Here is a 55260-nt window from a genome sequence, read left to right on the forward strand (position 1 = left end):
CTGACCACACTCTCGATGCTCAACAAAGGCTACAAGACGCGCTACCTGAACGAGCGGCTGTCGATGGGGCTCGCTGCGGAAAATCTGACCGGCTATTTCGTTCAGCGCGAACGCTGGTGCCAGGGCGGCATTCAGACGCTTTATTTGCATAATGGCCCGTTGCGCGGTCCGGGCTTGACCCTCTTCCAGCGGATCATGTTTCTGCCCGCTTCATGGATAGTCCAGTATCTGGTGCGGCTGATGATCTTGATCATCCCGATCGTCTATCTCTGGTTCGGGCTCCTGCCACTTTATTTCACCGATATCGCCGACTACGTCTCCTATCAGGTCCCGCTGCTTGCATCCTATTTCCTTCTGATGCTCTGGATAACGCCGACGCGCTACTTGCCCGTCATCTCAAGTGCTGTTGGGACATTCGCGACCTTTCGAATGCTACCAACCGTCGTGTCGAGCCTGATAAGGCCGTTCGGCAAACCGTTCAGGGTGACACCAAAAGGCAGCGGCAACCAGGCAAATCAATTCGACAAATATACCTTTGCCTGGATCGCGGCTTTGATAACGATCACAGGCCTTGGACTGCTCATCGATATTGTTCCCGAGACTACACAGATCGAGGCGCAGTTTTCGCCGGTCGCCGCTTTCTGGGCAGGCATCAATATTGTCGTTTTAGTCATCGCATCCCTCATTTGCTTTGAGAAGCCACAGCGATTGTTTCATGCGTTCAAATTGGATGAGCCGGCATCAGTGGATCATATCCCCGGCCGACTGGTCAGTTTGGCGCTTGATAAGGCCGTTGTCGCCGTGCCGGTCGATTCGCGCTTCGGATCAAAACTTGTATCGCTGCACCTGCAGGGTTTTGCACCCTTCGAAGCCGAACTGAAGCAGGTAACCCAACGGGGCAGAAGCGTAAGCCGGGGTGGCGATCGGCAGGCCTATTATCTCCACCTCCATTTCGACCTCGAAGGTCCCATCCGAGACCAGATGATCGTGAAGCTCTATACGGGAGACTATTCGCAGGATATTCGCGACATCGACAAGATCGCGGTATCAGTCAATCTCCTTCTGCGCTCCTTCGGCCGGACGCGCACATACTAGGGAGCTCCTGCGTGGGTTGCCGTCACGGAAGCACCTGCTTGTTCTCAGCGATTTGCAATTTGGTGAGGATAATCTCGCACTCGACATTCTCGACAGTGATGATCTTCGGGACGCGCGTGACGGCCGCTTCGAGAATTGAGACCCTGCCGTCTGCAAAATGGTGCATCAGCTTGCGAGGGGTAAGTTTCCCACATGCTATCAGCTCTCGAGAGGAGTCGAACCATCGATCCATTCCGTCTGTTCGCTAAGGCGGGCGCTCGCCTTGCGCAGCATCCCTTCGTCTCCTGGTGACCGTTTTAATCGAAAGGACTGTCGAGATATACCCGATCCACGAGCTTCAGGCTGCGATCAGGCTGCAAGATGTAGGTCTCGCGTACCCGTTCGCCCCACTGATCCGTGAATATGTGGGGGACGATGCTGCCGACCGGTGACTTTTGTAACCGTTGGCTCGGCTGCCCGCGATAGGTGATACTTCCGGGAATAGGCTTCAGTCCCTCCTGGCTGGTTTGACAGGCCGCAAGTATGCCCGCCAAAAACCCAACGACAACCATTCTTTTCATCGCATCCTCCAATTTTGTTTGGGCACACCAAACCACATGGTCGGCAAAGAGGTTCCATCACGCGGAACCTTGCGTCAGCCTACGAATTTAAGCCTGAACGCTTTGCCTGTGTGTGCCGCTTGCCTGATGGGTTTACGGGCTCCTTCGTTGTCCAGTGCAGATCGACTGTTTTCGCATCTACTGAAAATTCCGGCTCTTCACCTTCAGTGTATCAATATGCAAATCAGGCACATAGATCTCCCGTGCCTTCATTATCGCCCGCTCTCGCGAATCCGGGCTGCCAGGCGTCCCATGCGCGAACCCGTCGCCGCGACCAGTCGGCAGCCTGAAGGCCTCATCGCGATCGGCAAGGCCCGAGAGATCGGATGTCAGATCGAACAGCTGCTGGGCGACGAGATGCACCACCTCCCCTTCCCGTTGGATGCGTCCGTTGATCGTCATCATCGAGGATCCAAGCACGATACGCCGGCGTCGCTCGAAGAGCGTCGGCCAGACGACGACATTGGCGGGTCCGTCCTATCGCCAATGTTCAACGTCGTTGCGCCCCTCCGTCATCAGCGCAGCGGCCGTGAACATGCACAGACGTTGAAAATCCGCACCGCAGCCCGCAGCCCAAGCGGCCCAGTACTTCCGCGTCAAGAAGGTAGCTGAGACCATAGTGGCAATTCCAGCAGGCCGCCCAACGGACGACCTCGCCCTCAAAATGACGCCACTTGAAATCGCTCATCAAAAGTCCCGCTGAAAATTCTCAGCGCTCTTTCGGGCACAATCGAAGCTTTTGCAGCAGAGCCCTATTTAGTCCAAGCAAAGCGGTCAGCACGGAGGCGTACATCAGGACGCCAATCGTGATCTGAAAGAAAATCACAATCCGCCAAGGAAAATCTTCGGAGAAGTTCAGACGGATCAGCAGCACCGTTTCGACCATCATCAGGCTCGACGGCAAGATCAGCATGATGAAAGCTTTCGAAATCGTTAGCCAATTCACCGTTGCGAACTTCGTCTGCAAAACAATGCAAGTCGCCAGCGCGAATGCCGCCGTGAAGCATTGGGCGATCGCCAGCTCTCTAAGCCCGAACCGCGCAACCAAAACGATGACCGCGAGCGAGACGGAAACGTTCAACAGAGTGACGGGCAGCCGGTATCGGATCGCTCCAACCACGGACAACGAGGCCTCATTGATGTATCCAGGCGAAAGCAACAGTTGGCGCAGACAAAGGAAGGGAACTATCGACGCCGCCGGCAGCCAGACTTCGCCAAGTACCAGATGAACGGCCGGCTCCGCCAGCTGCGCCAGTCCCAGATAAGGCGTCCCTGTGATAAGTCTGCATTGAAGCCACCGCCGCATTTGGAAGTTGATTCGGACCTTTTTTGACCGATCTGGCCATGCACAATGCGGCGCAGCTTCCCCCACTGACTCGTCGCCACGACCATTCGGCAGCCTGAAGGTCTCGTCACGATCAGTAAGGCCGTACAGATCGCCTGTCAGCTCGAGGAGCTGCTGGGCGACGAGATGCACGACTTCCCCTTCCCGCTGAATACGGCCGTTGATCTCCCTTATCGAAGACCCCAGCACGACACGCCGGCTCTTCTCAAACAGAGTCAGCCATACCACGACATTGGTCGAGCCTATCTCGTACTCGATGGTAATGGGCAAGACGCCCTTGGCCGACCCTGCCTTTGCCGCACAAGCACCAGGCCCGCCGTTTGAACCCAACGGTCGTCCCGTGCAGTCATCGCGTCGGCACAGGGATGATGTTGAGCTCCGAGAGGTCCTTGCGAAGGAAGGCGACCGGATGCTGCCGCAGCGTCGGCGCGGCATGACTGTACGCGCCGAACCCACTCCTAGTCGTTCAAAAGAAAGCTTGACAATAGGAGTATATGCTCTTATTTCGTTCTGCATCGAGAGCATATGCTCTTATTATTTGGAGAGATGATGATGAGCGAAGCAGCAAACACTCTAGTCAGTGGCGCAACCGGACGCACAGGCGGCGCGGCGGTCGACGAGTTACTGAAGATGGGGAGAAAGGTTCGCGCCTACGTCCGCTCGGATGACGAACGCGCGGAAGCTCTGCGCGGCCGAGGCGTCGAAATCGCCGTTGGCGACTTCACGGACATCGACCACATTCGTTCGGCGATGGAAGGCGTAAATTCGGCCTACTTCCTGCATCCCATCGCACCGGGAATCCTGAGCGCCGCCGCATACTTCGCGCAGGCGGCCAAGGAAGCGGGCGTCACCGCGATCGTCAATATGTCGCAGATTTCGGCCCGCCGAGAGTCGACTAGCCATGCCGCGCAGGATCACTGGGTCTCGGAGCGCGTATTCGACTGGTCGGGGGTAGCGACGACCCATCTGAGGCCGACGTTCTTCGCCGACTGGCTCGTCTATCCGCACTTCGCCAAGGAGATCTGGGCCTCGAAGAAGATCGAGTTCCCGTTCGAGAACGGCCGCCACGCGCCGATCAGCTCCGACGACCAGGGCCGCGTGATCGCTCATCTTCTGGCAAACCCCGAAGGTCACGACGGCAAGACCTACACGCTTCACGGACCGGTGGAGATGAACCACGCCGAGATCGCCGCCGCGATGAGCGATGTCCTCGGCACGAAGATTGAATACGCGCCGACCTCGATCGAGGCTTTCAAAGATAAGATGCAGAACCTGTACAAGTTTCCGCCCTTCCTGATCCAGCACCTCGTCGAAGTCGCGCAAAACTACCGCGAAGGCATATTCGCCGGCACCAACGACGTCGTCGAGCGCGTAACCGGAACACCTGCGCTATCGGTTCCGGAATTCATCGCCAAATATCGCGGCGCCTTCCATTGAGGTGAACGAGGGAGAACGACAATGTCGAATACACATGAAGTACGACATCCTTTCCTTGACGACCTGACCGAGGACGCGGAGCTGATCAGCTCCGTCCTGCGCGGTCCGGTGGTGGGCCGTGAAAGGATCCGCGAGGTCGTGGACGCCGTGGGCAAGTTCTATGTCGAGCAGAAGCCGACCTTTCTCGGCGCCGTCGGCTCGCGGACGCTTCTCGAATACGAAGCGAAGTTGGCGAGCGGTGAAGGTCTCAATGCGGTCGCCGTCGTCGATCGCAATCCTGACGGGACCGTCTCGCGCGTCAGCGTCCGAATGGGTCCCGTCGATGCCGTCGTGGCGCTCGCCAACCACCTTCGTACGGCGCTGTCCGGGCAGTTGCCGGATGAACTTTTTCTTTAAACCGTAACCCTCGATCTACGTGCCGGAGGCGAGCCTTAGATCTGCAAATCAAGGAGAAGTGTCATGGAAATCAGAAACTCAACGATCTTCATCACTGGTGCCAATCGTGGCCTGGGCCTCGCCTTCGCCCGCGAGGCGGTCCGCCGCGGAGCGAAGAAGGTATACGCCGGCATGCGCAATACCGGCGGCTTCGACGAACCAGGCGTTGAACCAATCCGCATCGACGTCACCGATCCCGTGACGATCGCCGCCGCGGCCGAAACGGCCGCGGACACGACGATACTGATCAACAACGCGGGTATTGCGGCCCTGATCGATAATCCCCTCGCTATGGACTTCGAGACGCAGTCGAAGTCCCTATTCGACACCAACTACTACGGTCTGGCGCGGGTCACGCAGGCGTTCGAACCCGTTCTGTCAAAGCAGCCAAAAGCGGCGATCATCAACGTCCTTTCGGACATCGTCTGGCTGCCGCGACCCTACCTGACGCCGTATGCCGCGTCCAAGGCGGCGGCCTGGAGCTATACCAACCAGGTGCGGTTCCACCTCGCTGATCGCGGCATCCAGGTACTTGGACTCCATGTCGGTTTCCTCGATACCGATCTGACGAACGGCATCGACGTGCCGAAGACCAGTCCCGCCGATGTCGCGATCCAGACCTACGACGCGCTTGCTAAAGGCAAAAGCGAGATCATGGCGGACGAGGGCACGATTCTGCTAAAGAGCACGCTTGCAGACGATGTGCCCGGCTACATCACGCCCCCGGCCGGATTATTCTAAGCCACCAAGCTTGGCGAATGCTTGGCGTCTTCGGCAACTTGCTGAAGACGCCGCTCTAGTGGAGTTGAAAGGAAAGACAATGTTGTCGACAAACCAACCTTTGGGAATAGACCAGTGCAACTGCAATGCCATGCGGAGAGCGAGCCGACAGATCACACGACTGTACGACGCTCACCTGGAGCCGGCCGGCCTGCGTATTACGCAGTTTCTCATCCTCGCCGCGCTCGCAGAGGCAGAGAGCGCGACGGTCAACATGCTGGCCGAGCGGCTCGACGTCGAACGCACGGCGATGGGCAAGATGGTCGGAACGCTGGAGAGGGACGGCTTCGTGACAATGAATCCATCGCCCACCGACGGCCGCTATCGGGTTATTGAGTTAACGCGTGAAGGTCATGCTTTGCACCACAAGGCATCGCCTCTTTGGAAGGCAGCACAGCAAGAGTTCGCGAAGCTCAACGGCACGACCCGCGTCGCCACACTCAGGAAGGAACTCGATGCCCTCGCCGTGGAAGACGGATTAGAGCATCCGGATCTTTGATGACTCAGGCTGCGCGGTGCTATTGTAGCCGCGCCTACCATGCCCAGCGGGATGAATTTCGTTTGCTCTTGATGAGAATCGCACCCGTCGAAACGTTGATTATTTGTTTCTAAGAGACCTGTGCATGGGTATTTGTAGACGTCTGTGATTGCTGATGATTCAATGCCTCTGTCGAGAGATAGAGATTTGGTAATGAGTCGTCGCCGAATAGGACAGGAAGCATTCGGATTTGCCGTTGATCGATGTGCAATATCTTCCCTCCACGATCTCGTCCGGCTGATCGATTGGGACCCGGTCGATGAAGCGCTCAGCGTTGTCTCGTGCGCCGGCAAGGGAGAGCCCGCCTGCTAGCCATCGGCTCTGTTCAAGGCGATGCTTTTGTCGATCTGGTATGATCGTTCGGACGTGAAGCTTGCCGAGGCACTGGATGATCGAGCCTCTTTCCGACGGTTCTGCGGTTTTTCCCGATCCGAGCCGACGCCGGAGCGGACAGCGTTCGTCCGGTTTCGAAAGGCCCTTATCGCCTATGCCTGGACAAGACCTTGTTCGATGAGGTCACGCGCCAGCTCAAGGCCAAGGCGATCGAGGTGAAAACCGGTACACTTGTCGATGCGACGATCATCGCGTCTATCAGCGAGGCCGCGACAAATGCCCTACATTTGCGCTTTGATGACGAGGGCCACTGGGTCAAGCATAAGGGTCGCCGAGCAGTTCATGGCTTCTAGGCCCTCGTCGGTGCCGACGCCGATATGGCTCTTGTCGAGGAGATCGCCGTCACGCCAGCCACACGACAATTGCCTTGCATTTGCGCTGACATCAACGACGGTAAGGCTGGTCCTGATGCGCTGCCGGAGAACCCCGGCGACGTTTATGCCGATAGCGCATCGCGGTAACCATTTCGGCAAAGCGGTCATCGCCAAAGGCAGTATCCCGCGCGTTGTCGCCACCGGTATATGGGGGCGCGACGAAGCCGAAATACGGTCACGCCTTGAGGCCTGGAACCAACCGATCCACCGCATTCGTGGCCGCATAGAGAAGATCTTCGGCACCTGGAAGCGAAGCTATGGTCTGCGCCGAATGCGCTAGCGAGGCCTGGCGAAGGCAGGTGTTCAAATCCGCCTGACCGCCATCGCCTACATATGAAACGCAGTTTGAAGATCGTTGCAGCAGTTGGGTAGGTGACAAACGTCACGCCCTGCCAACGGTCGCCGGTCCAAGTCGGGCGTGCCGATGCGCCTGGCAGGCTTTCTATTCCAAGACAATGCAGCAAATTCAACTGGAAAGCATACCCGCGCACAGGTCTCTCAAGCAAATTTCTCGGAGCTATCGGTTCGGGCCGATTTCATAATCAGAGCCAGTTGTCGAAAGAATCCAGCCTGACTACCGGTCAAGGACGGGCAGCCGAACCGTTTGCGGACTCTCTACCGCCATTTGAGAATCCAGGACTTAAATTCACTGCACACTCTTGCTGGGATTGGTCTGGAGAGTGTCTTGAGCAAGCACAAGGCTTGCTGGCGGCGATCTGTCCTCATCACCAGTAATGACGGCGGACAGATATTCGAGAGCGTTCGAAATTCCGTTCATCGTGTAAGGCTTCTCGATAGCGCCAATCGCGCCCGCGAAGTCCGGCGGCAGCTTCTTGATATTGCCGCTGACGAAGACGTACGGGATACTCCTTTCAGCCAGCGCTCGCCCAAAATCGATTCCCCTCGGACCGTCCTGCAACTGGATGTCCACAAATGCAAATTCCGGTGGAGACGTTTCCAAAAGTTCCAGTGCTTGAGCGCCACTTGCCGCCTGTCCGACAACCGTATGACCGGCAGCCTCGATCTCCCATTGGAGCTCCATCGCAAGCAACATTTCGTCTTCAACGATCATGACTTTCAAAGCAGTATTTCCTTCTAGCTTTCAACCCGTAAAGTGAGGTCCACGGTTGTGTGCCGCCCCTCGCGCTTTCGATCTATCATGGCACCAACTTGCAGCGCCGATCTGTCAAGAATCAGCCGGCCCAATTCTGAGCTCACCTCATCGGGAGACACGGGTTCTGATATGTCCTCCACCCTGATAAGAAGGCGGTCGTTGAAGCGCTTGACGACAACATGAATGTCGCCTCCGCTGTCCCTGATCCCACGGCGGAGGGCGTCGCCGACCAGCTCGTTCACGATAAGTGCAAGCGGCGACGCCTTTGCCGCCGGAACATAAGCCGTCGAAATATCGAGTGTCAGTCGTATATCATCACGCTTGATAGCTCCGAGCAGGTCCAAAACGAGCTCATACACGAAATCACCCAAATCAAAGCGAGTGACGTCGTTGGTTGTAAAAAGCTTACGCTGGACAATGCTTATTGCTTCGATTCGGTTGAGCACGGACATCAGGGCATTTTGCTGGCCATGGTCCCCCGTCAACCTCAATTGCATCTTGACGATCGAAGCCATGGTCAGAAGATTGTTTCTGACACGGTGATCGACTTCGTGAATCAACACGGTCTTTGCCGCAAGTGCGGCGCGCAAATCGTTGGTGCGATCTCTGACCTCTTCTTCGGCTTGATGACGGGCTGATGCCAGATCCGCTTCCCTGCTTTTGATGTTCGTGAAGTCGAGTTGCGAAGCGAAGAAATAAATAATCCGACCTTGGCGGTCCCAAACGGGGCTGATGAACAATGCATTCCAGAACGCGCTGCCATCCTTCTTATAGTTCAAAATGTCGACGGAGACACCGCGCCCGCCGGCAAGTGCATCGCGGACGGCAGCGACAGTCTCCCGACTCGTCCCTGGACCTTGCAAAATTCGACAATTGCGCCCGATCAACTCGTCGTTCGAATATCCCGTTAACCGTTCGAAGGCTCCGTTGCAAAAGATGATCGGATTGTCAGGTTGATTGGGGTCAGTAATAATCATCGGCATACGCGTTGCCTTGAATGCCGCGGCGAAAGGGTCTTCGCTCGAATGAGCCGCTACAAGCCGTTCACCAGCTTGCCTTGCCTCTTGCTGATCCTGATCTCGGTCCATAATACTCGATCCCTTGTCTAGAGGAGCGAAATTGGGGATAGCCGATTAATTTTAACAGTATTGCCCTTCCGATTGCGCGAACAAATCCTCTGATACGTCACCCCGATATGTGACTAACGCTAAGATTAATCCTTAGCTTCTCTCTCAATCAAGTGTACATCCAGGATTTGCCTTTTTTTTGAGGCGCCCCGATATTGACGTTTCAATCAGAATTATTCCGTCTCCACCCGAACACTACCGGGTCTACTCTCCGTTGAACTCCACAACCGAAATGACTAGAACGAATTATTGTTCCGAACAAACGATTTGAGGCCTCTCCCCTTAGCAGTCGGTCAAACGCAATCAGATGCCGGCAAAAGGCGCGAGCAATCTGCCGAAAAATCCCTTAAAGCGGACATGTCCTTCGATAGCTGCCAGGGATATGCACTCGCCGTCGCTGCCGATCACCGGGCTATGATCCGTCTCATCATCACCCTCGACGAAGTCACCCGGCTCGTAACGATTATTGCCATCCGAAAACGATCCTTTCAAAACCTGCGTCACCTCGAGATCCGTATGCCCGTGCGCCGGCATGTGCTTATTCGCTTTTACCTTCAGCAGGATCACGTTTGCTTCTGGTGCGTGAGGCACGCGAATACGGCTAAGCCTGACTCCCGGCCCTACGGGGCGCCAGGGACCAACTTCGCAACCAGCCAATGGGCTCGGAAGAATGATGCCATCGACGGAAGCCCGTGATCGACGCGGCGCGATATGGCTGGGATTCCCGTCTTGATCCAAACGCGCAAGCGTTTGTTCGAGAGCTCCAGGAGAAAGCGCCTGTGGTTCCGTCCGGATCAGCATCTCCCCGCCAACGGCCTCGAACGTAACTACACGCCTCTGACAGAAGGGGCAGCCACTCAAATGAGCGGCAACGACGAGTGAAGGACCGGCCGGCAACGTGCCTGCAGCAAAACGCAGGAGAGTCTGATCGCTGGGATGATGCTTATTCGTCATAATGTTTCTTCCAGCATGTCCCTAAGTTTTCCAAGTGCACGCCTGATACGAGACTTCACAGTGCCAAGCGGCAAATCCAATTCCCTTGCAATTTCAGAGTGAGGACGATCACGGAAAAAGGACAATCTGATGATCTCTTCCTGTTCGGAACTCAGCGCTTGAAGCGCGGCGCGAACCTTTTCCTCGTCCGCCCTGATAAACAAAATCTCCTCAGGCGTGGGTTCAGCGGCCTGCATGACCTCAGTTTCGTCACCATACGACTGATTTGACGATTTTGATTTCCGCTGAAAATCAATCCGCAAGTTGCGGGCGATCGTGAAAATCCATGTCATCGCATTGGCACGCGCCGGATCGAAATAAGTCGCCTTGCGCCAGACCACAAGCATCGCCTCCTGGGCGATTTCTTCGGCAGTTTCAGCCGTCGAGCCCGAGCGCATCATGAACGCCTTGATCTTGGGCGCCGCGAAATTGAAGAGCTCGGCAAAGGCCTGACGATCCTGACGGATTGCTATCGCCAGAACAAGTTGATTGACCGCTTCTCGCGACAATGGATCGTGCTCGTGCAAAGTCGTCACCGCTCGTCTCCTTTCGAAGGAGATGATGCTGTTCTGTTTGCCACGGCTATCGATAGGCGGTGCTGAAACATACATGCGCTTTCTACGATGGGCAATGCCGCATGGATCCCATGATCCGATCCAGAAAAATCCACGTATCAGATTTGAAGAGCAGGAACAAAGGCTTCGGTTTGGGAAACGCCGTGCAGGAAGCGGGCGAGAAGAGAGATCATGATGCCGCGAAAAACAGTGAACCAACAAAAGCCTTTGCTGAAGGCCGGCCTCGCGGTGACCCCGGTCATCTTAACCCTTGTTCTCGGACAGTGGGCGACCTTGCCGAACATTGAGGGTTGGTATGCCGGCCTTGCCAAGGCCGCATTCAATCCACCGAATTGGATCTTTGGGCCGGTCTGGGCAAGCCTCTATGCACTTATGTCCTTTGCGGTCTGGCGCATATGGATACTTCCAGGTGATCAACCGCAAAAGTCGGCGGCGCTCATTTGCTTTTATCTGCAACTGGCGCTCAATGCCGCATGGTCATGGGCGTTCTTTGCGCTTCATAGCCCGCTACTTGGGCTTATCAACATCGTTCCGCAATGGATTTTAATCCTCCTCACAATCCTCAAGTTTCGCCTCCTCGACCGGATCGCTGCTTACAGCCTTGCGCCTCTCGCTGTTTGGGTTGCCTTCGCGATAGCGCTCAATTTCGAAATTTGGCAGCTAAATCGCTGAATGTGCAAGCTGTCGCCAACAACAACGCATACCTGATCCTCAGCCATGTGTAAGAGATCCGAGGAGGCGCGCCGTTACCGCTTGCCCACAACCGGCGGCAATGCCTGAGACGATCGTACCCCAACATAGATCGGCCAAGGTCAGAACAGTCGACCAGTTCCTGAGTGTCGCCTGATTGGTCAAATCATAGGTAGCATAAGCCGTAAGGCCGAACATCGCCCCGCACACTATAGCAGTCTGGATCGACTCCCCGATCAGCCCCGGGCGAACAGCGAGAACCGTAAGTCCAAACGCATAAATCAGATAGAAGGCGATGGCAGGCGCGAGCCGGAAGTCAGCTGCAAGCATGTCTGCCATTACAGGCCGGTAAAGACGATCTGTCATGCTGTTCAACCAGATAAAATCGATAGCGACGAACACGACCAATGTGACAACATAGGCGACGACATAAGTTTTCACCACATTCTCCATAGCGGCCTTCCTTCGGTCGATCAGCGGATGCGTGTCCAATCGACGCCCCGGCAAATCAGGCCGGCAATAACACAACCCCTCGTGGACATGCGATCGCCATCCACTTTCACTGTAATCCGGTAGCTCAAATCACGTTGGGGATCGAAAGCCTCGCCGGAATAGAAGCCATCTTCATCGGGCTTGATCGTCATCACCAGCTTGTCACCAGCCCTTTCACTTGGCGTTCCCGGCTTGATCCAGGTATTTGTTGCACAGATGTCCGATCCGCAGGGGGCAACTCTCACTTTGGCGTTGCCATCTGCCCGAGCCCATAGGCCCTCGATTCCGGCCGCTTGCGCATTAGTTGCGGACGCTGCGGCCAGGTAAACAATCGCTCCAATCATCGCTCTCATGCCTGGATCTCCTTTTAACCGCCGACCTTCATGCGTGCTCAAGTGTATAAAGTCCGACGTCGATGCTCCCCTCCTCAAAGCCGGCTTCGCAATAACAAAGGTAGTAGTGCCAAAGGCGCCGGAATCGCTCGTCAAAGCCTAGGGCCGCAATGGCAGGCCAGCGCGCATGAAAACGGGTGCGCCACTCAAGAAGCGTCCGTGCGTAGGATTGGCCAAAATGCTCTCTTGCCGCGAGTCTGAAGCCCGCCTTTGCAACAGCTTCCTCCAATGCGGGATCGGAGGGCAGAAAGCCACCGGGAAAAACATACTTCTGGATGAAATCCGAGCCGCGCCGATAGGCATCAAAACGCTTTTCATCAATTGAGATCACCTGCAGCACAGCCTTGCCACCTGGTCTCAAACAACGTTTCAACGTTGCGAAGTATTCCAGCCAATAGGCTTCGCCGACTGCCTCGAACATTTCGATCGAAGCGATCCGATCGAACTGACCTTTAAGATCACGGTAATCTTCCAGACGCAGGTCCACCAGCTCTGTCACGCCGGCATTCGCGGCCGCCTGCCTCGCCCAGGTAAGCTGTGAGGGTGACAAAGTGATACCGGTCACCTTGGCGTTGGCACGGGCCGCCATGAATACGGAAAGAGCACCCCAGCCGCAGCCGATTTCCAACACACTCTGGCTAGGATCGAGCGCAAGATTTTTGAGAACTTGCTCAAGTTTTTTTTGCTGGGCGGCTTCGAGAGTGAATGTTGAATCGTCAAAAATTCCCGAGGAATACAGCATCGTGGGGTCGAGCCATTGGCTGTAGAAATCGTTGCCGAGGTCGTAATGTGCCTCGATATTGCGACGGCTGCCATGCTTCGTATTGGCATTGAGAAGATGTTTTGCCCTATTGAAGAACCGCATTGTGGTGCTGCCTTCGATAGCCGGCGCTAATGCTTCGATGTTTTTGGCCGCGAAGCGGATGACTGCGGTCAAATCGGGAGTCGTCCAGTCCTCATTGATGTAGCTCTCCGCAAAGCCGATATCTCCCGCAAGCATCAGGCGAGGCAACAGGCGCCAACGCCGCATGTTGATGATAGCCTCCGGCCCTGGTTCAGCGCCGTACTTTTCAACGATCTGCCCTGATGGCAACGAAATCCTCACGTGGCCGTAGCGAACGTCGCGCAACAAGCTCATAAGAAGGCGGCCGACAAGACCAAACCTCTCAGTCCTATGGGACGCACGCATCGAAGCGCCGGAGAATTCGTCAAAATGGCTCATGAACTTCAACCTTGGAATTGCGTGTTTTCCCGTCAGCGGGAGATGGACTAAAAAACGAAACGGGACTTTCGGGAGGAAGGGGGCGTATGCGCAAACCGATACCTTTCAGCCAGATCTTGAGCGCTTCCCAATGAATGCCTCCGACAACACGAAGTGTGAGAAAAGGGATGGCAAAAAATGCCTTTAGCAATGCGCCGTCCGTAAGCTCGCTGCGACGGGCGATATGCCTGGCTGTGAGTACCGGCCCATCGCGATCGAAAGTCTCGATTCGGATGGAAAGAACGTTGGTTGGGGGCGACACGCGGAACTCATACCGCAAATCCATGTCCATAAAGGGCGAGACGTAGAAGGCCTTGTCGCATCGCTGAATAATTTGCGATCCGTCGTTCGCCTCCACCGGGATCATATACCCATGGCGCTCACCGAACGTATTGTCCACTTCCCAGAGGATGGCTTTGAGCGACGCATCCTTCGAGTAACAGAAGAACACACTGAGCGGATTGAAAGCCCAACCGAACAGTCGCGGCATCGTCAGCAACCGCACCGGACCGCCATCCGGCTCAACCCCAGCGCGACGCATACTCCTCTCGACCTGCTTCTTAAGATCGTCCCCTGATCGATCGCCCCTATCCTTGCTATAGAAAGAAAAAATGTTGAAGCGATCTATGGAAAGAAGGCGGAGCCGCCGATCGATCTGGTCAAGCTCATCAAGATCGAGCAGCAGAGAATAGATCCTGTAGATCAGCTTGTGCTGCTTCGGCCTTACACGAGCATGCGTGACCAGGCCGGAAAAGAGTGCAGATTGAAGGTCCGCGCTCATGCGGTAACCTCCACGTCCAACGACAGCTCGGCGAAGCGATCAATCGGCTTGCGCACGATCCGGGAACTTTCCTGCGGCACCTGCCAGGGTCGCCGCAAGCCGCCAAGATCCTCGGCAACCGCAAGGCCCGCCTGAATGCCGTCCTCGTGAAAACCCGCGCCGAAATGCGCGCCGCAGAACCAGGTATTGCGGACACCTTGAAGCGACCAGATTTCCTTCTGTGCGCGATCGGTCAGGAGATCGAAAACGGGATGTTGATATGTCTCACGGCAGATGACCGTTTCCTCCTTCGGCGCCCGTCGCGGATTAAGCGTGACGAAGGTCGGCGGTGCCGCATCCAACGGCTGCAGCCTGTTCATCCAATAGGTGATGCAAGGCTGAATTGGCCCATCCCGCGTATCGGCCACGTAGTTCCAACTGGACCAGGCAGCGCGCCGTTTCGGCATGAGCGAGACATCGCTGTGCAGGACCGCTTCGTTCCGCGAATAGCGGAAGGCACCCAAAATACGTCTTTCCTCGGTGCTTGCGTCCACAAGCATTCGAAGCGCCTGGTCAGCATGGGTGGCTATCACCACATCGTCGAAGAGTTGATGGCCGCCGGTGCCGTCCTCAAGCTCTACGCGCTGTGATCCGCGCTTTATCGACTTTACTGGCGTCGACAACCGGATGCGGTCGAAAAAGCTGTTAGTCATGCGGGCAACATATTCGCGGCTGCCACCCCTTACAGTGCGCCATACAGGGCGGCCCCATAGATTGAGCAAGCCATGATTGTTACAGAAGCGGACAAAACTTGCCGCTGGATAAGCGCCGATCTCCATAGCCGGGGTCGACCAGGTCGCAGCCGCCATCGGGTAGAGATGGTCGTCGCGGAAGGCGCAGCCGTAGCCGTTGCGGCAGAGATACTCATCAAGCGAAATGCCGTCCATGTCGGGCAAGTCCCGCGGAGCATTACGGTAGAAGCGCAACAGATCGCGCATCATCGACCAGAAACGCGGGCTGACGATATTCGATTTCTGCGCGAAGAGACCAAGCCCGGTGCCGCCGGAATATTCATAGGCACCGTCGTCGATCGAAACGGCAAAGGACATGTTGGAGGCAGCCGTCGGCACGCTGAGCGCGCGGAACAAAGCCGTCAGATTGGGATATGTAACCTCGTTGTAGACGATGAAGCCGGTATCAACAGAGACGGGCCCTGAGGCGCTTTGGAAGTTAACCGTGTTACTGTGGCCACCGACGCGATCGCTGGCCTCGAAGACGGTCACATCGTGCCGCTTCGAGAGGAGCCAAGCAGCCGAAAGTCCCGAAATACCGCTGCCTATGACCGCAATGCTCAGGCGGCGGCCGCCTTTTCGATCGTAGTGACCCATAAAACCCTCGTCTCCCGCAATAAGCTCTTGGCTTTCAAGGCAGATACGGAGGGCGGCGGCTGCTGGTTTCGCACAAAGAGAGATTTTTTCGAGTAGCACGAAACCGGTTCAACCGACCGTCCGTAAATAATGCATAGAGACACAAGAGCGCATCAATGCGAGCGAACGGATGGATTGGTTTCTTTTAGCTCTCGTGGTTGTCGGCATATCGCTGGCGATGGCCGGCGCCTGGATCGTGCAGCGGACAACCGGCATGAGTGGGTGGATCGACACCATTTGGTCTGCGGCTGTGGGCTTGGACGGCATCTTCACTGCTTGCTGCGCAGACGGTCCGTTCTCGCGCCGGATGATGGTGATACTCATCGTGGCAGCCTGGGCGCTGCGGCTCACCTGGCATATTGGAGTTCGCACCAAAGGCGGCGGAGACGATCCGCGCTATGCCAAACTGATGAAGGACTGGGGCGCCAGTGCCGGCTCACGGCTCTTTATCTTTCTGCAGGTTCAGGCGCTTGCGGCTTTCGTCCTCGTATTCGCAATCTATCTCGCGGCGATGAATGACAAGGCCTATCCGGCAGTAACGGATTGGCTTGCCGTGTTACTTGCCACCACGGCTCTCGCCGGCGAGACAATTTCGGACGCACAGCTCGCCCGATTTCGTCGAAGGCCGGAAGCCAGGAGTGAGGTGTGCGAGACGGGGTTGTGGCGTTATTCCCGCCATCCCAACTATTTTTTCGAGTGGCTGTTCTGGTGTTGCCTTCCACTATTCGCCGTCACAAGCTCGCCTACGAGTTTTCTATCGCTGCTCGCACCGGCGTTGATGTATTGGCTGTTGGTGCATGTATCCGGAATTCCCCCGTTGGAAGAGCATATGCTGCGCTCGCGCGGCGATAAATTTCGCGCTCTACGGCAGCGCGTGAACGCCTTCTTTCCGGGCCCCCGCAAAACCGAATTCGTTTCCCAAGGAGAATAGTCTATGAATATGCTGGCATTTGCGATCAACGCCGCAGAGCGCACACCGCTTACGGACAGCATGACGCTGGCTGGAATAGATTTTCTCTGTGCACGCACGAAACACCGCCTATCGACGACTTCGCAAGATGCTGAAAATATGTTTGTCGAGGCAATGGGCAATTTTCCGATAGCGACGCATACCGATGAAGCCAATCGCCAGCATTATGAAGTCCCGGCGGAATTCTTCAGCCTGACCCTCGGGCCTCAACGAAAATACTCCTGCTGCCTTTATCCGAACCCCCATACAACGCTGGCGGAAGCCGAGACCTATGCACTTGCCGAAACTGTAGAGCATGCCGAAATCAAAGATGGAAACAGTATCCTGGAACTGGGTTGCGGCTGGGGTTCACTGTCGCTCTATCTTGCACAGCAATTTCCCAATTCGCGAATTACATCGGTTTCAAACTCCGCCTCACAACGCGAATACATTCTCGCCATGGCGCACAAGCACGGTCTTGGCAATCTTACCGTCATCACGGCAGATATGAACGGCTTTACGACCGAGGGACGCTTTGATCGTGTGATCTCGGTCGAGATGTTCGAGCATATGTCCAACTGGCGCACCTTGCTGGAGCGTGTCCGCGCATGGCTCAATCCGCAGGGCAAGCTTTTCCTCCATGTCTTCACCCACAAGGACCGCTCCTATCGCTTCAACCATCAGGATCCGGCCGACTGGATTGCCCGTCATTTCTTTACCGGCGGTATTATGCCGGCACATGATCTGCCGCATCGCTTTGCCGACCTGTTTTCAGTCGAACTGGAATGGCGCTGGTCCGGGACGCATTACCGCCGGACGGCGCTCGACTGGCTCGCCAACTTCTACCGCGAGATCGATCGTATCCAGCCGATCTTCGCTAAAGTCTATGGCAGGGACAGCGCGCTCTGGCAGCGCCGCTGGCGGCTCTTTTTCCTGGCCACCGCAGGCCTGTTCGGCCATGATAAGGGTCATGTCTGGGGGGTAGGCCACTATCTTCTGAGGCCGGCGGAATGAGGCAGCCGGCGCTGGATCCAAGGACTGGGGCAACGGTTACCATTGCCTGGATTATCATAGCCAATAAACCCTTCTATCCATTTTATGTCTGGTGGCTGGTTGGCGATGGCGTAGCGACGTCAGCTATAACGCTCGCCGCGATTCCCTTATTTTTGGCGATCCCATTGGTGGCCAGAAAATCGCCGTTCAGTGCTCGGTTGGCGCTGCCGCTGATCGGCACGGTCGATACAGTATGCGAATCCGTCCTTTTCGGAAGAGCGTCTGCTACGCTCCTATTTCTTGCACCCTGCATGGTGCTGACACTGGTTTCGTTCCAACCCGATGAGAAATGGTGGCAGCGGGGTGTCGCCTGCTTCATCTTCATCTGTTTCGCGATATGCTGGTGGAGGCTTGACGAGCCCGTCTTTCCGTGGACTAGCAATCAAATCGCTACCCTGTTGAGTATCAATGTTTTCGCAGTCGCCAGTCTGATGACGTTTATCGGCATACGTTATGCCGGGACATCGCCCGAAAGCACGTCTTTCTAAACGAGCTGGGCTTAGGCGTAGCGATATAGAATTCTTCAACAATCGCAATATTCGAAGCTCTTGAAGGAATGCGAACTTCAGTGCAACAGAAAAAGCGAGTTCGACGCGCGTTTGAAACTATGAACCTTTGACGGGATTGGGTTTGCAAACAGCGTCATGACCAGATGGGCGGCGATCCGATAAAGGCCTTGAGCCTGTCCGTGAACACTCGAACCTTCGCCGATGGCTCATGGAGCGCGCGCAGGAGGTGGATGCCCGGAAGCTTGCCGTTCCATGCCTTGTCGTCCAGCGGAATGCGGATCAGTTCGCCTGCCTTGATTGACGGTCCTGACACCCAGGCCGGAAGCAGGGCGATCCCCATTCCAGCGATCGCCGCACTGTTCAATGCCTCGAAGTCGTCCGAGCGGAAGGTGACGCGGTCGCACACCTTATCGCTGGCCGGGCTGCCCAGGAGATCCGACCAGCCCAGCAGATCATTGCCGTGAAGCTTGTCGAGCAGTCTGTGCCTTTTCAGGTCGTCTGATGACTGTGGCGTCCCCAAGCGCTCGAGGTAGACCGGGCTTGCGGCCAAGACCCGCGTCAGAGGCGCGATCTTTGTGGCGATTAGCGAGCTGTCCTGAAGCTCCCCCATGCGGATGACCAGATCGAGTCTTTCGGCCACGGGATCCGCGAGGCGCTCCGTCAGATCGAGTTCCACCCTGAGAGCTGGATATTCGGACATCAACGGACCCAGGATCGGAATGACGTATCGTTTGCCGAACGTCGGGAAACAGGCAATCCGCAGGGTGCCACCGACAGAACCGTCGAACGCGGCAACTTCGGCATGGGTGTCGGCCAGGTCATCGAGCAGACGCTGGGCACGGTCATAGAGATGCCGGCCCGCATCGATCATGGAAAGGGCCCGGGTGGAACGAACCAGCAGTCGAACGCCAAGATCCTGCTCGAGCGCATCGATCTGGCGAACGATCGCCGAAGGGGTTACCGCACGCCGACGGGACGCAGCTGAAAAGCTCCCGGAGCGGACAACCTCGACGTAGACGGCCAGATGTTCGGCAAAACGTGGATCTCTCATCTTTGCCTACAGCGCAAAACGGTTTCGAGCATTGAGATCGTTATCATCAAAGAACATCCGGAGCACATTCCTTCTCGTCAACAGGGCGCTTGTCTAGCCCGTCACTCAACAGAAGGAAGTACAACGTGGTCAAGGTTCTCGAAACAATTCTCTCGCGGTCGGCATATTCGGCCGACATCGATGTCCCCTTCGAAAAGGTCGACATCGCAGATTGGCTCTTCACGCTGCCGGAAGCCGAATATCTGCGCTGCTGCGCGCCGGATCATATCGCAGCCGGTATCACGTGGACGGATGATGGGCGTCGCATGTCGATCAACGTCGAACAGATCGGCTCCGGACTGGTCGTCCAGCACTATGTCGCCGAGGCTGCCGAGGCTGCCTATTGCCGCATGAACTCCATCTCGGATGTGTTCACGGCGAACGGCCGCACGCAGGTCAACGTGGTCTGGGAACTGATCGCCGAGAAGATCGACAAAAACCGGACGCGCTACACCAATCGTGTGACGGCGCATCCGACGGATGCTTTCATGACCTTTTTGGAAGAGCACGGCGTCACTTACGAGGACGCAGCCGCCGCCCGGCAGGCGGCCGGTGGCGATCACAATCGACGCGAGACGCCGCTCTTTGCCGCAAGCATCGCACGGCGTGCTCTCGCCAGGTAAGGATGGACCAATGAAAGTGATCATCTTCGACGACTTTGGTGGGCCGGATGTGCTCCGGCTCGCAGAGGTTCCTTATCCTGAGCTCCGGCCGAGCGACATCCTCGTGAAGGTCATGGCGTCTGGCGTCAATCGGGCTGACCTCCTTCAGCGCGAAGGTCATTATGGCTCGCGCGCCTTTGGAGACAGTCCTATCCTCGGCCTCGAGGTCGCCGGGGAGGTCATCGCTGTCGGCGAGGCCGTCTCGGAGTTTTCCGTCGGCGACCGTGTCATGTCGATCGTCGGCGGCGGAGCCTATGCGGAAGTCGCCAGAGCAAACAATGGCCTGTCTGTCCACATACCAGCCGGTATGTCCTATGTAGAAGCGGCGGCGGTCATGGAAAGCTTCGTTACCGCCTACGAAGCCCTGTGCCATCTCGGCCAGATACGGCCAGAAGAGAGCGTGCTGGTCCATGCCGCCGCCGGTGGGATGGATCCGCTGTGGTCCAGCTTGCGGTGGCGATGGGAGCCAGAGTGTTCGCAACTGCCTCCGACAGCAATATCGCCAAGATTCGTTCCCTTGGCGCCGAGGCTGTGTGGGATTACCGCCGGCAGGATTTCGAGGCGGAGATCATCGATGCGACTGGATCCTGCGGCGCCGATCTAATCATCGACTTCGTTGGCGGAAGCTATTTGGCACGCAATATCCGCAGCCTTGCTGAAGGCGGGCGTTTGGTGCAGGTCGGGCTGCTGGGACGGGACGACAACGCGATCATTCCGCTCGATATGGTGCTCTACAAGCACCTGAAGGTGATCGGGACTGTTATGAAGTCCCGCGCCATCGAGGAAAAGCGCGCCATGGTTCGGCATTTTGCGGACAACGCGCTTCCGATGTTCGGTGATGGACGGCTTCGGCCACTCGTCGGCGAAGTCTTTCCACTTGATAGAGCCGCAGATGCCCATCGCCGCATGGAGGCGGGTGGTGGGTTTGGGAAGATGGTTCTTGAGGCAGGATGAACAAGGAAAGGGGTGAGCTCTTGATGGGAGTCGAACACACGACCCTTCCAACCTAGATCACCAGCCGCTGAAATCCACGAGATTGTCTCGCGCGGTTATGACTGCTTGCGGCCCAACGAAACTCCAATTGAGAGCGCATCGCCGATGGGTTATTGCGGTCGCGACACGACGGCAAAGAGACCTAACCCGTCAGTCCCGTCATCCTATTCGTGGAGCGCCGACTGGAGCCCCGCCAGCGCCTGATCGACCGCGGCCATCACATCTGCTGGCAGCGGTCCCTTGGCCAGGGCTCCGGCGTTTTCCTCGACTTGAGCAACCGTGCGGAAGCCGGGAATTGGCAGCGTGCGCGGCGAACGCGCCCACAACCAGGCAAGCGCACCCTGTGTGAGCGTTCGACCGCCCTCGGTCAGCAGATTGCGGACCGCTTCCAGGCGCGCGGCGAATTCGGGAGCAATCCTGCCGTCCTTGAAGTAGACCATCCAGTCGAGGCTCGCACCACGCACATCTTTTTCTCCGACTCCCTTGTCAGGCGTGAACTTACCGCTGAGCAGCCCCATGGCGAGCGGACCGCGATTGATGGAAATCAGACCATTACGCTCGATGACATCGATCATCGCCGGGACCGGCTCGAAGACGTTCATCGTATGCTGAACCGAAACGAACCCTGAGCGATGCACGTGACGTGCGGCGCGGTCCGGATGATCCGTACTCCAGCCGAAAGCATCGATCTTGCCTTCGGCCTTGAGCGCTTCAAGTGTCTCAAATACCTCGTCAGAAGCTTCGAGCGGAAAATCGTTAAGATGGAACTGCAGCAGATCCAGACGATCACGGCGCAGGCGACGCAATGACGTCTCAGCGGACTGCCGGATAAAGGCAGGATCGGAAAAGGCGCCCGTGGCTTGCTTGGTCTTCTCGTCCGTCGCGAAGCCGAATTTGGTGGCGATGGTGATATCGTCCCGATTGCCGATCGCCCTGCCGACCACCTCTTCGGAATGACCAGCCCCGTAATTCGAGGCGGTGTCGAAGAAGCGAATGCCGAGATCCACCGCCCGGTCGATGGCACGGACCGATTCATCATCATCGACGTCACCCCAGCCGAGCGGCACATCGCCAGCATAAAACGGTCCGCCGATCGCCCAACATCCCATGCCCAGGCGTGGGATTTCCCGGCCATTCCAGAGCGCCATTGTGGTCGTGCCATCGGGTTTGGTCAGCATGTCGTCCTCCACGATCATCTATCGTTGCAGGCAGACATAGGGAGAGATGCCAGGGCGATAAACAACCAAATCTGCAGGGTATTTTTCATCGATGAAAAACGGCTGGCGGCTGCGCAATACAAATCCGGGAAGCTCTACATGGTATAGAACGCACTCTGGCGTAAATAGCGCTGCCGTCCTCGCTGCCATTGTCTTCATCGCGCTTCGACAACGCCAGCCTCCGGTCAGCGCTAACAGAAGACATGCGCGGCGTCGGGATCGAACTCCAGATGCACGTTATCGCCGCGGCTAAGACCCGAGATGGCTTCGTGGCCGAAGGGCAGGCGCACGGACAAGGTTTCGCCGGCGGCGATCCGTGTCGTCACATGCACGTTGTTGCCGAGGAAAGTGATATCGTTGACGGTCGCGCTGAGGCCCTTGCTCACACCCGCCTCGCGCCCGAGCCGGATGCGTTCCGGCCGCAACATCAACGCCGCTTTGCTCCCCGACGCCGGCCGGCCGTGAACCGGAATGCTGTCGAAGATGATCTTGTCGCCGAGTGAGATCGTCGCCTGGCCATTGTCCGATGAAAGCAGATGACAGGAAATGAAGTCGCTGTCGCCGATGAACTCGGCGACAAAACGAGTGCGTGGATTGGCGTAGAGTTCCGGGCCGGTTCCTATCTGATCGATGATGCCTTTGGAGAAGACGGCGATGCGATCGGACAACCGCAGAGCCTCTTCTTGGTCGTGGGTCACATAGAGGATCGTTACCTCGGTTTGCTCGTGGATCCTTTTGATCTCGTGCTGGATTTCTTCGCGCAATTTCTTGTCGAGAGCCGACAACGGCTCGTCCATCAAAAGCACCGGCGGGTCATAAGCGAGTGCCCTGGCAAGAGCGACGCGCTGCTGCTGGCCGCCGGACATTTGCGCGGGCTTGCGATCCTCGAAGCCTTCCAGCCGGACAAGGCGGAGCATTTCCCTGACACGGCTGTCGACCTCTGCCTTGGGCTTGCGGCGCACCTTCAACGGAAAGGCGATATTCTCTCCGACGGTCAAATGCGGAAATAGCGTATAGCGCTGGAACACCATGCCGATATTGCGCTTGTGCGATGGTGTCGACAGCAGCGTCTCGCCGTTCAGCAGGATATCGCCCTTGGTGGGGTTCTCGAAACCGGCGAGGATATAAAGCGTCGTGCTCTTGCCCGAGCCGGAGGGGCCGAGAAAGGTCAGGAACTCGCCGCGCTTGACCTCGAGATTGACGTCGTGGACCGCGACGACGGGACCGTATTCCTTGCGGATGCCTTTGATCTTCAGGAAGGATTCGCTCATTTTCTTAGAACCTTGCGCACGATCGCGGCCAGCGTCATCAACATGACCGTCAAAAGAATGAGAAGTGTGGAGGCAGCAGCGACGACCGGCGTCAGGTCCTGCCGGAGCGTCGCCCAGACTTTGACGGGCAGCGTCTGCAGCGTCGGGCTCGCCATGAAGATCGCAACGACCACCTCATCCCAGGACGTCAGGAACGAGAAGACGGCAGCCGAGAACAATCCGTGGCTGATGGCGGGCAGCGTGACCCTGATCTTCGCCTCGAGCGGAGATGCGCCGCAAAGCACGGCGGCATCCTCGATCGACTTGTCAAAGCCTTCGAGCGCCCCAGCGATCGACAGGATGGAAAAGGGTAGCGCCAGGACCAGATGGGACAACACGAAGCCGACTAAGGTGCCGCCCAGCCCAATTCGCAGGAAGAAGGCGTAGAGAGCGACGGCGAACACGACGACGGGGAGGATCATCGGCGTCAGGAACAGTGCCTTCAGCGCATCGCGAAACATGAACTTCCCGCGCACCAGGCCGAAGGAGGTCACAAGACCGAGCAGCACCGAAAGCACCGTGACGATCGAAGCGATCTTGAAGCTCGTCCAGGCGGAAGCCAGCCATTGCGGATCGGAAAGCAGTTCCGCGTACCAGCGCCAGGTCCAGCCCGGCGGCGGAAAGATCAGCCATTGCGATGAGCCGAACGACAAGGCGGCGATGAACAGGATCGGCAGAAGAAGAAAGGCCGCGGTCAGGACGGTGATGGCAAGCAGCACATATTTCCACCAGCCGAGACGATCGAAATTCAGCAACATCTCAGCGTCCCCCCGTGCTTTGAACGCCGAAGAGCCGCAGCTGGACGGCATAGAGCGTCAGGGTGACGACCAGCAGGACGAAGGCGGCCGCGCCGCCCATGCCCCAATTGACGAGCGATTGCACGAACTGGGCGATGAGTTCGGCGAGCATCATGTTCGCGGTGCCGCCAAGCAGCGACGGCGTGACGTAGTAGCCGAGCGACATGACGAACACCATCAGGGCTCCTGCCATCATGCCGGGAGCGGCAAGCGGTATTAGAATGCGAGTGAGGCACTGCAGACGGCTGGCACCGCACAGCGCCGCCGCCTGCAGCACGGCCGGATCGATCTTCTTGATGACGCCGTAGAGCGGCAAGATGATGAAGGGCAGCATGATATAAGTCATGCCGATCGTCACACCGGTCAGGTTATTGACGAGGGCAAGCGGCTTGTCGATCAGGCCCATGCCGATCAGCATCTTGTTGATCAATCCCGTACGCTGCAAAAGCACCATCCAGGCATAGGTGCGCGCGAGCAGGTTCGTCCACATCGACAGCAACAGGATCGCAAAGACGACCGAGGACCAGCGCGACGGCATGATCGCCAGCGTCCATGCCACGGGAAAGCCGATCAACAGCGATAGGACGGTGACGACGCCCGACACGATGAACGTGTTGGCGAAGATCTTTAGATAGGTTTCTGAGCCCAGCAATTCGGCGTAATTGCCGACGCCGAAAGCCGGCTCCATCACGCTGCGCAGAAGCAACGCGATGACCGGAAAGATGAAAAAGATCGCGACGAAGGCGAGGGCCGGCGCGACCTGCGCGAATCCGGTCGACCCTGCCGTCTTGCGCGCCGGTGCGGCCGCGTCCGCGACGTCTACGTATGTCGACATGGCAATCCTTTCCCACCATGGGCGCTGTTGAGCAGCGATCGCTACGCACAGGCCTGGACCTCGCATTGCCCCACCGCGGAGATTTGTCCGCGGTGGTCTGGTCATCTCCACCGCTTACTGAGCCTGCCAGGCGTACCACTTCTTGCCGATCGCATCCCTGTTCGCGGCCCAGTAATTCATGTCGGCATTGACCTGACTGGCGGTCTGCTGGTCCGGCAAGGTCTTGGCTATTTCAGGGTCCATCAGTTTCGCCGAGCCGAGGTTTGTCGGCGCATATCCGGTGGCCTTCGCCAAATCGGCCTGCGACTGTGCCGAGGTCGCGAGCGCGATGAATTTCATCGCCGTTTCGAGGTTCGGCGCACCCTTGGGGATGACAAGGGCATCCGCTGCCGTGATGTTCTGGCTCCAGGAGGTCTCCGTCTTGACGCCGCTGTTGGCAAGCGCGGTCATGCGGCCATTCCAGAGACTGCCGAAAGGCGCTTCGGCCGAGGCCAGCAGCTGCTGCGATTGCGCGCCGCTCGACCACCAGACAATATCGGATTTGATCGTATCGAGCTTCTTGAAGGCGCGATCGAGATCGAGCGGATAGAGCTTGTCGGCGGGAACGCCATCGGCCAAGAGCGCCGCTTCGATGACCCCCGGCGCGGACCATTTGTAGAAGGTGCGCTTACCGGGGAATTTCTTCGTGTCGAAGAGATCAGCCCAGGTCTTCGGGCAGGCGCTGACCGCATCGGCGTTGCAGCCGATGACAAAGGAATAATAGAAGCTACCGACGGAGTAGTCGCTGACGAAGCGCGGATCGAGCTTGGACTTGTCGATGACGGAAAAGTCGAGCTTTTCGAGCAGACCCGCCTTGCCGGCCTGCGCGGCATAATCACCCTCGACGTCGACGACGTCCCAGCTCACCTGGCCGGCTTCGACCATTGCTTTCAACTTGCCGTAATCCGTTGGGCCGTCCTGCATGACGCCGATACCGGTCTTTGCCGTGAACTGGTTGGCCCAGGCGACCTTCTGCGCATCCTGCGTCGTTCCTCCCCAGCTCGTGAAGACCATGGTGTCGGCCTTGGCGGGCATGGATGCGGCCATCATGGCGGCAAAGGCCGCGAGTGCAATTCCTGCTTTCATGTTCCCTTGTCCTTGTTTTCGGTTTTTAGAGGCATGCCTTACGCGCCCGCCGTTGATCTCAATGGGGAGAAATCAGCGGGCTTCATGATCTTGTTTTCCGCTTGTTCGATCAGGTCGCGGATCTTCGGCAGGAAGGCCTGCCATTTGGGGTCGGCGGCCAGCCGCCCGCGCCGCGCCTCGCGATCGTCGAGGCTTGCATAGGCCCAGATGTGCACGATCTCGTTGATGACACCGATTTCCGAGTAGAAGTAGCCGACGAGATCGCCGAGATGGGCCTTCTGGATGGCAATCCCTTCCTCTTCCACCACCTTCAGATATTGCGGGGTCGTGCCGTTCTTCAGCCGGTAGGTGCGGATCTCGTAAAACATCGGTCTCACCTCATGACGAAGGAATCGGGAATCGGATCGTCCGATGTGCGCAGCCAGATCGTCTTGGTGCGCGTATAATCGAGCGCCGCGGCAAGCCCGCCTTCCCTGCCATGGCCCGAAAGGCCGAAGCCGCCGAAGGGCGCGATAGGCGATACCGCGCGATAGGTATTGACCCAGACGACGCCGGCGCGGATGCCCTTCATCAGGCGATGGGCGCGTGTGAGATTCTGGGTGAAGACACCGGATGCCAGGCCATAGCGGGTATCGTTTGCAAGCCTCAAGGCTTCTGCCTCGCTCTCGAACGAGATAACCGACAGAACCGGCCCGAAGAATTCCTCGGCCAATGACGGCGAGTTGACGCCATCGCAATCGAGGATTGTCGGCGGGAAGTAATAACCCACGCCGTCTGGCTTTTGGCCACCGGTGATCAGCCGAGCGCCGCTCGCAATGGATTTCTCGAGGAGAGCGGCCACATGATCCTGCTGGCGCTTCGTAGCTAGCGGGCCGACCTCGGTCGCCATGTCGAGCGGTGAACCGATGCGGATCGCCTCGGCCTTGCGCTTGAGGATCGACAGAAAGGCATCCTTGACGCTGGCCTCGACGATCAGCCGCGAGCCGGCAACGCAGCTTTGACCAGTCGCCGCGAAAATGCCGGCGACTTGCGCATTCGCGGCGCTCTCGAGATCGGCATCGGCAAAGACGATGAAGGGTGATTTGCCGCCCAGTTCCAGCGAGGTCGAAGCAAGGTTCTCGGCCGAATTGCGGATGACATGGCGTGCCGTCTCCGGTCCGCCGGTAAAGGCGATATGCGCGACCTTGGGGTGCCGCCCGAGTACCGCGCCGCAAGAAGGGCCGAAACCGGTGATGATGTTGACGACGCCGGCCGGAAAGCCGGCTTCATGAACCAGGCGCGCGAATTCCAGTAACGGCGCCGGACCATCTTCGGACGCCTTGACGACCATGGTGCAGCCGGCAGCGAGCGCCGGTCCAATCTTCACCGCCGAGAGAAAAAGCTGACTATTCCACGGCACGACCATGGCTACGACGCCGACTGGCTCGCGGCGCAGCCAGACATCCATGTCCGGTTTGTCGATCGGCAGGTAGGAGCCCTCGATCTTGTCGGCGATGCCGGCATAGTAGCGATAATAGTCGGCGACATAGGCGATCTGCGCCGAAGTCTCGCGGATGATCTTGCCGGTGTCGAGCGTCTCCAGTTCGGCAAGTTTCCGTGCATTGGCCGCGACGAGATCCGCGAGCCTGTAGAGAAGCTTGCCACGCTGCGTCGCCGTCATCTTTGCCCAGGGGCCCTCGTAAAGCGCCTTTTCGGCGGCATCGACGGCGCGGTCGACATCAGCCTCCCGCGCTTCCGGCATTTCTGCCCAGACGTCGCCAGTCGCGGGATCGATGCTCTGGAAGCGGGCTTCCCCATCTACAAATTCGCCGTCGATGTAATACTGGAAGCGCTGCATGGCGTTCACTCCTGAAATGCCGGCATGACCTCGGCGATGAAGCGTTCGAGCGATGCCTTCTTGCGCTCAAACGACATGCCGGTGTCGATCCAGAAGGAATATTCGTCGTAGCCCATCGCCTGATAGGCCTTCAGTCGGGCAATCACGGTTTGGGCATCGCCGACGACATTGTTGCTGCGCATGACCGCATCCGACAGCATGGGATTGGCGCGAATGTCCTCTTCCGGGATGCGCTCGATCAGGCCCTGATGGATCGGCTTCTCGTTCTTGAACCAGGCGAAGAAGTAGTTGTAATAGACGCTGAGCTCATGGGCGGCCTGCGCGATGTCATCCTCGGACGAGCCGACATAGGTATGACGCAGGAGCATGATCTTCGGTCGCTCGATGTCCGGGCTCTTGGCGCAGGCGTCATTGAACCGCCCCATCAGCGCCTCGACTTCATCGTCACCCTGCCAGAGCGGCGTCACCTGGACATTACAGCCATTGGCGACGGCGAATTCATGCGAATTCGGGTCGCGCGCGGCAACCCAGATCGGCGGATTGGGCTGCTGCAGCGGCTTTGGCGCCGAGGTGGTCGGCGGGAATTTGAAGAACTCGCCCTCATGGGCGTAATCCCCCTGCCAGATGCCTTTGACGGCCGGGATCAGCTCGCGCATGCGCTGACCAGCGCCCCAGGCGTCGAGACCCGGCAACAATCGCTCATATTCAAAGGAATAGGCGCCGCGGGCAATGCCGATATCGAGCCTGCCGTCGCAGATGATGTCGGCCATGGCGGCCTCGCCGGCAAGCTTGATCGGATGCCAGAAGGGCGCGATTACCGTTCCGGTGCCAAGCCTTACCCGCGATGTGCGCCGCGCCAGATCGGCGATGGTCACGAAGGGATTGGGCGCGATGGTGAAATCCATCCCATGATGCTCGCCCGTCCAGATCGCGTGCATGCCGCCCTTGTCGGCGATCTCGCACAGCGCGACGAACTCCTCATAGAGGCTTTTATGCGTCTGGTTCGCGTCGAGGCGCTCCATGTGAACGAAGAGAGAGAATTTCATACCCGCACCGCCTTTCCGGAAACCGGTCGCACCATGCCGGAGGTCTCGTCGCCAAAATAGACCCCGAAATTGCCGATCTGGCTTTCCAGCGCGAAGCGGGAGACGATATCGGCCGTGGAGCTGGTCTTGAAATGCGCGGTCTTGAGCGCATCCGGCTTGAGGAACCGGCCCTCGCGCGGCTCACCTTGTGAAGCAAAGGCCCGATAGACGATGTGATGCTTGCCATCGCTCCTGCCTTCATAGACGGAATAGAGAAAGCCGACGGTCACGGTAAGGCCGGTCAGCGTCTGTAAATACTGACCGAGAATATCGGCGGGGCTGCCCTCCCTGCCCTCGCAATTGGGAAGAGCCAGAACATCGTCCCCGAGCAGCAGGATCTTGCCGTCGCGCTCGAGAACGGCACCCAGCTCGATATTGCCCTCCGCCGCAGCGGAGACCGCCTTGCTCGCCAGGATCGGGGTGAAATAGCCGCCACGGGCATAGCCCAGCCCATTGCGGCCGCTATTGTCGAACGAGACGATACGTCCCATCAGGACAACGTGATCGCCTGCTTCGATCACTTCGCTCATGGCACATTCGAACCAGGCGGCGACATCGGCGAGGATCGGACACCCATCCGCCCCGGAAGTCCACTCGACGGCGGCGAACCGGTCTTCAACGGGTCGGGCAAAGGTGTTGGAGACCGCCTTCTGCGTCTCCGAGAGCACATTGATGGCAAAGTGCTTCGCGCTCGTCATGGCCGCGAAATTACGCGAGGTCTTGGCGAGGCAAACAAGAAGAAGCGGCGGCTCAAGCGATACCGACGTGAAGGAATTCGCCGTAAAGCCGATCGGCAGACCAGCCTGATCGCGCGCGGTGACGACCGTCACGCCCGTCGGAAACGCGCCGAAGGCGTCGCGCAGCGCCCTTGGATCGAAATCTTGTGCCGTCATCTTGCGTCCTCCCCGCATGAAAGCCACTCGGCAAGCAGCTCATTGACGATAACTGGCGCGGTCAGGTTCACCATATGGCGGTGCCCTTCGACGATCCGTGCCCAGCCTTTGGGTGCCGCCGTCGCCATCTCCTCCGCCATCCGTGGCGTCGAGTTCGGATCGTCGGATCCCGTCAGGAACAAGGCCGGTGCCCCGACATCGGACCAGCGATCGGCATAGGTCTCATCGCCACCGGCGAAAGCCGCATAGGCCGCGGCATAGGCTTTCGGATCGACAAGGCTCAACCAGTTCCGCGTGAGTTCCCGCGCGACTCCACTTTGAGCATCATCGCCGAACCAACGCTGCAGCGGGCCCTCCTTGTCGACACCTGAAATCGGTATCGCGGCTGCGCGAGCCAGCACGGCCGCCTTGGCCTCGGGGTCGCGCCGATAGACGCCATTGAGATAGGCGACCCTCTTGATCCGCTCACCGAAGGTGGCGGCGGCCCCTCCGGCAACGAGCGCGCCCATCGAATGGCCGGCGACATTGACCTCACTGAACGCCATCTCATCGAGAAAGCCGCCGAACCAGGCGACAAAGGCTTCCAGCTTGCTGCCCGGAGGCAACCCAACGCTTTCCCCATGACCCGGCATATCGACGGCGATGACGCGATGGCTTCTGGAAAAAGCCTCGATCTGTGGCGCCCAGGCTTCAAGCCGCATGCCGACACCATGGAGCAGCACCAGCGGCTCGCCTTTGCCGACTTCATGATAGGCTGTGCCGCGCGCCGTGTGCTTGCGAGGCAAGCCTCCCACAATCAGAAGATCGGCCTTGTTCTGATCCATCGTTTCCATCGCAGGCATCCAGACGCCCAATCTCTTAAACGCCGGCCGGATTGGAGACGTCCTGTCCCAGATCCTTAAGATCCTGATAGCGATCGCCGATGCGATGATGCGGCCTACCACCGATCGAGGCACCAAGCGCGATGACGATTTCGTCGGCGGCCGGTGCATCCGGTATCGACGTCTGGATTGTCAGATAATGCGAGCGGCGACCTTCGTCATTCTTGTCCATGAGCGGGATCATGATCGGCGCATTGGCTGGTCCGCGCGTGTTGCAGAAGGCGAGATAGGATTTGGCACCGACGGCATGGCGATAATGATTGCCGAAGCGAAGAGTGTGGATCAGCGCGGATGCATGCTCGATCTCGCCATCGAGACCGACGACGGCGGATTTGCCATAAGCCTCGACGGCCTCGCCCGATCCAACCGCATCGATAATCATCTTGGTGAGCAGTTCGCCGAGAAGGGGTGCCGTGGCATGAATCTCGGGCTTCAGATCCGCGACGAAGCCGCGACCAGCCCAAGGGTTTTTGACGATCGCGCATGCCGAGAAGAGTTTCAACGGCGTGGCCGCTGCCCTACCCCCTTCAACAAGCGTCGTTTCGATCTGCAGGACGGTTTTTCGGATCTGAAGGCTCATGGCTCGCTCTCATCTAGGATTAGATATGATGGTATGCCATAATACTGAACTGTCAAGCAGCTTCGAGCGACCGGACTAAAAAACCTGCCGTTGTCAGAAATAATCAGCTATATCAGTAGTTTATGGGGGGCAGAGAAAGGTGCCCGCGAAAGCGATGCTTGTCGCCGCGGATCTTAAGCCGCCGATGTTCCGCTTCCGTATTCGTTATTATGGTATACCGTCACACCGAAGGCGTGCCAGTGTCAACCCGCTCCGGGAGGCAAACGACAATTTGATGGGGCGTGACGGCTTCTCGCATCATCCGACGTGGCGCAAGCCGGCTCCTCATATGGCGAGATTTTCGCGGCCGTTAGCCCTGGCGGATGATGGCGCCGATCACATTGACGACAATGCGCGCGGCGGTCAGGGCCGAAAGGCCGTCGATATCAGCGGGAGGATAGAGCTCCACCAGATCAAAACCCGCGATGTCAGCCCGCCGGCCGAGGCCGGCGATCAGGTCGATGATCTGCGTATAGGTGAGGCCGCCGGGCGTGCGAGCCGCCACGCCCGGCATGATGCCGGGATCGATGCTGTCGCAATCCAGGGTGACAACGACCCGAGTACCCTTCGGAATGTGCCGGAGAGCGGCCTCGACCCCTTGTGCATGGATCTGGCGGGCCGTGACAAAGCGGCTGCCATAGCGTTGCGCTGTCTCGATATCCGAAGGGCGGGCACTGCCGACGCCACGCAGGCCGACCTGCACCATTCCGGCGACATGCGGCATCTCACTTACCCGCCGCATCGGGCTTGAATAGCCGTAGCGCTCGCTATGCAGCGTGTCGCGCCAGTCGATATGGGCATCGATCTGCAAGATCCAGACCGGCCCCTCATCCGCAAAGCCGGCGATGAACGGGATCGTGACGGAACAATCGCCGCCAAGCAGGATCGGAATGGCCGGCAATGCAAGCACGCCGCGCGTCCTTGCCTCGATCCGATCGCGGTTGCCGGCATTGTCGTGCATGACAGTCTCGACGTTTCCGACGTCGACGCAGTAAGCGGGCTTACCAGCAAACAACGGGCCACCGAGATCGAAATCCCAGTGATCGACCAAGCCGGCGTCATCCTGGCTGGCGTCCCGGATAGCTTCCGCCGACAAGGCATGCCCGCTGCTGTCCCTGCCGGGATAGGTACTGCCGTGACCCGCCCCGAAGATCACCACACGCGGCGGACCACCGTCATCGAGGCGGTCCGGGAAGCCGAGAAAGGAAGAGGAAGCCGGCATCTTCATGGCCTTCTTGGGAAATCAATCGATCGGCTGCCGCCCGGAAAGCACGGCCTGGGCGATGGCGCTTGCGCTGGCGACATGATCCATCGCCGCCTGATAGGCGCCGTCGCCGTCGCCGCGCCTGATAGCATCGACGATACGTGCCATCTGCGCGGGTCCTTGAACATCGCGATCTTGCGTCTTGATCGTCATGGAGCGCAGGTGATTGATGCGCACGGTCAGAAGGTTGACGACGCCCCAGGCCACATGGCGGTCGACCATGCTGAACAGCGTCTGATAGAACGACGATGTGTGGGCGAGCACACCGGCCATGTCCTTTTCGCGGTAGCTATGCCTTATGTCCTCGAGCGACTTGTCCAGTGCATCCGCGATCGCGGGGTTGTTCTGCTCGGCGCAAAGCCGTGCCGCCATCCCTTCGAGCGCGGCGCGGATCTCGTAGATCTGCTTGGCTTCGTCATGATTGAGCTGCGCGACGATCGGCCCCTTGTTCGGAAGGTTGGCGACGAGGCCTTCGGATTCGAGATGGCGCAGCACCTCGCGCACGATCGTGCGGCTGACGCCGAGCTGAGCGCAAAGATCGCGTTCGACCAGGCGGTCGCCCGGGCGGAAATAGCCGCTGATGATCGCCTCTCGCACCTTGTCGAGGGCGAGCTCCCGCAACGTCTTCGTCGGACGCTCCACGCGAATCGCGGCGCCATGCGCATCGTCATTCATTTCCAGACCCTCGATCTTCGGATACCATAATATGGCGTACCAAAATCATCCATTGTCGAAATGAAGTCAATGCGGGAGAGCGCCCGTCAGAGCAAGGCTTGCTCGTCAATGCCGAAATGCTTCTTCAACACCTTCCAACCTTTCGGCGTGACGTCAACGGCCCGGGACGAAGGTGCCCGCCGTATGCAACCCTTCGCCAAGAGGAACTTGGTCAAATGAACGCCAAGCGGTCCAGCAAGATGATGTTCTCTCTCCGTCCAATCGAGGCATTGCCGGGCAAGCCCATGGCGCGTGGGTCTGATGCTGGCCGTGTTCATGCCCATGCGGTCGAACCACTTCGCACCATCAGGCGTGAGTTCGAACCGCTTCTTTTCGGCCGCGACAAGGAACCCCTGCTCCACCAATCCATGGGTTAGGGCGATCCCAACGCGGCCGGCCAGATGATCATAGCAGCAACGCGCGAACCGAAGCTTCCGCGCATCCCGGGTCAACGGCTTTCTTCGCACGGATTGCGCCGGGCCGATGGAGGCGAGGGTCTCGAGCGCCAGCGCGACATGGGAACCGGCGAGACGGTAATATCGATGCCGCCCCGCGGCTTCCACGGCCAGCAGCTCGCCGGCCAATAATTTACCGAGATGCGAACTGGCTGTCTGTGCCGTCACGCCGGCCGCATGGGCGAGCTCGCCGGCTGGCCGCGCCCGGCCATCGAGGAGCGCCGACAATATGGCGGCCCGCGCGGGATCGGCAATCAGAAAGGCAACGGCTGCTATGTTCGGCTGGGTCGTCATGTCTAGGCCTCTCCACATCAGGCTGCATCATAACATCGAAATAGTTCGCATGCTTCGACCCATGTCGAAACATTGGGGCAGATCGCCGTCCTAGACTGACCGCTCAAGCAATTGCCGCGGAACCGACCCATGACAAAGACCATCCTCGCCTTTTTCACCGACACCCATCTCGGCCAGAAGCTGATCACCAAGACCGAAATCCCCGGCGACAAAATGGGCTATGAGAATACACCGCGACAGCACGAGCAGCATCTGCGCCTGGTCCTCAGCGATATCGCCCGCCGGGGTATTTCCAAGATCGTCTTCGGCGGCGATATCGGCACCGCGTGCTCGGTCGGCGGCTTTTTCGAGCATCTGCGCGCCCATGCCTTCGATGTGTCGCTCATTCTCGGCAATCACGATACCTACGGCGATGTCGCGCCGTACCACGACATGAGCGGCGCTACCGTGGCTGGGAAACTTTGCTACTCGCAGCAAGATCCGCATCTGAAACGGATTTTCCTCGATACGTCCGACAACGTCGTCGGCGACGGCCAGCGCGGGTGGCTCGCCCGCGAACTCGAAGGTGTGAGGCAGGCCGCGATCTTCCTGCATCATCCGATCCTGCCGCTCGACACGCCGATAGATCGAACCGGGGCAGCCCTGCGCGATCGGGACGAGGTCAGATCGCTTCTGATCGGCATGGATCGCCGGATATCCCTGTTCTGCGGTCACTACCACATGACCGACGAAGCCCGGGAGGCAAACATCACGCAATATGTCTCGCCAGCGGTCTCCTATCAGATCGTCAAGCAATCCGAACGTCTCACGGCCGATACGGGGACATTCGGCTATCGTATCCTGGAGATGGACGAAGAAGAGATCAAAACGCAGGTCGTCTTGTTTTCAAGGACCTAGCCTGCGCGGACGGCTCGCCGCGCCACTTCGTGGCAACAGGGGGAAAAGCATTTTCACTTCAGAGCGATGGCGCTATATCGTATCGAAGCGCCGCAGAATCGCCAGCCGGTTTGAAGGATATCACAATGAGCGTGCTTCTCTCTCCAGAACTCACGGTTTGTGGCATTGAGGAGTTGCCCGATCAATGCGCGCGAAACGTCACCCATGTGCTTTCCCTCCTCGATCCGGAATATCCCGAGCTCGATGTCTTCCACTCCTATGCCGAGCATCATCGCACGACGCTTCGTTTTCACGATATCATCGCGACGGCTCCGGGGCGGGTCATGCCCCGGCCGGAGCATGTCGAAGCCATCCTGAAATTCGGCTCCGAGTTTCAGGCGCGACAATATCCCGGGGCTTCGAGTCATCTGCTGGTGCATTGCCACATGGGCGTATCGCGGTCGACCGCCGCCATGCTGTCCTTGATGGCGCAAGCAAACCCTGATGAGCCCGGTGAGAGCCTGTTTGCTCGTCTGGTCGCCATCCGTCCGCAGGCCTGGCCGAACTCCCAGATGATCGGATTTGCCGACGAACAGCTCGGCCGAAAGGGCGATCTGACGGCCGCGCTTGCCCGCCATTACGGTCGCCAGATCAAGAGCCGGCCCGATTTCGTCGACTGGATGACGCATCTCGGACGTCAGGCAGAACTCAATATGGCGATCCCCGCGTAAGGATCGCCTCCCCCGCCTGAAGACCGACAGCCGGCACGATAGCCTCGTTACCCATCTTGACTAGCCCCCACTCAATGCGCGGGAGCCGGTTCTGGTTCTGTTTCCGGTGCATCCTTCTTGTGATGATCGGCGGCGAGCAGCATATAGACCGCCGGGACGACGAAGAGCGTGAACAGCGTTCCGATGGCAAGACCGGCAGCGATCACCAGGCCCATGTTGAAGCGGGCGACGGCTCCTGCTCCGGTCGCCAGGATCAGCGGCACGACGCCCAGAACCATGGCGCCCGTCGTCATCAGGATCGGCCGCAAGCGGATGCCGCAGGCACCTTCGATCGCCTCGCGCTTGGTCTTTCCCTCGGCCTGCAGCGTGTTTGCCACCTCGACGATCAGAATACCGTGCTTGCTGATCAGACCCATCAGCGTCACCAACCCGACCTGCGTATAGATGTTCATCGACGCGCCGCCGATGCCGAGGCTGATGAAGGCAAGCGCGCCCGCGATCGACATCGGCACCGACACGAGGATGATGAACGGGTCACGGAAGCTGTTGAACTGCGCCGAAAGCGCCAGGAACACGATGATCAGGGCGAGCGCGAATGTGGTCGCCATGCCGCTCGATTCCTGCACATATTGCCGCGACTGCCCGCCATAGTCGACCGAGTAGCCCTGCGGCAACGTCCGTGCCGCGATCGACTTCAATGTATTCAGCGCATCGCCGACGGCAACACCAGGCGCCGGCACGCCGGAGATCGTGGCCGAATTCAATTGCTGGAAATGCGCGACCGAGCGCGGCGTAGCCTGGAGTTTCGCCGTCGCGATCGCCGAAAGCGGGATCTTGTTACCGTTCACGTTCGCGATCGGATAGTTCATGATCTGATCGATGGTCTGGCGCGACCGTTGCTCGACCTGCGGGATGACCTGATACGAGCGGTTGTCGATACTGAAGTAGTTGACATAGCCGCCGCCCAGCATGGAGGCGAGCGCCGAACCGACATTGTTCATGGACAGGCCGAGGGCCGAGGCCTTGCTGCGATCGATCTGGATCGAATATTGCGGATTATCGACGTAAAGATCCTTCGTCAGGAAGATGAACTCGCCGGATTTCTGCGCTTCCTGCAGGAAGGCGGTGGATACCTCGTTGAGTTGCTCGAAGCCGCTGGTGCTGCCGATGGCGAACTGCACCGGCAGACCGCTGGCGCCGGGCAGCGGCGGTATCTGGAAGACCACGGACTGTCCGCCGGCGATCTTCGCCAGATCGGCCTGCACCAGTGGCTGCAGCTGGTCCGCCGTTCTCGTGCGCTGGTCCCAGGGCTTCAGCACCATGCCCTCGAAGGATGTGCCCGGCACCTCGACCTGCAAGGTCTTGTCGGTTTCGGGGAAGCTGCGGAAGATCTTGGTGACCTGGTTGGAATTCAGCAGCTTTTGCTGAAGCGTCGCGTTGGGAGGGTTCGTCACTTGCGCGGCCAGGAAGCCCTGGTCCTCGTTGGGAGCCAGCTCGGTCTTGGCGCTGGTATAGAGGAAATAGATGCTGCCAAGCACGATCACGGCGAAGACCAACGCCACCGGCACGGTGTTCAGGCTGCCGTGCAGCATGCGCACATAGGGCCGGTGGATTTCCGAAAAGCGGCGGTCGATGAAGTCGGAGATACGCTCTTCCCAGCCACTGCGGTCGGTCAAATGCGGCTTCAGGATGCGCGAGCACATCATTGGCGTCAGCGTCAGCGCGATGATCATCGACACGGTAACGGCGCCGACAAGCGTGAAGGCGAACTCCGTGAACAGCGCACCCGTCAGGCCGCCCTGGAAACCGATCGGAACGTAGACGGCGATCAGCACCACCGTCATGGCCAGGATCGGCCCGACGAGTTCATGCGCCGCGTCCAGCGCCGCCCTCATGGGCGTCGATCCCTCTTCGATGTGACGGTTGACATTCTCCACCACGATGATGGCATCGTCGACGACGAGCCCGATCGCCAGAACCAGGGCAAGCAGCGTCAGAAGATTGATCGAGAAGCCGAAGATCAGCATCATCGCGAAAGTGCCGACCAGCGACAGAGGTATGGCGACGACGGGAATGGCAACCGATCGCGGTGAACCGAGAAAGGCGAAGACCACGAAAATGACGATCACGAGAGCCTCGACCAGGCTCTTTACGACTTCATCGATGGAGGTGGTAACGAAAGTGCTGGAATCGTAGACGATGTAGCCTTCAAGCCCCTGCGGCAATTGCTGCTGTATACCTGGAAACACCGCGCGCACGCCGGCGATCACGTCGAGCAGGTTGGCTGTCGGGGCGATCTGGATGCCCATGAACACGCCGTCCTGCCCATCGAAGCCGATCTGGACGTCGGGATTCTGGGACCCGAGGGCAACGGTCGCGACATCCTTCAGCCGCACGATCGTGCTGCCGATCTGCTTGACCACCATTTCCTTGAATTCATCAACGGAATGCAGGTCGGTCTGCGCCGTCAGCACCGTCTGTGTCATCTGGCCGCGGGTGGTGCCGATGCCGGAGATATAGTTGTTGGCGCCAAGCGCGGTCCAGACATCGCCGGCCGACAAGCCATAGGCGGCAAGCTTGTCCGGCTGCAGCCAGGCTCTCAAGGCGAATGTTCGCGCGCCGAGGATTTCGGCCGTCTGAACGCCGTTGACCGCCTGCAATTTCGGCTGGACGACGCGCGTCAGATAGTCGGTGATCTGGTTGCTGGCCAGAACGTCGCTTCGGAAGCCGATATACATGGCGTCGATCGACTGGCCAATGGAGACCGTCATGATCGGCTGCTGCGTGCCCGTGGGCAATTGATTGAGAACGGAGGATACCTTGGCGTTGATTTCGGTCATCGCCGCATCGGCGCTGTAGTTAAGCCGAAGGTTGACGGTGATCGTCGACGTGCCGCTCGTGCTCGTCGAGGTCATGTAATCGATGCCGTTGGCTTGGGCGATGGCGTTTTCGAGCGGTGTCGTGATGAAGCCGGCAATGACGTCGGGCGCCGCACCGGGATAGGTGGTCGTCACCGTGACGACGGCATTCTGGGTCTGCGGATATTGCCGCACGGTTAGCGAACGGAACGACTGGTAGCCGATCACGATAATCAACGCGCTGACCACCAGAGCAAGAACGGGGCGCTTGATGAAGATATCGGTGACATTCATCGCCACACCTCAGTTGGGATTTGCCGGGTTCGCGTTGGGATCGTTCGACGGCTGCACCTCGTTGTTGATGATGACAGGCGAGCCGTTATTCAGTTTCAGCTGGCCGGAGGTCACCACCACTTCGCCCGCGTTCAACCCTTTGGTCACCGAGATCTGGTCGCCCCGGGCCTGTCCCGTGCTGACGAACTTCTGATTGGCGACGAGCTGCGGCTTGCCATCCGCGCCGTTGCCCTTGTCGGTCACCACATAGACGACATTGCCGTAAGGGTTGATGGTGACGGCTGTCTGCGGCAGGGAGATGTATTCCTTCGGATCTCCGACCACCACAGTTATGTTGCCGAACATGCCGGGCAACAGCTTGCGATCGGGATTGGGGAAGGTTGCCCGGATGGTGATGTTACGGCTCTGGGTATCGACGAGTGGGCTGATCGCCGTGATCTTGCCGTCGAACGTCTGATTTCCATAGGCATCCACCGTCGCTGTCACCGCCTGTCCGACCTTCAGCTGCGACAGGGCCTGTTGCGGCATCGAAAAATCGAACTGGATCGGATCGAGCGACTGCAAGGTGACAACCGCGGTTCCTGCAGGCAGATACTGGCCGAGGCTGACCAGCCTGATGCCAAGGTGGCCATCGAAGGGAGCGCGGATCGAATATTGATCGATCAGCGCCTGCTGCGACGCGACCTGCGCCTGCGCCGCCTTCCAGTTCGCCAGATCGCTGTCGACCTGGCTTTGCGCGATGGTGTTCGCCTTGATCAGCTTGGAATCGCGCTCATAGGCGATCTGCGCATTCGTCATCGACGCCTTGTATTGTTCCAGCGTCGCGATCTGCTGATCGGCAAGCAGCTGCACGATGAGATCGCCCTTCTTGACGTCCTGACCATCCTCGAATCCGATCTTCTGGACAATGCCCTGGACCTGCGCCGAGAGATTGGCGCCTTCGACGGCATTGAAGCTGCCGATCGATTGCAGCGTCGTCTGCCACGGGCTCATAGCCGCCGTGATTGTCGAGACTGTCTGCGGTGGCGACTTGAGATTAGCCAGATAGGCCGCGATCATGCGGTTCTTGAATGCCTGGAAGCCGAAGATCCCGCCAAGGATCAGGCCTATGATGATCAGCATGATGATCATGCGTTTTATCATGAGTGTCAGCTCTACTCTTCGGGAACAGGACGGGAGGAATTCTGATGGCGTCGGCGTGACGGGATTTCACGGCAATCCTCCCGGAAACCCGCAGGCACCGAAGCAGTCGCAAGCACATGACAGCCCGAGGCCAATCTTTGCATCGGAAGCGACTTTTGTGGGGACTGGCAGGTTCGGTCAGCCAAATTCCTTGGCCAAGGCCTTCATTACGCGGTCGTGCAGGTCGCCCACTGAAGACAGCGGTGACCTTGCAATGATTCCAGCTGGCGGCGTTCCGTGCGGCCATCCTCTGTAAACCTCACCAGTCAACCGCCATTGGCCTGCCTCTGCATTCGATCAAGGATAAGTTGTTATTATTCGATCCACAACAGCCGATTTCATATGCCTGAGCGCATATTTAATGGAGTCTTGAATAAAAGCAATCATAGCCCCGAGCACGCCCTCCATCCCAGATCACCATGACCTCGGCAACCTTGGGATGGGATGCGTGCTCAGCAAGCCGTTTCAGTCCTCAGCCACGCCGGGCCGCGTCGATCGCTGCCACATCGATCTTCTTCATGGTCATCATCGCATCGAAAGCGCGCTTCGCCTGATCGCCGCCCTCGCGAAGCGCCTCCATCAGAATACGCGGCGTGATCTGCCAGGAGACGCCCCATTTGTCCTTGCACCAGCCGCATTCGCTTTCCTGGCCACCATTGCCGACAATGGCGTTCCAATAGCGATCCGTCTCTGCCTGATCCTCGGTGTAGATCTGAAACGAAAAGGCCTCATTGTGCTTGAACACCGGGCCGCCATTCAGGCCGACGCAGGAGACACCGGCGACCGTGAATTCCACGACCAGCACATCGCCCTGCTTGCCCTCCGGATAGTTTCCCGGCGCGCGGATGACGGCGCCCATGGCGCTATCTGGAAAAGTCTCGACATAAAACTTGGCGGCGGCCTCCGCGTCCTTGTCGTACCACAAGCAAATCGTATTCTTTGCCATTATTCCGGTCCTCCTGCTCTCCATTTCCCGATCATTGAAATAGGCACGCAATCGCATTTCTCCACCCTCTTCAATGCCATTTCGGCTGGGCAATGAGTGGTTTCCTGTCGTAGCCTCTACATCCGACGGGGCGGTTTGATGGCTCGGCCATGTCGGCCTGCCGTTCGCTTCGTGAAACATTCGCATATGAAAGGCGAAATCATATGAGGAACATCGGCTCGCAGATCGAAACGCCGCGGCTGCTGCTCCGCCCTTCGCTTCTGTCCGATACCGCCAACTTGTTCGAATTTCTCGGCGACCGCGAAGCCATGAGGCACACTCATGTGGACGCGACACCTGCCGCCTGCCGTCGCAGGATCGCCGTTCATGAATGGCGGCGTCGACGCGACGGATATGCACCCTGGACGGTGATCAGAAAGGATGATGCAAAAATCATCGGCTGGGGCGGCCTATACGACGATCCGTTTGAACCAGGCTGGGGCTGCGAAATCGGATATTTCTTCCATCGGGATGCCTGGGGATGCGGATATGCATCGGAATTGGTCACGGCGGCGTTGCGGCTGGCGGACCGGGAACTGCGGATTCGAGAGGTCCGCGCCTTTGCCCATCCTGACAATACAGCCTCAAGGAAAATCCTGGAGATGGCAGGCTTCAGAATGGTTCGCTTCGTTCCAGAGATGAACCGCCTTCTCCTTTCCAGACCCGGACGCGAGGATGACACAGCCAACCGGAGCTGATGAAAAATACGTCTTCTGTCGGAAATGCATGGCGGGCAAAGTTTACAAATGCTCGCAGCGCAAAATAATATGACTTTTTTCCTCTTGTTTGTGACCGGGCGACGAGGCTATATCGCGCGGGCGCTTTCGTCCGATCGCGCTGACCATAGCCACCGGGATATATTCGTGACGATATTGAAATCAGTTTTGACCGTTTCAGCTCTTTGCGCGGCGCTCACCTTTGCCGCAACGGCAGCTTCCGCTGCCTCCACCAGCTATCCGCTGACCATCGACAATTGCGGCACCAAGGTCACGTTCCAGAAGGCTCCGGAACGCGCGATCGGGCTTGGACAGAACAGTGCCGAAATTCTTCTTTTGCTCGGCCTCGAAAACAAAATGGTCGGCACCGCCTTCTGGCCCAACAAGGTTCTGCCGCAGCTCGCGGAAGCCAATTCCAAGGTCAAGCTGCTGACGGTCGAATTCCCGACCTTTGAATCGATCCTCTCGGAAAATCCTGACTTCGTCACTGCCGCGCTGCCGACCCTGATGGGACCGAGCAGCAAGGTGGCAAAGCGCGAGGACTTCGAAAAGCTCAATATTCCCACCTATGTTTCCCCCAGCATCTGCCCGGCCCAGGGCGCCTCTCAGGATAAATACGGCAATGCCGCCCGCAGCCAGGTCTGGAACATGAGCACGCTCTACCAGGAAATCGACGAACTCTCGCAGATTTTCGATGTCCGCGACAAGGGCCAGGCGCTGATCGCGGATTTCAAAAAGCGGGAAGAGGCACTGCGCGCGAATGCGCCGAAGGATGGCAAGAAGCTCTCCTATGTCTTCTGGTTCTCCAGCCCGTCGCCATCCGCGGATGCCTATGTCGGCGGCAAAAACAGCCCCTCGGGTTATATCGCCGACCTGCTTGGCGGCCGCAATGCCATTACCACCGAAGCGGAGTGGCCGACGCTTGGCTGGGAGAACATCATAGCCGCCAATCCGGACGTCATCGTCGTCGCCAGCCTCGACCGCAATCGCTGGGAGCTCGACAAGCCTGAAGCCAAGATCAAGTTCCTGACCACCGATCCCGCCGTCAGCCAGCTAGCCGCGGTCAAGAACAAGGCGATTGTCGTCATGGACGGCCAGGCCATGAATCCGACCATCCGGACAATCTATGGCGCCGAGCAGGTCGCCCAGCAGCTGAAGGCGCTTGGTCTTCTGAAGTGACCGACGTGTATCGAACCCTGAGGCAGCTCGCCATCATCGGCCTGCTGCTTTTTGCCTCTCTCGCGGCGATCAGCCTGACGATCGGCGTCAGCGTCGGTATCGGTGATCTACCGATCCCGCTTTCGACGACCTTCCATGCCATCACCAACAGGCTGGGATGGACGGGGATCGAACTTAACCGCATCCACGAAACGGTGATCTGGGACTATCGCCTCAGCCGGGCGCTCGTGGCCGCTTTCTGTGGAGCGGGCCTGGCGCTCTCGGGCGCGATCATGCAGTCGCTCCTTCGCAACCCGCTTGCCGAACCCTATGTGCTCGGCATCTCGGCGGGCGCTTCGACCGGCGCGGTCGCGATCGTCATACTCAATATCGGCGCGGGCGCGGTTTCCCTTTCGGCTGGTGCCTTCGCCGGCGCGTTCGCGGCCTTCTTCTTCGTCGCTCTGCTTTCGAACGGCACGCGAGGCGGCGCCGACCGCACGATCCTTGCCGGTGTCGCCGCCTCCCAGCTGTTCAATGCTGCGACATCCTATATCGTGACGACGTCGGGAAACGCGCAGCAGGCACGGGATGTGATGTTCTGGCTGCTCGGCAGTTTCGGTGGTGTCCGCTGGCCGGAATTCATGCTGGTCGCGACCATTGTCGGTTTCGGCCTGGTGGCTTGCCTGCTCTATGCACGCGTGCTGGATGCGTTCGCCTTTGGCGACGAGGCCGCGTCGTCTCTCGGCGTCAATGTCGGGCGGGCGCGGATCTGGCTCTTCGCGCTGACCGCGATGATGACGGCAACGATCGTCAGCATGGTCGGATCGATCGGTTTTGTCGGTCTCGTCGTGCCGCATGCGGCCCGCTTCTTCGTCGGCCCGCTCCACATCCGGCTGCTGCCGGCCTGCGCCATTGTCGGAGCGATCTTCATGGTGCTGGCGGATATCGCCTCGCGCGCCCTCATCCCTCAGCAGGTTCTGCCGATCGGAGTGGTCACGGCGCTGGTGGGCGTTCCCTTCTTCTCTATCATTCTCTACCGGTTCCAGCGCGCATCATGAGCATCAAGGCCGACAACGTCATCTGGAAAATCGGCACAAAGACCGTACTCGACGGGGTCTCCTTCGAGGCGCCCGCGGGCAAGATGCTCGGCCTGCTTGGACCGAACGGCTCCGGCAAGACCTCGCTCCTGCGTCTGCTTGCCGGCTTGAAACGGCCGAATTCCGGTCGCATCACGCTCGAACAGAAGGATCTGCGACGGCTGTCCCGCCGTTCGATCGCAAGGCGCATCGCCTTCGTTGAGCAGCACAGCACCACCAACGCCAATCTCAAGGTCATCGATGTCGTGAAGCTCGGCCGGTTTCCGCATCGCTCGATGTTTTCCGGCTGGACGTCGGCGGATGACGAGGCGGTCGAAGATGCTCTCGCACGCGCCGGCATGAGGGCGAAACGCAACGATCGATGGCAGAGCCTGTCGGGTGGCGAAAAGCAGCGCGCCCACATCGCACGCGCCTTGGCACAGGCGCCGAAGGAACTGATCCTCGACGAGCCGACCAACCACCTCGATATCCAGCATCAGATCAGCCTGATGCGGCTGGTCGCCGGCCTGCCGGTCACCAGCATCATCGCTCTTCACGATCTCAATCATGCCGCCATGTTCTGCGATGAATTGATTGTCATGCAGCAAGGCAGGATAGTCGCCTCCGGCACCCCGGAATCCGTGCTGACCGAAGATCTGCTGAGAACCGTCTTTGCTGTCGAGGCAAGGATCGAAGCCTCTCCTCACCACTCCCGGCCGCATATTCACTATCTGCGATGAGATAATCCTGAACGCCCCTGATTGCCCTTGCCTCACCATGGAACCGAGCGCATCTTTCGCGATAAGCTCGGCGGGCTCGAGCGTTTCGAAGGGCATCGCAAGAAGATCGCAAGGCGCCGGTCCTGGACACGCGGCGGATGGGGGAACACATGACAGACAGGCTCAAGGGCAAGATCGCCATCATTTCGGGCGGCGCCACCGGCATGGGCGGTGCAGCCTCCCGCCTTTTCGCGGCCGAAGGCGCGAAGGTCGCGATCATCGACAGAAATGGCGATGCGGCGGCACAGACCGCGCGCGAAATCCGCGATGCCGGCGGCATCGCCGATCATTGGGTTGCCGATGTTTCGGATGAAGCGGCCGTCAATGCCGCGGTCAAGGACATCGAGGGCCGCTTTGGCGCCGTGACCGTACTGTTCAACCATGCCGGCACCATCGTCATCAAGCCATTCCTCGAGACGACGCTCGAGGAATGGGAGTGGCTGCACGGCGTCAACGTCCGTTCGATGTTCCTGGTGACCAAGGCGGTGCTGCCGGGCATGATCGCCGCCGGCGGCGGCTCCATCGTCTGCACCTCGTCGATCTCCGCCGTCGCGGCGACCCCGATGGAGGTGCTCTATGACACGACGAAGGGAGCGGTGCATATGTTCGCCCGCGCCATCGCCGTCGAATTCCGCGATCGCAATATCCGCTGCAACGCCGTCTGTCCCGGTTTCATCCGCACGCCGCACGGGCTGCGCGAGGTTGCGGAGCTGCAGGCTCTCGGCGTCGATGTCTCGGATGCGGTGATCGCGGCCCAGCAAGGGCGCATCGGCGAGCCCGAGGATGTGGCACGCGCCGCTCTCTATCTGGCCTCCGACGAGTCCAACTTCGTCAACGGCATCCACCTCTTCGTCGACAATGGCTTTACCGCCATCTGACAGAAAGGCATCCGCATGCGATCATGCGAGCAAATCGATATTTTTCAATAGGATATGACTGTCAATTTCATGACACCGATGGTAAGGGAGCTTTACGAATGACTTCACTGCCCCGGGTGTCCTTTGAGTACAGCTTGGCAACAGACCGGAATTGACGCGCCGCCGCTGACGGAGAGCGCGCGGGCGGTGCTGCGAACCATCGCGAGCAGCGGCCCCGCGACCAGACCGCAATTAAGCGCGGCGCTGATGTTTTCGAAACCCACCATGTCGGCGGCCGTCAGCGAACTTGAACGGCACGACCTGCTCGCGCCGGTCGGCATCAATCGCGGCTCGATCGGACGAACCTCCGTCACCTACGGTCTAGGACCAAAGGCGGGCTTCGTCGTCGGCGTCGATTGCGGCACGACCCATATCAACGCCATTGCCCGCGGCCTCGACGGGACAACACTCGCGACCGTCGAAATGCCGCTTGTCGACAAATCCGCCGATGAACGGTTTCGTCTGATAGAAGATGTCGTCGCACGATTGCTTTCCCAGTTCGAGGCACGATCGACGCCGTTGCGCGCAATCGCGATCGCCCTGCCGAACATCATTTCCGCATCGCTGGAGAGAATGTCCGGCCGCGAAACCTTGATACCCGTTCTGGAACATTTGCAGGCCATCTACGCCGCGCCCGTATTGCTTGAAAACAACGTCAACTGCGCTGCCCTTGCCGAATATCACGAAGGATCGGCAAAACAGTATTCCTTCGCGATCTACATGCAGATCGGCGTGAAGACCGGCATGGGCATCGTGCTGGACGGCCGGCTTTTCCGGGGCTTTAAGGGTGGCGCCGGCGAAATCGGCCACCTGCCCTTTCCGTGGTCGCAACATGAGCGGCCGAAATGGCAGCAAGTGGAAACCTATATGGGATCCACGGCCCTTCTCGAGCGCGCGGCGCTAGATTGGCCCGAAAACGAAGGTGCGCCGCCGAAAAGCACCAGCGAGCTTTTTGCCCGCATGGAACAATCCCGCACGGCGCGCGCCATTGTCGAGCAGCACGCCCGCGATGTCGGAAACCTGGCCGCCGCCTGCGTCAGCGTGCTCGATCCGCAACTGATCGTGCTTGGCGGCGGCGTCGGGCAGAACCCGCAATTGCTGCCGGGCGTGAGGGATGTGGTGAGGGAATTGTGCTGGCCTGTGGAAGTGGTCAATGGCCAGCTATCGAACCAGGCGACCGTTCTTGGCGCCGTGCGCCTCGCCATCGACTTCGCCATGGCGAGACTTTTAGGAGAGGAAGGCAAGGCCGCCTTCCTTTATCCGAATGCGCTGACCGTGGGTCGCATCAGCATCTGAGAGGTTCACATGTCGCGTTTGGTATCGGTCTGACGGTAGCGGAATTCGCAGACCGGCAGGCCGGCATCCTCCGAGAGCGTCGCGATCAGCAACTGCGCGGGAATTGCCTGCAGAATGGCATCGCCAATGCCTTCGGAGAAGGCCGGCACATGGATGACGACGAGATTGTCGGCATCCGCGATATCGGTCCGCGCGGTGACGAGGACGGAGGGAATGCCGAAGCCGGCGAGATCGCGCGCCAGCTTCACCTCGCGACCGTTGCCGAACAACAGGACGCCGCTATCCCTGTCGTTCGGCTCCATCGGCCCATGGAGAAAGTTCAGCGTATCCCAATCCTGGGCGGCGACGCGCGCGGCCTCGCGGATCAGGAGCGCGGCATAGCCGGCCGTGCCGAGTGCCGTGCCCGCACCAACGCAATCGATTGACGTCTTGCCGGCCAGCAACTTGGCTCCCTTGTCGGCCTGGGCGCGCGTTTCGGTTAATACGGCCTCGGCGCGACCTGAAAGCTCCCGCCAATTCGCGCCGGACGGGCGACCGGCCTTGTCGATGAGCAAGGCCGCGCTCAGAAGCGATCCGAGATAACTTGTCGTATTCGGACCGCTATCCGCGCCGCTCTCGGTTGCGATCATATGCTTCACGACCCGCGAAATCGGCGTGCAGTCCGCCTTGGCGATACCATAGGAATGGGCGTTGGGACGGAGCTCCATCGCGCGCGCCGGCTCTTCGCTGCGGCCGGAGGCGGAAAAAGCGATATAGGCCTCGCCGGCATCGACGGATGGGTCATGGAGATCGGTACCCGGCAGGGCGAAGGCGCGCAGGCCCTGCGCGCGCATCTGCGCCGCGGCGACGACGGCCGCATAGAGGCTGGCGCCGATCCCGACGAGGACCGTCGGTCCACGCCTTACCGGCTCCAGATCGAGCGTTTCGAGCCGTTTGGAGACGGCATTGAAGCAGGTATTGAGGGCAGCGGGCTGCAATGCGATCGCTTCGCGGTAAGGCACTCTGTCTGTCATGATCATTCCCATTTCGTTGCAAGGAATGGCGGCCGCGTAAGTAGCGGCCGCCTGAGGATTGGCCGATCTCAGTCCAGCTTCATGTAGTCGGCGAAGCGCGCCGCATCGTTGATGGTGACCTTGTCGAGTTTGTTCTCGCCAAGGCCCCATTTCTCGAAGATCTTGGCATAAGAGCCGTCGTCGATCATCGACTGCATGGTGGCCGCCAGCGCATCGCGCAGCTTCGGATCATCCTTGCCGACGAGCATTGCCTGGTAGCCCACCGCATATTGGGCACCGGTCACGAGCTCCAGTTTCTTGTTACCCGCCGGCTGATGCTGGAGGCTGTAGGCCGCGACGCCCGTCGTATCCATGGAAAGATCGACGCGACCGCTCTGCAGCGCGATCTTGATCTGGTCGTTCGAGGGAAACTGCATGACGTTGAGCGGCTTATCGGCCGGGCAAAGCGTCTTCTGCTTGTCCAGGAGCTGAAGCGGGATCGAGCCTTGGACCGCGCCAGCATTGAGCCCACAGGCGTCCTTCAGCTTGTGCACGCCCTTCGGATTGCCCTCCAGCACGATGATGCTGGTGCCCTCCAGCATGTAGTTGACGACATCGACGATTTTCTCGCGCTCGGCAAAATCGCCGAAGGCGGACATGCCCATATCGAAACGGCCGGCCTGGATGCCGGGAATGATGCTGGCGAACTGCGCCGGCACGTCGGTGAACCTAACGCCGAGACGCGCGCCCATCTCGTCGCGAAGATCGCGTTCGAGACCGATGATCGTCTTATTGTCCTCGCCGTAGAAATCGTAGGGCGGTGTCTGCGGTTCCGTCCCGACCTTGATCTCGCCCGAGGACTGGATCTTTTCGGGCAGCATGGCGTGCAGTTTCTGGTCGACGCCCGCGCCCCAGGCCGTGGAGCTCGCGAGCATGGTCGCCAAGGCGAAGGTGATTGTCAGCTTTGTCTTCCCTGTCATTGTCATTCCCCTTTTTTGCTCGTGCACGTGAAGGACGTGCGGCCTTGTCGCGGTGCCTGCCAGTCAGTGCATCCGTCTCAAAAACGCCTGGGTTCTTTCCTGCCGCGGATTGTCGAGCACGTCGCGCGCCGGCCCTTCCTCGACGACGACACCCTGATCCATGAATACGATACGGTCGGCGACGTCGCGGGCGAAGGAAAGCTCATGCGTCACCACGATCATCGTCATGCCGTCCGCCGCGAGCTTGCGCATCACGTTCAGCACCTCGCCGACGAGTTCGGGATCGAGTGCGGATGTCGGCTCGTCGAAAAGCATCAGCTTCGGGCTCATCGCCAATGCCCGGGCGATCGCCACGCGCTGCTGCTGGCCGCCGGAGAGCTGATAGGGATAGGCGCTGCCGCGGCCTTCGAGATCGACCATCTTCAGGAGCTCCCGCGCCCGGGCCAGAGCCTCCTCCCGCGACTTGCCGCGATTGAGCATCGGCGGCTGCGAAATGTTCGTCAGCACGTCCTGGTGAGCGAAAAGATTGAAGCGCTGAAACACCATGCCGATGTCGCGCCGCTGCACGGCCAGCTCCTTGCCGCTCATCTCGTGCAGGGCATCGCCGCGCTCGTGATAGCCGATCAACTGGCCGTCGACGAGAATGCGGCCCGCCGTCATTCGCTCCAGGTGGTTGATGCATCTGAGGAAGGTCGATTTCCCGCTTCCCGAGGGACCGAGCAGGCAGACGACCTCGCCCTTGTCGACGGAGAGATTGATGCCCTTCAGCACTTCGAGCGAACCGAAGGATTTGTGGACGTCGATCGCCTGGACGAGGGCCCTTGCCGAGGACGATGTTGCAGGAGCACTCATCCGTTTCTCCCTTCCGCGCCCATGAGGCGCAGGGCGCCTTGCAGGAGGCCAGGCGCCTGGTTCGTGGATTTTCCAAGCCGGCTCTCGATGACGAGCTGGATGGCGGAGGCGATCGTGGTCATCACGAGGTACCAGATGCTGGCAACGATCAGCAGTTCGATGATCAGGAAGTTCCTGGCATAGATGTTCTGCGCGCGCGTCAGCAGGTCCTGGGCCGCAACGACGGAGACGAGTGAGGTCGTCTTCAGCATCGAGATCGTTTGGTTGCCGATCGGAGGGATGATGACGCGAAGCGCCTGGGGAAAGATGATGCGCAGCATCGATTGGGCGGGCGTATAACCGAGCGCCTTGGCGGCCTCATGCTGGCCGCTATCGACGGCGAGCAGTCCGCCGCGAATGATCTCCGCCATATAGGCCGCCTCATTGAGGCTGAGGGCAAGAAGCGCCGCGACGAAAGCCGTGACGATCGAGTTGGTGTCGATATGAATCGATCCGACATCGATACTCGGTATGAAGAGCTGGATGTTGAACCAGAAGATGATCTGAACCAGCAGCGGCGTGCCGCGGAAGAACCAGATATAGAGGCTCGCGAAACCGGACAGCACCGGATTGGACGCGAGCCGCATCGTGGCAAGGATGGCGCCGGCAACAATGCTGATGATCATCGACAAGACGGTGAACAGGATGGTCAGCTTGACCCCATCCAGGATCGTCTCGTCGAAGATATATTGCGGTATGGCCGACCAGGCGATGTGACGGCTGGTGGCGACCATGAACGCCAGCAATACGACGACAGCGATCAGCACGACCGCGATCAATCTCTGCCCCCAGTTTCGTGCGGGAATGATCTTCCGGGAGGTCATGCGGCTCTCCAATCATCAGCGGTTTTCAGCTCGCCGTCGAGATGCGGCGGCGGCAAGGTGGCCGGCAGGTCACCACGACTGAGCTTGCGGGCGAGCACCAATGCCCCCGCCACCGGCGGCTCGTCGAGAAGGGTCAGCGTCAGATCGGGCAAGCGGTCACTGAGGGCGGTCTTGAAGGCCGCCAGAAGCCGCGGCTGACGGGCAATGACGCCGCCGCCGGTAACGACATCGCCACGCGGTGCGCCACGTTCCAGCAATTGCGCGGTGAGCTCGGCAAGGGAGGCACCCGCCTCCGTGATGACCTTGTTGGCATATCGCGAACCGGCATCCGCCGCCTCGAATACGAGCGGCGCGAAGCGGCCTATGCCGGCTGCCGATCCGATCTCGCCCAACGCCCGCCCGATCTCTATCGGCGACGATATCGCAAGGGCCTCGATGAGGCTCCGACCAAGGAGATCAAGCGGTTGGCCCTGGTCTAGCGCAAATCGGATGGTCCGGGCCGCTTCCCGCACAAGACCGCTCGCGCTTCCTTCGTCGCCCAGATACCACCCCCACCCGCCGGATGCGATCATCCTGCGCGCGGCATCGCGCGAGACCGCAATTGAACCGGTGCCGCTGATGACGGAAATGCCACTCGACTTGCCCGCGGCCGGCAGCAACAGCTCGGAGTCGTTGAGGACCAGCACGGCGCCTGGCAAGTGCCGGGCGAGCCTTGCTTGCAGCCCAAGCCGATCCTCGTCGCTGTCGCAGCCATGCGCGCCGACGACCGTGATCTTTGGGATGGCTCCGGTCGTCGCCACAAGCAGCGAAACGAGGGCCCGCGCATCCGCATCATGATCGACGCGAGCGCGCCATTCAGCCGTGTGGACGACTCTTTCGCCAACGGTTTCGCCATTCATCTCGGCGATGAGCTGCGTTTTGGTTCCGCCAATATCAATTCCAGCAATCATGCGTCCCGATCCATTTGTTAGGTAACTTACCTAATTATAAGAGACGCGCAAGCACTATTTCGCGGTTCTTCAGATCGGTGGATGATCCCGAGGTCGAGTTGACGCGTGGCGACGCGTGGCCGGAGCGATCGGTGCGCCGCCGAATTTAGATGGGGGCGCAACCGGTCAGCCCCGGACCTCGTCGACGGGACGTGATAACCATGATTGGTGATGGGGTCAGATGGCGACTGCGTATGACGCCTGCTCGGCCTGAAGATATGCGAGCATGCGTGCGATCCCCTCCTCCAGACCGACCGTGGGGGTCAGTCCGTAGGAGCGTTGCAGGGCCGTGTCGCCGCAACGGTAAAAGACACCTTCCGGATGATTCGATCGCCCGCTGACAACCGGCTGCCAGCCGATCCGCCGACTGATCGTCTCGGCGAGTTCGATGAAGGAAGTCGCGGTGCCGGTCGATAGATTGAGGCTTGCCCCGTCTGGAAGCAGCTCCCTGGTCCGCCAGATGAAGTCGATGCAGTCCGAGATGTGGATAAAATCCCGGCACTGACGGCCCGAGCCCCAGACGAAGACCTCGGGAGCGCCCTTTTCCGCAAGCAAGCGGCGGCAGATCGCCGGGAAAGGATAGGCAAGATCCTGATCCTCGCCATAGCCGCTGAACGGCCTGTAGGCGATGGCCCGCCGGCCGTAGCGTTCGACATAGAGTTTCATCAGATATTCGCCGGTCAATTTTGCCCAGCCATAGCTGAGATCGGGGACACCGACGGCGGCGTCGAAATTGATCATCTCCTCCGACAGCAGCCGATGATTGGCGACGGTCTGTAGCGACACCGGATAGGCCGCGCTGGAGCTGAAAAATATGACCGAACCGGGTTTGGCTCGCGATGCCCATTGCCACAGTTCCGCATCGACCGCCAGATCCTCGGCGACGTCGAGCGCGCGCGTCTCGAGCGTCAAGCGACCGCCGACGAGCGCGGCCAGATGGAAGACATAGTCGAAATGTTCGGGAGGCCGTGCGAAGAACGTCCGGCAATCCTCTTCGCAAAAGGTGAAGCGTGAACGCCGAAGCCGCTGCCACAGTTCCGGATGCAGCGCGCCCGTTCCCGCGACCAGGGAATCGACGCAGACGACATCCAAGCCCTCGGCAAGAAGCCGCCGGACAAGATGCCGGCCCACGAAACCGCAACCACCAGTCACCAATGCGCGCACCATCGTCTCCCCCCAATCACTATGCGGAAAAATCGCCCCGTCCCAGATAGATATCCACCATGCGGCGCCCCCATTCCGCCCTGCTCGGCGCGATGCGGCGGCCAAGGGCCAATGCCCCTTCGCTCAGCCGCCGCATCAATCGATCGTCATCCGTCGCCATCAATTTCTCGGCCAGCGAATCCGCATCGCCGCTATCGAAAACCAGGCCGGCGCCATTCTCCTCGACCTCCGCCGCGATCAACGCATTGCTGCTGACGATGACCGGGATGCCGGACATCAATGCTTCGGCGGCGACCAGGCCGTAAGGCTCCGGCATGCGCGACGGCATGACGAAAACGCGCGCTGTGCCAGCGATCTCGCTCACCTCTTCGTCGCTTAGCCAGCCAGGCACATGGCAATGCGGCAACAGCCGCCGCATCTCGGCTAGCAATGGCCCACGCCCGATCAGCGTTGCTGTCCTGCCCGTCTTGTTGAGCGCGTCCGCCAGTGTCTGAACCCCTTTTTCCCAGCACATGCGACCGAGGAAAACAGTGCGGCGGTTGCGCCACGCCTCGACGGGCGCCGGCGTCAATGGCTGCGTCGGCGTGCGCAGCGTCGTGAAATGCCGGAAGGGGCCAGTGCGTAGAAACGCCTCCATGCTCTCATGCGCCAGGACGATGCCCACCTGGCTCCAGAACCTCTCGCCGACCCCCTGCTGTGTCAGGGTGCGGCGGAAGCGCCAAAGCTTATGGAGATAACTGCGCTTGTCGCAATTGGTCGTCAGGCAGGCGAGAGATAGCGGCTTGATGTCGCAAACCTCGCCGCTATGGAAATTGATAAGGCCGCCATTCGGGCAGGTCAGGAAGAAATCATGCGCCGTGACGATGACTTTGACCCGATGCCTGGCAAGCGCATAGAAAATCGAGGGCGAGAGGATCTGCGACCAGCCATGTACATGGACAACGGTTTCCTCATCCGATTCCCGAAGCAGGCCCTCCATCGCCTCATAGGCCCGCCGATTGTAGTTCTTCGCAAGGATATCGACGGTCGCCGGGCCTTCCCGAAGGGCGCGCTCGCCCAGCGCGACCGTGCGGATGTCGGCAAAGCGCGGCTTGAGGCCCTCGCCATCATCACCGACCAGCATGGCGCATGTCAGCCCGGCATCCCTGCTTGCCTCGAGACATTGCAGCGCCACCTTGGTCGCGCCACCGCGAACGATCGAAACATCATTGACAAGTATGAGACGCATGAGACCAGCAACTCGCCTATGGCATTAACCCGACGCGGCGAAAGAAACCGTCCTCTTACGTTTCGCGCCCGATACATAAAGCGCCCTAACGCAGCGCTTTTTCAATTCATCCATTCGCACGAGAGCATCCCGCTTTCAGGTTGAATCCACAGGATCTCTTCGATGCATGAAAGGGAAATGCCGGTAGCGCATGCTTACCAAGCCATGTGCTCCAGCTTGCTGTTTTTGCAATTGCCAGGACGCTCTATTCAAACCGGAGCATTAGCGCGCGATTCGGTCCGGCGACTGGACGGGAATGTGAAACGGCGGGAAGTGTTTGAGATTGGCTGTGATCCCGACGAGCCTATGAACATTTGCCGTTCCCGCGATGACCGCATCCGCCGCGCCTGGATCATGCCCGGCGACGACCGCCTTCGCCTCGAGCCTCCCGGATTCAAACGCGACATCCTTCGACGGGTAGAATGGGACCACCATACCCGGCAATTAGCCCTTGTAGCCAGGCGTGAATCCCCGCTTCCCTTGTCTTCGCACCTTTTGCTTCCATTGACCGAATGCCCTTTTCGATCTCGTGGATAGTCAACGCGGAAAGATAGATCGCGCCCCGCCGATCCTGTTCATCCACCCATTCGGCAAACGTGTTCGATGCACTTGCCTTGGACGAGGCGAATGGACATCGGGTTGATCTCGAGAAGAAGGCTCACAAATCGACCTCGCGCGAGGGAGCGGGATTTCTTGAGAAAACATCGTCGGTAGGATCGAGATCAGCCGGAAAGGTCTTCAGATATTGCACAAGGCTCGGCCGACCGCTCAGGATCACCTTTCTTGCCGCCTCGGCCGCCCTCACACTGACGACGACGGCCGCGGCGCGCCCGCGACGTGTAATCGTCACGAACTCACCGGCCGCGGCCTGATCGA

At 59.2% G+C, this 55260-nt stretch carries 58 protein-coding genes and 3 pseudogenes (2 of these 61 cut by a window edge); 23 read left to right on the top strand and 38 right to left on the bottom strand.

Annotation, left to right across the window (positions count from 1 at the left end):
- On the top strand, positions 1-1095 hold the 3' portion of the coding sequence (locus JJQ51_RS20115) for a glycosyltransferase (RefSeq protein WP_269245308.1). Its footprint begins 900 nt before the window's first position; 1095 of the gene's 1995 nt are visible here — the last part of the coding sequence; its start codon lies off the left edge, out of view; the stop codon is at positions 1093-1095.
- A 296-nt stretch (positions 1096-1391) separates the two neighbouring features.
- Here JJQ51_RS20115 and JJQ51_RS20120 read toward each other — a convergent pair whose 3' ends face one another.
- From JJQ51_RS20120 to dnaE2 (JJQ51_RS20130), 3 genes and pseudogenes are all read right to left on the bottom strand, one after another.
- Positions 1392-1655, bottom strand: a complete 264-nt coding sequence (locus JJQ51_RS20120) for a hypothetical protein (RefSeq protein WP_113396207.1) — start codon at positions 1653-1655, stop codon at positions 1392-1394.
- Positions 1656-1832: 177 nt separating this feature from the next.
- Positions 1833-2168, bottom strand: a pseudogene (gene dnaE2 / locus JJQ51_RS20125) (error-prone DNA polymerase); the annotation flags it as partial.
- 901 nt (positions 2169-3069) lie between these two features.
- Positions 3070-3481: pseudogene (dnaE2, locus tag JJQ51_RS20130) on the bottom strand (error-prone DNA polymerase); the annotation flags it as partial.
- Positions 3482-3591: 110 nt separating this feature from the next.
- Here dnaE2 (JJQ51_RS20130) and JJQ51_RS20135 point away from each other — a divergent pair.
- From JJQ51_RS20135 to JJQ51_RS20165, 7 genes are all read left to right on the top strand, one after another.
- The gene (locus JJQ51_RS20135) at positions 3592-4476 is read left to right on the top strand and encodes an NmrA family NAD(P)-binding protein (protein ID WP_269245185.1); all 885 of its coding nucleotides are present in this window, start codon (positions 3592-3594) and stop codon (positions 4474-4476) included.
- Positions 4477-4497: 21 nt separating this feature from the next.
- Positions 4498-4872 (top strand): hypothetical protein, encoded by a 375-nt coding sequence (locus JJQ51_RS20140; RefSeq protein WP_113396208.1) that lies wholly within the window; start codon positions 4498-4500, stop codon positions 4870-4872.
- A gap of 63 nt (positions 4873-4935) precedes the next feature.
- On the top strand, positions 4936-5652 hold the full coding sequence (locus JJQ51_RS20145) for an SDR family oxidoreductase (RefSeq protein WP_145323509.1): 717 nt from the start codon (positions 4936-4938) through the stop codon (positions 5650-5652).
- Between the two features lie 79 nt (positions 5653-5731).
- Positions 5732-6190: a MarR family winged helix-turn-helix transcriptional regulator gene (locus tag JJQ51_RS20150; RefSeq protein WP_145634959.1), complete on the top strand. Its 459-nt coding sequence runs from the start codon at positions 5732-5734 to the stop codon at positions 6188-6190.
- Positions 6191-6562: 372 nt separating this feature from the next.
- Positions 6563-6781, top strand: coding sequence for a transposase (locus JJQ51_RS20155; RefSeq protein WP_233788756.1), 219 nt, complete (start codon positions 6563-6565; stop codon positions 6779-6781).
- The gene (locus JJQ51_RS20160) at positions 6733-6915 is read left to right on the top strand and encodes a hypothetical protein (RefSeq protein WP_210386789.1); all 183 of its coding nucleotides are present in this window, start codon (positions 6733-6735) and stop codon (positions 6913-6915) included. The genes JJQ51_RS20155 and JJQ51_RS20160 overlap by 49 nt, the downstream gene beginning before the upstream one ends.
- A gap of 145 nt (positions 6916-7060) precedes the next feature.
- Positions 7061-7276 carry a transposase gene (locus JJQ51_RS20165; protein WP_269245186.1) on the top strand — a complete coding sequence of 72 codons (216 nt, stop codon included), beginning with the start codon at positions 7061-7063 and terminating at the stop codon, positions 7274-7276.
- Between the two features lie 366 nt (positions 7277-7642).
- Here JJQ51_RS20165 and JJQ51_RS20170 read toward each other — a convergent pair whose 3' ends face one another.
- The 4 genes from JJQ51_RS20170 to JJQ51_RS20185 form a co-directional block, all read right to left on the bottom strand.
- The gene (locus JJQ51_RS20170) at positions 7643-8077 is read right to left on the bottom strand and encodes a response regulator (protein ID WP_152096498.1); all 435 of its coding nucleotides are present in this window, start codon (positions 8075-8077) and stop codon (positions 7643-7645) included.
- Positions 8078-8091: 14 nt separating this feature from the next.
- Positions 8092-9201: a PAS domain-containing protein gene (locus tag JJQ51_RS20175; protein ID WP_371865535.1), complete on the bottom strand. Its 1110-nt coding sequence runs from the start codon at positions 9199-9201 to the stop codon at positions 8092-8094.
- 339 nt (positions 9202-9540) lie between these two features.
- A complete protein-coding gene (locus JJQ51_RS20180) occupies positions 9541-10191 on the bottom strand; it encodes a ChrR family anti-sigma-E factor (RefSeq protein ID WP_145634965.1) in 651 nt (216 codons plus the stop codon).
- Positions 10188-10766: a sigma-70 family RNA polymerase sigma factor gene (locus JJQ51_RS20185; protein ID WP_233790131.1), complete on the bottom strand. Its 579-nt coding sequence runs from the start codon at positions 10764-10766 to the stop codon at positions 10188-10190. Before JJQ51_RS20185 ends, JJQ51_RS20180 begins: the two co-directional genes overlap by 4 nt.
- Positions 10767-10976: 210 nt before the next feature.
- Here JJQ51_RS20185 and JJQ51_RS20190 point away from each other — a divergent pair, with 210 nt between their 5' ends.
- Positions 10977-11477, top strand: coding sequence for a TspO/MBR family protein (locus tag JJQ51_RS20190; protein WP_233790129.1), 501 nt, complete (start codon positions 10977-10979; stop codon positions 11475-11477).
- Between the two features lie 39 nt (positions 11478-11516).
- Here JJQ51_RS20190 and JJQ51_RS20195 read toward each other — a convergent pair whose 3' ends face one another.
- The 5 genes from JJQ51_RS20195 to JJQ51_RS20215 are packed head-to-tail and all read right to left on the bottom strand — an operon-like array spanning position 11517 to position 15788.
- Positions 11517-11936: a DUF2177 family protein gene (locus tag JJQ51_RS20195; protein ID WP_186450343.1), complete on the bottom strand. Its 420-nt coding sequence runs from the start codon at positions 11934-11936 to the stop codon at positions 11517-11519.
- A 32-nt stretch (positions 11937-11968) separates the two neighbouring features.
- On the bottom strand, positions 11969-12340 hold the full coding sequence (locus tag JJQ51_RS20200; protein ID WP_113396213.1) for a DUF2147 domain-containing protein: 372 nt from the start codon (positions 12338-12340) through the stop codon (positions 11969-11971).
- Between the two features lie 28 nt (positions 12341-12368).
- The gene (locus JJQ51_RS20205; protein WP_145634973.1) at positions 12369-13601 is read right to left on the bottom strand and encodes an SAM-dependent methyltransferase; all 1233 of its coding nucleotides are present in this window, start codon (positions 13599-13601) and stop codon (positions 12369-12371) included.
- Positions 13588-14421: a DUF1365 domain-containing protein gene (locus tag JJQ51_RS20210; RefSeq protein ID WP_269245187.1), complete on the bottom strand. Its 834-nt coding sequence runs from the start codon at positions 14419-14421 to the stop codon at positions 13588-13590. Before JJQ51_RS20210 ends, JJQ51_RS20205 begins: the two co-directional genes overlap by 14 nt.
- Entirely contained in the window at positions 14418-15788 is a 1371-nt protein-coding gene (locus JJQ51_RS20215; RefSeq protein ID WP_269245188.1) for an NAD(P)/FAD-dependent oxidoreductase, read from the bottom strand. Before JJQ51_RS20215 ends, JJQ51_RS20210 begins: the two co-directional genes overlap by 4 nt.
- Positions 15789-15957: 169 nt before the next feature.
- Between JJQ51_RS20215 and JJQ51_RS20220 the strand changes: the two genes are divergently transcribed.
- From JJQ51_RS20220 to JJQ51_RS20230, 3 genes are read left to right on the top strand one after another with little or no spacing between them, the layout of a single operon-like run.
- Positions 15958-16758 (top strand): DUF1295 domain-containing protein, encoded by an 801-nt coding sequence (locus JJQ51_RS20220; RefSeq protein ID WP_269245189.1) that lies wholly within the window; start codon positions 15958-15960, stop codon positions 16756-16758.
- 3 nt (positions 16759-16761) lie between these two features.
- On the top strand, positions 16762-17790 hold the full coding sequence (locus JJQ51_RS20225; protein WP_269245190.1) for an SAM-dependent methyltransferase: 1029 nt from the start codon (positions 16762-16764) through the stop codon (positions 17788-17790).
- Positions 17787-18317 (top strand): hypothetical protein, encoded by a 531-nt coding sequence (locus JJQ51_RS20230; RefSeq protein WP_269245191.1) that lies wholly within the window; start codon positions 17787-17789, stop codon positions 18315-18317. Before JJQ51_RS20225 ends, JJQ51_RS20230 begins: the two co-directional genes overlap by 4 nt.
- Positions 18318-18471: 154 nt before the next feature.
- Here the strand turns inward: JJQ51_RS20230 and JJQ51_RS20235 are convergent, their stop codons facing one another.
- Complete coding sequence (locus JJQ51_RS20235) at positions 18472-19389, bottom strand: LysR family transcriptional regulator (RefSeq protein WP_269245192.1); 918 nt, start codon at positions 19387-19389, stop codon at positions 18472-18474.
- A gap of 125 nt (positions 19390-19514) precedes the next feature.
- Between JJQ51_RS20235 and JJQ51_RS20240 the strand changes: the two genes are divergently transcribed.
- The 3 genes and pseudogenes from JJQ51_RS20240 to JJQ51_RS20250 all read left to right on the top strand — a co-directional run bounded on the left by JJQ51_RS20240 (position 19515) and on the right by JJQ51_RS20250 (position 21044).
- Positions 19515-20051, top strand: a complete 537-nt coding sequence (locus JJQ51_RS20240) for a hypothetical protein (RefSeq protein ID WP_269245193.1) — start codon at positions 19515-19517, stop codon at positions 20049-20051.
- Positions 20052-20163: 112 nt separating this feature from the next.
- Positions 20164-20331: pseudogene (locus JJQ51_RS32970) on the top strand (alcohol dehydrogenase catalytic domain-containing protein); the annotation flags it as partial.
- A gap of 218 nt (positions 20332-20549) precedes the next feature.
- The gene (locus JJQ51_RS20250; RefSeq protein WP_269245194.1) at positions 20550-21044 is read left to right on the top strand and encodes a zinc-binding dehydrogenase; all 495 of its coding nucleotides are present in this window, start codon (positions 20550-20552) and stop codon (positions 21042-21044) included.
- Between the two features lie 203 nt (positions 21045-21247).
- Here the strand turns inward: JJQ51_RS20250 and JJQ51_RS20255 are convergent, their stop codons facing one another.
- From JJQ51_RS20255 to JJQ51_RS20320, 14 genes are all read right to left on the bottom strand, one after another.
- Positions 21248-22261 carry an aldo/keto reductase gene (locus JJQ51_RS20255; RefSeq protein ID WP_152096491.1) on the bottom strand — a complete coding sequence of 338 codons (1014 nt, stop codon included), beginning with the start codon at positions 22259-22261 and terminating at the stop codon, positions 21248-21250.
- Positions 22262-22491: 230 nt separating this feature from the next.
- The gene (locus JJQ51_RS20260; protein WP_113390906.1) at positions 22492-23571 is read right to left on the bottom strand and encodes an ABC transporter ATP-binding protein; all 1080 of its coding nucleotides are present in this window, start codon (positions 23569-23571) and stop codon (positions 22492-22494) included.
- Positions 23568-24368, bottom strand: coding sequence for an ABC transporter permease (locus JJQ51_RS20265; RefSeq protein WP_113354667.1), 801 nt, complete (start codon positions 24366-24368; stop codon positions 23568-23570). The genes JJQ51_RS20260 and JJQ51_RS20265 overlap by 4 nt, the downstream gene beginning before the upstream one ends.
- Before the next feature lies 1 nt (position 24369).
- Positions 24370-25242: an ABC transporter permease gene (locus JJQ51_RS20270; protein WP_269245195.1), complete on the bottom strand. Its 873-nt coding sequence runs from the start codon at positions 25240-25242 to the stop codon at positions 24370-24372.
- Positions 25243-25356: 114 nt separating this feature from the next.
- Positions 25357-26367, bottom strand: coding sequence for an ABC transporter substrate-binding protein (locus tag JJQ51_RS20275; RefSeq protein WP_113396226.1), 1011 nt, complete (start codon positions 26365-26367; stop codon positions 25357-25359).
- A 38-nt stretch (positions 26368-26405) separates the two neighbouring features.
- The gene (locus JJQ51_RS20280; protein WP_113390903.1) at positions 26406-26735 is read right to left on the bottom strand and encodes an NIPSNAP family protein; all 330 of its coding nucleotides are present in this window, start codon (positions 26733-26735) and stop codon (positions 26406-26408) included.
- A gap of 5 nt (positions 26736-26740) precedes the next feature.
- The gene (locus tag JJQ51_RS20285; RefSeq protein WP_269245196.1) at positions 26741-28204 is read right to left on the bottom strand and encodes an aldehyde dehydrogenase; all 1464 of its coding nucleotides are present in this window, start codon (positions 28202-28204) and stop codon (positions 26741-26743) included.
- 5 nt (positions 28205-28209) lie between these two features.
- Positions 28210-29250 (bottom strand): LLM class flavin-dependent oxidoreductase, encoded by a 1041-nt coding sequence (locus JJQ51_RS20290; RefSeq protein WP_269245197.1) that lies wholly within the window; start codon positions 29248-29250, stop codon positions 28210-28212.
- Entirely contained in the window at positions 29247-30182 is a 936-nt protein-coding gene (locus JJQ51_RS20295) for a flavin reductase family protein (RefSeq protein ID WP_269245198.1), read from the bottom strand. Before JJQ51_RS20295 ends, JJQ51_RS20290 begins: the two co-directional genes overlap by 4 nt.
- Complete coding sequence (locus JJQ51_RS20300; RefSeq protein WP_269245199.1) at positions 30179-31015, bottom strand: alpha/beta fold hydrolase; 837 nt, start codon at positions 31013-31015, stop codon at positions 30179-30181. The genes JJQ51_RS20295 and JJQ51_RS20300 overlap by 4 nt, the downstream gene beginning before the upstream one ends.
- Before the next feature lie 25 nt (positions 31016-31040).
- Entirely contained in the window at positions 31041-31643 is a 603-nt protein-coding gene (locus tag JJQ51_RS20305) for an amino acid synthesis family protein (RefSeq protein WP_269245200.1), read from the bottom strand.
- Between the two features lie 349 nt (positions 31644-31992).
- Positions 31993-32904, bottom strand: coding sequence for an agmatinase (locus tag JJQ51_RS20310; protein WP_269245201.1), 912 nt, complete (start codon positions 32902-32904; stop codon positions 31993-31995).
- Positions 32905-32925: 21 nt separating this feature from the next.
- Entirely contained in the window at positions 32926-33621 is a 696-nt protein-coding gene (locus JJQ51_RS20315) for a GntR family transcriptional regulator (RefSeq protein WP_152094545.1), read from the bottom strand.
- Positions 33622-33707: 86 nt separating this feature from the next.
- A complete protein-coding gene (locus JJQ51_RS20320) occupies positions 33708-34409 on the bottom strand; it encodes an ArsR/SmtB family transcription factor (protein ID WP_269245202.1) in 702 nt (233 codons plus the stop codon).
- A gap of 129 nt (positions 34410-34538) precedes the next feature.
- Between JJQ51_RS20320 and JJQ51_RS20325 the strand changes: the two genes are divergently transcribed.
- Both JJQ51_RS20325 and JJQ51_RS20330 read left to right on the top strand, forming a co-directional pair.
- Positions 34539-35306 (top strand): metallophosphoesterase family protein, encoded by a 768-nt coding sequence (locus JJQ51_RS20325; protein WP_145635010.1) that lies wholly within the window; start codon positions 34539-34541, stop codon positions 35304-35306.
- A 125-nt stretch (positions 35307-35431) separates the two neighbouring features.
- On the top strand, positions 35432-36016 hold the full coding sequence (locus JJQ51_RS20330) for a tyrosine phosphatase family protein (protein WP_145635013.1): 585 nt from the start codon (positions 35432-35434) through the stop codon (positions 36014-36016).
- A gap of 71 nt (positions 36017-36087) precedes the next feature.
- Here JJQ51_RS20330 and JJQ51_RS20335 read toward each other — a convergent pair whose 3' ends face one another.
- The 3 genes from JJQ51_RS20335 to JJQ51_RS20345 all read right to left on the bottom strand — a co-directional run bounded on the left by JJQ51_RS20335 (position 36088) and on the right by JJQ51_RS20345 (position 41296).
- The gene (locus JJQ51_RS20335; RefSeq protein ID WP_269245203.1) at positions 36088-39168 is read right to left on the bottom strand and encodes an efflux RND transporter permease subunit; all 3081 of its coding nucleotides are present in this window, start codon (positions 39166-39168) and stop codon (positions 36088-36090) included.
- 9 nt (positions 39169-39177) lie between these two features.
- A complete protein-coding gene (locus JJQ51_RS20340) occupies positions 39178-40299 on the bottom strand; it encodes an efflux RND transporter periplasmic adaptor subunit (RefSeq protein ID WP_233788749.1) in 1122 nt (373 codons plus the stop codon).
- 523 nt (positions 40300-40822) lie between these two features.
- Positions 40823-41296 (bottom strand): VOC family protein, encoded by a 474-nt coding sequence (locus JJQ51_RS20345; RefSeq protein ID WP_113333372.1) that lies wholly within the window; start codon positions 41294-41296, stop codon positions 40823-40825.
- Between the two features lie 203 nt (positions 41297-41499).
- On the opposite strand from JJQ51_RS20345, the gene JJQ51_RS20350 reads away from it, so the two are divergent.
- The 6 genes from JJQ51_RS20350 (at position 41500) to JJQ51_RS20375 (ending at position 47277) form a co-directional block, all read left to right on the top strand.
- The gene (locus tag JJQ51_RS20350; protein ID WP_269245204.1) at positions 41500-42033 is read left to right on the top strand and encodes a GNAT family N-acetyltransferase; all 534 of its coding nucleotides are present in this window, start codon (positions 41500-41502) and stop codon (positions 42031-42033) included.
- Positions 42034-42198: 165 nt separating this feature from the next.
- A complete protein-coding gene (locus tag JJQ51_RS20355; RefSeq protein ID WP_442967331.1) occupies positions 42199-43230 on the top strand; it encodes an ABC transporter substrate-binding protein in 1032 nt (343 codons plus the stop codon).
- Positions 43227-44267, top strand: coding sequence for a FecCD family ABC transporter permease (locus tag JJQ51_RS20360; RefSeq protein ID WP_113390891.1), 1041 nt, complete (start codon positions 43227-43229; stop codon positions 44265-44267). The genes JJQ51_RS20355 and JJQ51_RS20360 overlap by 4 nt, the downstream gene beginning before the upstream one ends.
- On the top strand, positions 44264-45025 hold the full coding sequence (locus JJQ51_RS20365) for an ABC transporter ATP-binding protein (protein ID WP_269245205.1): 762 nt from the start codon (positions 44264-44266) through the stop codon (positions 45023-45025). The genes JJQ51_RS20360 and JJQ51_RS20365 overlap by 4 nt, the downstream gene beginning before the upstream one ends.
- Positions 45026-45174: 149 nt before the next feature.
- Complete coding sequence (locus JJQ51_RS20370; RefSeq protein ID WP_113354650.1) at positions 45175-45942, top strand: SDR family NAD(P)-dependent oxidoreductase; 768 nt, start codon at positions 45175-45177, stop codon at positions 45940-45942.
- A 246-nt stretch (positions 45943-46188) separates the two neighbouring features.
- Entirely contained in the window at positions 46189-47277 is a 1089-nt protein-coding gene (locus tag JJQ51_RS20375) for an ROK family protein (RefSeq protein WP_145635025.1), read from the top strand.
- Positions 47278-47282: 5 nt separating this feature from the next.
- Here JJQ51_RS20375 and JJQ51_RS20380 read toward each other — a convergent pair whose 3' ends face one another.
- The 8 genes from JJQ51_RS20380 to JJQ51_RS20415 all read right to left on the bottom strand — a co-directional run.
- Positions 47283-48290 (bottom strand): SIS domain-containing protein, encoded by a 1008-nt coding sequence (locus JJQ51_RS20380; RefSeq protein WP_269245206.1) that lies wholly within the window; start codon positions 48288-48290, stop codon positions 47283-47285.
- A gap of 68 nt (positions 48291-48358) precedes the next feature.
- Positions 48359-49249, bottom strand: a complete 891-nt coding sequence (locus JJQ51_RS20385; RefSeq protein WP_113390920.1) for an ABC transporter substrate-binding protein — start codon at positions 49247-49249, stop codon at positions 48359-48361.
- Positions 49250-49312: 63 nt separating this feature from the next.
- Positions 49313-50101 carry an amino acid ABC transporter ATP-binding protein gene (locus JJQ51_RS20390; protein WP_113396243.1) on the bottom strand — a complete coding sequence of 263 codons (789 nt, stop codon included), beginning with the start codon at positions 50099-50101 and terminating at the stop codon, positions 49313-49315.
- The gene (locus JJQ51_RS20395; RefSeq protein ID WP_113390886.1) at positions 50098-50964 is read right to left on the bottom strand and encodes an amino acid ABC transporter permease; all 867 of its coding nucleotides are present in this window, start codon (positions 50962-50964) and stop codon (positions 50098-50100) included. The genes JJQ51_RS20390 and JJQ51_RS20395 overlap by 4 nt, the downstream gene beginning before the upstream one ends.
- Positions 50961-51914 carry an N-acetylglucosamine kinase gene (locus JJQ51_RS20400; RefSeq protein ID WP_145323573.1) on the bottom strand — a complete coding sequence of 318 codons (954 nt, stop codon included), beginning with the start codon at positions 51912-51914 and terminating at the stop codon, positions 50961-50963. Before JJQ51_RS20400 ends, JJQ51_RS20395 begins: the two co-directional genes overlap by 4 nt.
- Positions 51915-52130: 216 nt before the next feature.
- Positions 52131-53120, bottom strand: a complete 990-nt coding sequence (locus tag JJQ51_RS20405) for an NAD-dependent epimerase/dehydratase family protein (protein ID WP_113396245.1) — start codon at positions 53118-53120, stop codon at positions 52131-52133.
- Positions 53121-53136: 16 nt separating this feature from the next.
- Complete coding sequence (locus tag JJQ51_RS20410) at positions 53137-54345, bottom strand: glycosyltransferase family 4 protein (protein ID WP_113354644.1); 1209 nt, start codon at positions 54343-54345, stop codon at positions 53137-53139.
- A 697-nt stretch (positions 54346-55042) separates the two neighbouring features.
- Positions 55043-55260: the 3' portion of a type II toxin-antitoxin system Phd/YefM family antitoxin gene (locus JJQ51_RS20415; RefSeq protein ID WP_145323579.1), read on the bottom strand. The gene runs 49 nt beyond the window's last position; 218 of the gene's 267 nt are visible here — the last part of the coding sequence; its start codon lies beyond the right edge, outside the window — the gene reads right to left on this strand; its stop codon occupies positions 55043-55045.

Origin of the sequence: Rhizobium sp. AG207R (assembly GCF_027109195.1) — a bacterium.
GTDB classification, from domain to species: Bacteria; Pseudomonadota; Alphaproteobacteria; order Rhizobiales; family Rhizobiaceae; genus Rhizobium; species Rhizobium dioscoreae.

What these genes read in the sequence shown, in the direction of transcription:
- JJQ51_RS20300 (WP_269245199.1), bottom strand. Translation starts at nt 31,015, where the DNA reads ATGGAAACGATGGATCAGAACAAGGCCGATCTTCTGATTGTGGGAGGC.
- JJQ51_RS20405 (WP_113396245.1), bottom strand. Translation starts at nt 53,120, where the DNA reads ATGGTGCGCGCATTGGTGACTGGTGGTTGCGGTTTCGTGGGCCGGCAT.
- JJQ51_RS20295 (WP_269245198.1), bottom strand. Translation starts at nt 30,182, where the DNA reads ATGACGGCACAAGATTTCGATCCAAGGGCGCTGCGCGACGCCTTCGGC.
- JJQ51_RS20385 (WP_113390920.1), bottom strand. Translation starts at nt 49,249, where the DNA reads ATGACAGGGAAGACAAAGCTGACAATCACCTTCGCCTTGGCGACCATG.
- JJQ51_RS20145 (WP_145323509.1), top strand. Translation starts at nt 4,936, where the DNA reads ATGGAAATCAGAAACTCAACGATCTTCATCACTGGTGCCAATCGTGGC.
- JJQ51_RS20280 (WP_113390903.1), bottom strand. Translation starts at nt 26,735, where the DNA reads ATGTTTTACGAGATCCGCACCTACCGGCTGAAGAACGGCACGACCCCG.
- JJQ51_RS20285 (WP_269245196.1), bottom strand. Translation starts at nt 28,204, where the DNA reads ATGCAGCGCTTCCAGTATTACATCGACGGCGAATTTGTAGATGGGGAA.
- JJQ51_RS20215 (WP_269245188.1), bottom strand. Translation starts at nt 15,788, where the DNA reads ATGGGTCACTACGATCGAAAAGGCGGCCGCCGCCTGAGCATTGCGGTC.
- JJQ51_RS20330 (WP_145635013.1), top strand. Translation starts at nt 35,432, where the DNA reads ATGAGCGTGCTTCTCTCTCCAGAACTCACGGTTTGTGGCATTGAGGAG.
- JJQ51_RS20275 (WP_113396226.1), bottom strand. Translation starts at nt 26,367, where the DNA reads ATGAAAGCAGGAATTGCACTCGCGGCCTTTGCCGCCATGATGGCCGCA.
- JJQ51_RS20250 (WP_269245194.1), top strand. Translation starts at nt 20,550, where the DNA reads ATGGGAGCCAGAGTGTTCGCAACTGCCTCCGACAGCAATATCGCCAAG.
- JJQ51_RS20260 (WP_113390906.1), bottom strand. Translation starts at nt 23,571, where the DNA reads ATGAGCGAATCCTTCCTGAAGATCAAAGGCATCCGCAAGGAATACGGT.
- JJQ51_RS20400 (WP_145323573.1), bottom strand. Translation starts at nt 51,914, where the DNA reads ATGATTGCTGGAATTGATATTGGCGGAACCAAAACGCAGCTCATCGCC.
- JJQ51_RS20305 (WP_269245200.1), bottom strand. Translation starts at nt 31,643, where the DNA reads ATGAGCCTTCAGATCCGAAAAACCGTCCTGCAGATCGAAACGACGCTT.
- JJQ51_RS20265 (WP_113354667.1), bottom strand. Translation starts at nt 24,368, where the DNA reads ATGTTGCTGAATTTCGATCGTCTCGGCTGGTGGAAATATGTGCTGCTT.
- JJQ51_RS20365 (WP_269245205.1), top strand. Translation starts at nt 44,264, where the DNA reads ATGAGCATCAAGGCCGACAACGTCATCTGGAAAATCGGCACAAAGACC.
- JJQ51_RS20205 (WP_145634973.1), bottom strand. Translation starts at nt 13,601, where the DNA reads ATGAGCCATTTTGACGAATTCTCCGGCGCTTCGATGCGTGCGTCCCAT.
- JJQ51_RS20200 (WP_113396213.1), bottom strand. Translation starts at nt 12,340, where the DNA reads ATGAGAGCGATGATTGGAGCGATTGTTTACCTGGCCGCAGCGTCCGCA.
- JJQ51_RS20235 (WP_269245192.1), bottom strand. Translation starts at nt 19,389, where the DNA reads ATGAGAGATCCACGTTTTGCCGAACATCTGGCCGTCTACGTCGAGGTT.
- JJQ51_RS20190 (WP_233790129.1), top strand. Translation starts at nt 10,977, where the DNA reads ATGATGCCGCGAAAAACAGTGAACCAACAAAAGCCTTTGCTGAAGGCC.
- JJQ51_RS20155 (WP_233788756.1), top strand. Translation starts at nt 6,563, where the DNA reads ATGCTTTTGTCGATCTGGTATGATCGTTCGGACGTGAAGCTTGCCGAG.
- JJQ51_RS20370 (WP_113354650.1), top strand. Translation starts at nt 45,175, where the DNA reads ATGACAGACAGGCTCAAGGGCAAGATCGCCATCATTTCGGGCGGCGCC.
- JJQ51_RS20340 (WP_233788749.1), bottom strand. Translation starts at nt 40,299, where the DNA reads ATGATCATCATGCTGATCATCATAGGCCTGATCCTTGGCGGGATCTTC.
- JJQ51_RS20395 (WP_113390886.1), bottom strand. Translation starts at nt 50,964, where the DNA reads ATGACCTCCCGGAAGATCATTCCCGCACGAAACTGGGGGCAGAGATTG.
- JJQ51_RS20210 (WP_269245187.1), bottom strand. Translation starts at nt 14,421, where the DNA reads ATGAGCGCGGACCTTCAATCTGCACTCTTTTCCGGCCTGGTCACGCAT.
- JJQ51_RS20325 (WP_145635010.1), top strand. Translation starts at nt 34,539, where the DNA reads ATGACAAAGACCATCCTCGCCTTTTTCACCGACACCCATCTCGGCCAG.
- JJQ51_RS20410 (WP_113354644.1), bottom strand. Translation starts at nt 54,345, where the DNA reads ATGCGTCTCATACTTGTCAATGATGTTTCGATCGTTCGCGGTGGCGCG.
- JJQ51_RS20270 (WP_269245195.1), bottom strand. Translation starts at nt 25,242, where the DNA reads ATGTCGACATACGTAGACGTCGCGGACGCGGCCGCACCGGCGCGCAAG.
- JJQ51_RS20255 (WP_152096491.1), bottom strand. Translation starts at nt 22,261, where the DNA reads ATGCTGACCAAACCCGATGGCACGACCACAATGGCGCTCTGGAATGGC.
- JJQ51_RS20335 (WP_269245203.1), bottom strand. Translation starts at nt 39,168, where the DNA reads ATGAATGTCACCGATATCTTCATCAAGCGCCCCGTTCTTGCTCTGGTG.
- JJQ51_RS20315 (WP_152094545.1), bottom strand. Translation starts at nt 33,621, where the DNA reads ATGAATGACGATGCGCATGGCGCCGCGATTCGCGTGGAGCGTCCGACG.
- JJQ51_RS20120 (WP_113396207.1), bottom strand. Translation starts at nt 1,655, where the DNA reads ATGAAAAGAATGGTTGTCGTTGGGTTTTTGGCGGGCATACTTGCGGCC.
- JJQ51_RS20310 (WP_269245201.1), bottom strand. Translation starts at nt 32,904, where the DNA reads ATGCCGGCTTCCTCTTCCTTTCTCGGCTTCCCGGACCGCCTCGATGAC.
- JJQ51_RS20375 (WP_145635025.1), top strand. Translation starts at nt 46,189, where the DNA reads ATGTTTTCGAAACCCACCATGTCGGCGGCCGTCAGCGAACTTGAACGG.
- JJQ51_RS20345 (WP_113333372.1), bottom strand. Translation starts at nt 41,296, where the DNA reads ATGGCAAAGAATACGATTTGCTTGTGGTACGACAAGGACGCGGAGGCC.
- JJQ51_RS20320 (WP_269245202.1), bottom strand. Translation starts at nt 34,409, where the DNA reads ATGACGACCCAGCCGAACATAGCAGCCGTTGCCTTTCTGATTGCCGAT.
- JJQ51_RS20390 (WP_113396243.1), bottom strand. Translation starts at nt 50,101, where the DNA reads ATGAGTGCTCCTGCAACATCGTCCTCGGCAAGGGCCCTCGTCCAGGCG.
- JJQ51_RS20165 (WP_269245186.1), top strand. Translation starts at nt 7,061, where the DNA reads ATGCCGATAGCGCATCGCGGTAACCATTTCGGCAAAGCGGTCATCGCC.
- JJQ51_RS20180 (WP_145634965.1), bottom strand. Translation starts at nt 10,191, where the DNA reads ATGACGAATAAGCATCATCCCAGCGATCAGACTCTCCTGCGTTTTGCT.
- JJQ51_RS20150 (WP_145634959.1), top strand. Translation starts at nt 5,732, where the DNA reads ATGTTGTCGACAAACCAACCTTTGGGAATAGACCAGTGCAACTGCAAT.
- JJQ51_RS20225 (WP_269245190.1), top strand. Translation starts at nt 16,762, where the DNA reads ATGAATATGCTGGCATTTGCGATCAACGCCGCAGAGCGCACACCGCTT.
- JJQ51_RS20290 (WP_269245197.1), bottom strand. Translation starts at nt 29,250, where the DNA reads ATGAAATTCTCTCTCTTCGTTCACATGGAGCGCCTCGACGCGAACCAG.
- JJQ51_RS20380 (WP_269245206.1), bottom strand. Translation starts at nt 48,290, where the DNA reads ATGACAGACAGAGTGCCTTACCGCGAAGCGATCGCATTGCAGCCCGCT.
- JJQ51_RS20140 (WP_113396208.1), top strand. Translation starts at nt 4,498, where the DNA reads ATGTCGAATACACATGAAGTACGACATCCTTTCCTTGACGACCTGACC.
- JJQ51_RS20230 (WP_269245191.1), top strand. Translation starts at nt 17,787, where the DNA reads ATGAGGCAGCCGGCGCTGGATCCAAGGACTGGGGCAACGGTTACCATT.
- JJQ51_RS20135 (WP_269245185.1), top strand. Translation starts at nt 3,592, where the DNA reads ATGAGCGAAGCAGCAAACACTCTAGTCAGTGGCGCAACCGGACGCACA.
- JJQ51_RS20220 (WP_269245189.1), top strand. Translation starts at nt 15,958, where the DNA reads ATGGATTGGTTTCTTTTAGCTCTCGTGGTTGTCGGCATATCGCTGGCG.
- JJQ51_RS20350 (WP_269245204.1), top strand. Translation starts at nt 41,500, where the DNA reads ATGAGGAACATCGGCTCGCAGATCGAAACGCCGCGGCTGCTGCTCCGC.